This is a genomic window from Nostoc sp. CmiVER01, from assembly GCF_034531135.2.
Lineage (GTDB): Bacteria > Cyanobacteriota > Cyanobacteriia > Cyanobacteriales > Nostocaceae > Nostoc.
This window is the reverse complement of record NZ_JAVRBU020000019.1, coordinates 115,343-163,746: the sequence shown is the minus strand read 5'-3', so window position 1 is coordinate 163,746 and position 48,404 is coordinate 115,343. Positions and strand designations below refer to the sequence as shown.

At 40.7% G+C, this 48,404-nt stretch carries 44 protein-coding genes and 1 CRISPR repeat array (1 of these 45 cut by a window edge); of the genes, 27 read left to right on the top strand and 17 right to left on the bottom strand.

Going from position 1 to position 48,404, the window contains the following annotated elements; translation table 11 throughout:
* Nucleotides 1–276: 276 nt before the first annotated feature.
* The 4 genes from RMZ43_RS29285 (at nucleotide 277) to RMZ43_RS29270 (ending at nucleotide 1,369) form a co-directional block, all read left to right on the top strand.
* Nucleotides 277–453, top strand: coding sequence for a DUF6888 family protein (locus RMZ43_RS29285; protein WP_322648627.1), 177 nt, complete (start codon nucleotides 277–279; stop codon nucleotides 451–453).
* A complete protein-coding gene (locus RMZ43_RS29280) occupies nucleotides 450–629 on the top strand; it encodes a DUF6887 family protein (RefSeq protein ID WP_322648626.1) in 180 nt (59 codons plus the stop codon). The genes RMZ43_RS29285 and RMZ43_RS29280 overlap by 4 nt, the downstream gene beginning before the upstream one ends.
* Nucleotides 630–705: 76 nt before the next feature.
* Entirely contained in the window at nucleotides 706–846 is a 141-nt protein-coding gene (locus RMZ43_RS29275; RefSeq protein WP_428850938.1) for a hypothetical protein, read from the top strand.
* Between the two features lie 265 nt (nucleotides 847–1,111).
* Nucleotides 1,112–1,369, top strand: a complete 258-nt coding sequence (locus RMZ43_RS29270) for a DUF7219 family protein (RefSeq protein WP_322648624.1) — start codon at nucleotides 1,112–1,114, stop codon at nucleotides 1,367–1,369.
* 180 nt (nucleotides 1,370–1,549) lie between these two features.
* Here the strand turns inward: RMZ43_RS29270 and RMZ43_RS29265 are convergent, their stop codons facing one another.
* A complete protein-coding gene (locus RMZ43_RS29265) occupies nucleotides 1,550–2,176 on the bottom strand; it encodes a DNA-directed RNA polymerase subunit alpha C-terminal domain-containing protein (RefSeq protein ID WP_322648623.1) in 627 nt (208 codons plus the stop codon).
* 369 nt (nucleotides 2,177–2,545) lie between these two features.
* Between RMZ43_RS29265 and RMZ43_RS29260 the strand changes: the two genes are divergently transcribed.
* Nucleotides 2,546–2,809, top strand: a complete 264-nt coding sequence (locus RMZ43_RS29260; RefSeq protein WP_428850937.1) for a hypothetical protein — start codon at nucleotides 2,546–2,548, stop codon at nucleotides 2,807–2,809.
* A 162-nt stretch (nucleotides 2,810–2,971) separates the two neighbouring features.
* Entirely contained in the window at nucleotides 2,972–3,394 is a 423-nt protein-coding gene (locus tag RMZ43_RS29255) for a hypothetical protein (RefSeq protein ID WP_322648621.1), read from the top strand.
* A 16-nt stretch (nucleotides 3,395–3,410) separates the two neighbouring features.
* Here the strand turns inward: RMZ43_RS29255 and RMZ43_RS29250 are convergent, their stop codons facing one another.
* Nucleotides 3,411–4,640, bottom strand: a complete 1,230-nt coding sequence (locus tag RMZ43_RS29250) for a TetR family transcriptional regulator (RefSeq protein ID WP_322648620.1) — start codon at nucleotides 4,638–4,640, stop codon at nucleotides 3,411–3,413.
* 172 nt (nucleotides 4,641–4,812) lie between these two features.
* On the opposite strand from RMZ43_RS29250, the gene RMZ43_RS29245 reads away from it, so the two are divergent.
* From RMZ43_RS29245 to dusB, 3 genes are all read left to right on the top strand, one after another.
* Complete coding sequence (locus tag RMZ43_RS29245) at nucleotides 4,813–5,670, top strand: acyl-CoA desaturase (protein ID WP_322648619.1); 858 nt, start codon at nucleotides 4,813–4,815, stop codon at nucleotides 5,668–5,670.
* Nucleotides 5,671–5,792: 122 nt separating this feature from the next.
* Nucleotides 5,793–6,626, top strand: coding sequence for an Rpn family recombination-promoting nuclease/putative transposase (locus RMZ43_RS29240; RefSeq protein WP_322648618.1), 834 nt, complete (start codon nucleotides 5,793–5,795; stop codon nucleotides 6,624–6,626).
* Between the two features lie 77 nt (nucleotides 6,627–6,703).
* Nucleotides 6,704–7,759 (top strand): tRNA dihydrouridine synthase DusB, encoded by a 1,056-nt coding sequence (gene dusB / locus RMZ43_RS29235; RefSeq protein WP_428850936.1) that lies wholly within the window; start codon nucleotides 6,704–6,706, stop codon nucleotides 7,757–7,759.
* Between the two features lie 252 nt (nucleotides 7,760–8,011).
* Nucleotides 8,012–16,638: direct repeats of the CRISPR family, unit length 37 nt; unit sequence GTTTCAATCCCTAATAGGGATTTTATTGAATTGCAAT.
* 300 nt (nucleotides 16,639–16,938) lie between these two features.
* Here the strand turns inward: dusB and ald are convergent.
* Nucleotides 16,939–18,030 carry an alanine dehydrogenase gene (gene ald / locus RMZ43_RS29230; protein ID WP_322653673.1) on the bottom strand — a complete coding sequence of 364 codons (1,092 nt, stop codon included), beginning with the start codon at nucleotides 18,028–18,030 and terminating at the stop codon, nucleotides 16,939–16,941.
* Nucleotides 18,031–18,612: 582 nt separating this feature from the next.
* On the opposite strand from ald, the gene RMZ43_RS29225 reads away from it, so the two are divergent.
* From RMZ43_RS29225 to RMZ43_RS29215, 3 genes are all read left to right on the top strand, one after another.
* Complete coding sequence (locus RMZ43_RS29225) at nucleotides 18,613–18,783, top strand: chlorophyll a/b-binding protein (protein ID WP_094331136.1); 171 nt, start codon at nucleotides 18,613–18,615, stop codon at nucleotides 18,781–18,783.
* Between the two features lie 465 nt (nucleotides 18,784–19,248).
* Nucleotides 19,249–19,542, top strand: a complete 294-nt coding sequence (locus RMZ43_RS29220; protein ID WP_322653674.1) for a hypothetical protein — start codon at nucleotides 19,249–19,251, stop codon at nucleotides 19,540–19,542.
* Between the two features lie 136 nt (nucleotides 19,543–19,678).
* The gene (locus RMZ43_RS29215; RefSeq protein WP_416212437.1) at nucleotides 19,679–20,704 is read left to right on the top strand and encodes a WD40 repeat domain-containing protein; all 1,026 of its coding nucleotides are present in this window, start codon (nucleotides 19,679–19,681) and stop codon (nucleotides 20,702–20,704) included.
* Between the two features lie 48 nt (nucleotides 20,705–20,752).
* Here RMZ43_RS29215 and RMZ43_RS29210 read toward each other — a convergent pair whose 3' ends face one another.
* The 3 genes from RMZ43_RS29210 to glpX form a co-directional block, all read right to left on the bottom strand.
* Nucleotides 20,753–21,313: a metalloregulator ArsR/SmtB family transcription factor gene (locus RMZ43_RS29210; RefSeq protein ID WP_322653676.1), complete on the bottom strand. Its 561-nt coding sequence runs from the start codon at nucleotides 21,311–21,313 to the stop codon at nucleotides 20,753–20,755.
* Between the two features lie 260 nt (nucleotides 21,314–21,573).
* The gene (locus RMZ43_RS29205) at nucleotides 21,574–22,860 is read right to left on the bottom strand and encodes a glutamyl-tRNA reductase (protein WP_322648612.1); all 1,287 of its coding nucleotides are present in this window, start codon (nucleotides 22,858–22,860) and stop codon (nucleotides 21,574–21,576) included.
* A gap of 240 nt (nucleotides 22,861–23,100) precedes the next feature.
* Nucleotides 23,101–24,138, bottom strand: coding sequence for a class II fructose-bisphosphatase (gene glpX / locus RMZ43_RS29200; protein ID WP_322648611.1), 1,038 nt, complete (start codon nucleotides 24,136–24,138; stop codon nucleotides 23,101–23,103).
* A gap of 317 nt (nucleotides 24,139–24,455) precedes the next feature.
* On the opposite strand from glpX, the gene RMZ43_RS29195 reads away from it, so the two are divergent.
* The 7 genes from RMZ43_RS29195 to grxD all read left to right on the top strand — a co-directional run bounded on the left by RMZ43_RS29195 (nucleotide 24,456) and on the right by grxD (nucleotide 29,365).
* Nucleotides 24,456–25,028: a DUF981 family protein gene (locus RMZ43_RS29195; protein ID WP_322653677.1), complete on the top strand. Its 573-nt coding sequence runs from the start codon at nucleotides 24,456–24,458 to the stop codon at nucleotides 25,026–25,028.
* Nucleotides 25,029–25,075: 47 nt separating this feature from the next.
* On the top strand, nucleotides 25,076–25,390 hold the full coding sequence (gene grxC / locus RMZ43_RS29190) for a glutaredoxin 3 (RefSeq protein WP_322648609.1): 315 nt from the start codon (nucleotides 25,076–25,078) through the stop codon (nucleotides 25,388–25,390).
* Between the two features lie 284 nt (nucleotides 25,391–25,674).
* The gene (tadA, locus tag RMZ43_RS29185) at nucleotides 25,675–26,160 is read left to right on the top strand and encodes a tRNA adenosine(34) deaminase TadA (RefSeq protein ID WP_322653678.1); all 486 of its coding nucleotides are present in this window, start codon (nucleotides 25,675–25,677) and stop codon (nucleotides 26,158–26,160) included.
* Nucleotides 26,161–26,272: 112 nt separating this feature from the next.
* Nucleotides 26,273–27,031: a lysophospholipid acyltransferase family protein gene (locus RMZ43_RS29180; RefSeq protein ID WP_322653679.1), complete on the top strand. Its 759-nt coding sequence runs from the start codon at nucleotides 26,273–26,275 to the stop codon at nucleotides 27,029–27,031.
* Nucleotides 27,032–27,859: 828 nt separating this feature from the next.
* Nucleotides 27,860–28,465, top strand: a complete 606-nt coding sequence (locus RMZ43_RS29175; RefSeq protein ID WP_322648606.1) for a hypothetical protein — start codon at nucleotides 27,860–27,862, stop codon at nucleotides 28,463–28,465.
* 217 nt (nucleotides 28,466–28,682) lie between these two features.
* Nucleotides 28,683–28,940, top strand: coding sequence for a BolA family protein (locus RMZ43_RS29170; RefSeq protein ID WP_100899811.1), 258 nt, complete (start codon nucleotides 28,683–28,685; stop codon nucleotides 28,938–28,940).
* Nucleotides 28,941–29,041: 101 nt separating this feature from the next.
* A complete protein-coding gene (grxD, locus tag RMZ43_RS29165; RefSeq protein ID WP_322648605.1) occupies nucleotides 29,042–29,365 on the top strand; it encodes a Grx4 family monothiol glutaredoxin in 324 nt (107 codons plus the stop codon).
* A gap of 346 nt (nucleotides 29,366–29,711) precedes the next feature.
* Here the strand turns inward: grxD and RMZ43_RS29160 are convergent, their stop codons facing one another.
* Nucleotides 29,712–29,960, bottom strand: coding sequence for a DUF6761 family protein (locus RMZ43_RS29160; RefSeq protein WP_190938947.1), 249 nt, complete (start codon nucleotides 29,958–29,960; stop codon nucleotides 29,712–29,714).
* 587 nt (nucleotides 29,961–30,547) lie between these two features.
* Here RMZ43_RS29160 and RMZ43_RS29155 point away from each other — a divergent pair.
* Entirely contained in the window at nucleotides 30,548–31,315 is a 768-nt protein-coding gene (locus RMZ43_RS29155; protein ID WP_322648604.1) for a response regulator transcription factor, read from the top strand.
* Nucleotides 31,316–31,418: 103 nt separating this feature from the next.
* On the opposite strand, the gene RMZ43_RS29150 is transcribed toward RMZ43_RS29155, so the two are convergent.
* The 4 genes from RMZ43_RS29150 to RMZ43_RS29135 form a co-directional block, all read right to left on the bottom strand.
* Complete coding sequence (locus RMZ43_RS29150; RefSeq protein WP_322653680.1) at nucleotides 31,419–32,216, bottom strand: ABC transporter ATP-binding protein; 798 nt, start codon at nucleotides 32,214–32,216, stop codon at nucleotides 31,419–31,421.
* A gap of 110 nt (nucleotides 32,217–32,326) precedes the next feature.
* Nucleotides 32,327–32,893, bottom strand: coding sequence for a hypothetical protein (locus RMZ43_RS29145; RefSeq protein WP_322653681.1), 567 nt, complete (start codon nucleotides 32,891–32,893; stop codon nucleotides 32,327–32,329).
* Between the two features lie 103 nt (nucleotides 32,894–32,996).
* Complete coding sequence (locus RMZ43_RS29140; RefSeq protein ID WP_322648601.1) at nucleotides 32,997–33,458, bottom strand: DUF4079 domain-containing protein; 462 nt, start codon at nucleotides 33,456–33,458, stop codon at nucleotides 32,997–32,999.
* Between the two features lie 344 nt (nucleotides 33,459–33,802).
* Nucleotides 33,803–34,198 (bottom strand): DUF1830 domain-containing protein, encoded by a 396-nt coding sequence (locus RMZ43_RS29135; RefSeq protein WP_322648600.1) that lies wholly within the window; start codon nucleotides 34,196–34,198, stop codon nucleotides 33,803–33,805.
* A gap of 588 nt (nucleotides 34,199–34,786) precedes the next feature.
* Here RMZ43_RS29135 and RMZ43_RS29130 point away from each other — a divergent pair.
* From RMZ43_RS29130 to RMZ43_RS29120, 3 genes are all read left to right on the top strand, one after another.
* A complete protein-coding gene (locus tag RMZ43_RS29130; RefSeq protein WP_322648599.1) occupies nucleotides 34,787–36,376 on the top strand; it encodes a photosystem II high light acclimation radical SAM protein in 1,590 nt (529 codons plus the stop codon).
* A 106-nt stretch (nucleotides 36,377–36,482) separates the two neighbouring features.
* Nucleotides 36,483–37,880 (top strand): DICT sensory domain-containing protein, encoded by a 1,398-nt coding sequence (locus RMZ43_RS29125; protein WP_322653682.1) that lies wholly within the window; start codon nucleotides 36,483–36,485, stop codon nucleotides 37,878–37,880.
* Complete coding sequence (locus tag RMZ43_RS29120; protein WP_322653683.1) at nucleotides 37,877–38,515, top strand: pentapeptide repeat-containing protein; 639 nt, start codon at nucleotides 37,877–37,879, stop codon at nucleotides 38,513–38,515. The genes RMZ43_RS29125 and RMZ43_RS29120 overlap by 4 nt, the downstream gene beginning before the upstream one ends.
* Before the next feature lie 61 nt (nucleotides 38,516–38,576).
* On the opposite strand, the gene RMZ43_RS29115 is transcribed toward RMZ43_RS29120, so the two are convergent.
* From RMZ43_RS29115 to clpS, 5 genes are all read right to left on the bottom strand, one after another.
* A complete protein-coding gene (locus tag RMZ43_RS29115) occupies nucleotides 38,577–38,981 on the bottom strand; it encodes a type II toxin-antitoxin system VapC family toxin (RefSeq protein ID WP_322653684.1) in 405 nt (134 codons plus the stop codon).
* Between the two features lie 9 nt (nucleotides 38,982–38,990).
* Entirely contained in the window at nucleotides 38,991–39,230 is a 240-nt protein-coding gene (locus tag RMZ43_RS29110) for an antitoxin (RefSeq protein ID WP_322648595.1), read from the bottom strand.
* 648 nt (nucleotides 39,231–39,878) lie between these two features.
* Nucleotides 39,879–40,124, bottom strand: coding sequence for a hypothetical protein (locus RMZ43_RS29105; protein ID WP_322648593.1), 246 nt, complete (start codon nucleotides 40,122–40,124; stop codon nucleotides 39,879–39,881).
* A 220-nt stretch (nucleotides 40,125–40,344) separates the two neighbouring features.
* Entirely contained in the window at nucleotides 40,345–41,175 is an 831-nt protein-coding gene (locus tag RMZ43_RS29100) for a CPBP family intramembrane glutamic endopeptidase (RefSeq protein WP_322648633.1), read from the bottom strand.
* 58 nt (nucleotides 41,176–41,233) lie between these two features.
* Nucleotides 41,234–41,515 (bottom strand): ATP-dependent Clp protease adapter ClpS, encoded by a 282-nt coding sequence (clpS, locus tag RMZ43_RS29095; RefSeq protein WP_100899825.1) that lies wholly within the window; start codon nucleotides 41,513–41,515, stop codon nucleotides 41,234–41,236.
* Between the two features lie 285 nt (nucleotides 41,516–41,800).
* Here clpS and RMZ43_RS29090 point away from each other — a divergent pair, with 285 nt between their 5' ends.
* A complete protein-coding gene (locus tag RMZ43_RS29090) occupies nucleotides 41,801–42,145 on the top strand; it encodes a hypothetical protein (RefSeq protein ID WP_181374237.1) in 345 nt (114 codons plus the stop codon).
* 236 nt (nucleotides 42,146–42,381) lie between these two features.
* Here the strand turns inward: RMZ43_RS29090 and RMZ43_RS29085 are convergent, their stop codons facing one another.
* Complete coding sequence (locus RMZ43_RS29085) at nucleotides 42,382–42,585, bottom strand: hypothetical protein (RefSeq protein ID WP_322648592.1); 204 nt, start codon at nucleotides 42,583–42,585, stop codon at nucleotides 42,382–42,384.
* A 459-nt stretch (nucleotides 42,586–43,044) separates the two neighbouring features.
* Here RMZ43_RS29085 and RMZ43_RS29080 point away from each other — a divergent pair, with 459 nt between their 5' ends.
* The 3 genes from RMZ43_RS29080 to RMZ43_RS29070 all read left to right on the top strand — a co-directional run.
* Nucleotides 43,045–43,374 carry an STAS domain-containing protein gene (locus RMZ43_RS29080; RefSeq protein ID WP_322648591.1) on the top strand — a complete coding sequence of 110 codons (330 nt, stop codon included), beginning with the start codon at nucleotides 43,045–43,047 and terminating at the stop codon, nucleotides 43,372–43,374.
* A 148-nt stretch (nucleotides 43,375–43,522) separates the two neighbouring features.
* Nucleotides 43,523–46,210, top strand: coding sequence for a TIGR03960 family B12-binding radical SAM protein (locus RMZ43_RS29075; RefSeq protein WP_322653685.1), 2,688 nt, complete (start codon nucleotides 43,523–43,525; stop codon nucleotides 46,208–46,210).
* 855 nt (nucleotides 46,211–47,065) lie between these two features.
* Nucleotides 47,066–48,404: the 5' portion of an Rne/Rng family ribonuclease gene (locus RMZ43_RS29070; RefSeq protein WP_322653686.1), read on the top strand. It continues 806 nt past the right edge of the window; 1,339 of the gene's 2,145 nt are visible here — the first part of the coding sequence; it begins with the start codon at nucleotides 47,066–47,068; its stop codon lies off the right edge, out of view.

The window sequence follows — 48,404 nt, the reverse complement described above, 5'->3', positions numbered from 1 at the left end:
CCCCTTTATAAGGGGAGGGTTAGGGTGGGGTAAAAAATATGTGATACATGAATCATTACTTTTCAAACATCCTCTAAGGGCGATCACTTTTCTAATGTGGAAGAGGCATCACTTTTTTAGTCATCATCATTCATTTTTCTGCTCAAGCTAAGTACTAAGCTTAATTTAATACTTTATTCTCTCTTAACTTTTCAGCGAAATTTATAATTGACAAAAGCAATGTTATCCTAACTGGTCACGAATTAACCGATTTAATTTTATTCAATGGTAAGAGGTATGGAACCGACCATCGAACAACTTAAAGCATTCTTTGACTTTTGCGTTCGGGCTAGTAATTTGTTTAGAGATATAGCATTGGTTGGATTTGATGAGAGGACAAGCCGGATCGTAATTTTGATAGGCGAAACCATCCAAGTAGAAATTTTTAGTAACGGGGAGAACATTATCCGATGACAGACTATTTAACTCTTAATGAGCAAGAATTAAGACAATATGTGATATCAAACCCCGAGGACGAGGAGGCATTTCAGCATTACCTCAGTATCATGAGAGCCAAACCGGGGGTAGTGGTCAGCACTCCAGAACAATTAGAGGCTGAATTAAAACGGCGTATTAATCAAGCTAGTTAACATAAAACCCGTTACTGAAATTCCAGCAACGGGGTTTTTTCAATTTAGCAGCTTGACTCAATGTGAATTTTGGAACTTGCCTTCAGCTATCATCTTCTTGGATATTCCCGCGATCGCACACCCTTATATCTGTGCTGATTTGGTGACTTGGATCTGGATGCAGCAGGCTCAATTTTTTCCGTTTTACCAACTTTCGGTGATTGGCGATCGGCTATGATATCCAGGGCAGACAAATGACAAAACTCGACGGAACAAGGGGTAGCGTTACCGTCAGTATCTCAAATTTTTATCGTTTTACCAACATTCGGTTAAAAGTTGGTATTACAAAGGATCTGTCCCACTCTTGAGTGAATATTACTCACTCCCAGGAGAGATTTATCTGTTTTACGATCACAGTGATGGACAGGTCAGGTAATGTAGATATTAATTTAAAAAACAACCTTAAAAAATCAAGTTTCAATTTTAGCTAAGAAGATTTTTATATGGATGACTACGATCAGACAGCTAAAAACAATTTCCTCTACGAGCGCTATCGCTATCTTGGTAAGTTTACGCCTCAAAGTTTTTTATTCAATGCTAATCTTCAAGAATTTTCTCAACGTGTTTGTTATCTGTGCAATCTACAGACTTTGGGAAAACTTTCTTCACAAGAGTGCTATGAGGAAATTGAGTCACTCTGGCAGAAGTTAACACTGAGTTTTAAAGCGCTACAGACTGATGACAAAGACGTAACTGAATAATTAGACCTGGGAGCAGCAGCAAGCTTGGCGAGGCTGTCCCCAGTTAGGGAAGATGTCGGAAAAGTGGAATTTGATGACATCAGCAGGGGGCTGGGAACAAGCTGAAAGCCAAAAAGAGCGCCTTTTAGACCAAATGCAGGCAGATGTTAATTCAAAGCGCGTAACTTTCGGAATCACTGCTCACAGAGAAGGCGTGTATTCCGGGTCTGGAACTGGTAACTCAATCCCTCGGCTTTGCAGTGCTTCAACTATCTGAGATACAGATTTATTTCCCAGATTTTTCAGCGTTCGCAAGCCTGTGACACTATATTTCTTTAAATCTTCTATTGTGTTAACTTGTGCCTCTTTAAGCGCCGTATAAGTATTTTTTTTCAAATTCAATGACTCAATACTGTTTTCATCAACAACGCCATTCGGTTTATTATCCCCATTTATTTCCTCTACGGGGTGTACATTACTATTGGCAACCTCTACAAGCTGATTATCCGACGAGATTGAGTCTATGCTTTGAGGCAAGCTGATTTTGTCAACACTGTCTACATTGGCATCAACAACACCATTCGGCTTATTGTCCTCAAGTATTTCTAGAACTCTATCTATTTTTACTAGTTGCTCATAAACAGTATTTACACTCACAGTCGGTTCTACACCAGCATCAACAGAGGCTAACCAGTCATTTTTGATTAGGTTGGATAACTCTGACTTTGTATGGTTAGGCTTCAATCTGCCATCTGTAATTAACTTTTCGACAACAGAATGTGGCACACGGAAGCTTACAATAGGCGATTCCTTGGTTTTTTTTCCCATATCTCTCTACCTTGTCAACAATGTACACATTGAATATATCAATATGTATACAGTGTTGACAACATGGACAAATCATTACGTCTGCCTTTTGCCTTCCCCCAACCAAGATCACCAAAAGTTGCCAAGAACCTTGGGAGTGTAGTTTTGTCCACTGTTTGGTGAATAGCCTTGACCGTAAATCGGGTTAAGGCACAATACGGTTCAGTTAAGGCTAAAACTCTTTGTCAAACTCAATTTTTTTAACGAACCGCCAAGGACGCCAAGGACGCAGAGAGAAGAAAGAAATGCTTAACTGAACTGTATTGGGTTAAGGCAAGAAAACTCATCATCTAGTACCTCAAAACGACTTTGGAGTACCTCAATACGACTTTGGAGTACCTCACTCAAAACGACTTTGAAGTACCTCAAAACGACTTTGAAGTACCTCAAAACGACTTTGAAGTACCTCAAAACGACTTTGAAGTACCTCAATACGACTTTGGAGTACCTCAATACGACTTTGGAGTACCTCAAAACGACTTTGGAGTATCTCAATACGACTTTGGAGTACCTCAACACGACTTTGAAGTACCTCAACACGACTTTGAAGTACCTCAATACGACTTTGGGGTATCTGTTGCTCACTTTATGTAGTTTTTTTGACATTCTCAATAAATGTCTAAGTATAATCCACTAAAAGTAATTAGGTCGATCTTAATTTGCTTTAATTTTTCCGAATTATCTCTCAGAGAAGTTTATTGTTGCATTGGCTACAGTACATACAGTAATCCTATAACTTCTTCAGGAGCGCATCTCATGGCACGACTAAAACGCAGTTCACCAGATTTAGAAAAGGCTCTCCGTCGAATTGCAGGAATGCGATCAATTAGCCCTACACTAGAATTTGGCAACGGATTAAGTTTGAAAGACTACGACAGCTACATCCAAACCTTGCAAACCCAGCTATCTACCTACAACACTTTACTCTCTAGCATAGATGAAATGGCAGGTCGCCTCTCTCTAATTGAAGAAGAATTGCGCGGCTACTCTGAAAAGATGTTAATGAGTGTGGCAACCCATTATGGCAAAGACAGTTTGCAATATATCCAGGCGGGAGGTAAGCCACGCAAGAAATCATCACGCCGTTCTAGCAACACCCAATCCCCATCTGAGAGTACAGCTACAATCTTGAATGGTGCAAACAACAATGGTAAACAAGAACAGTTAACAGTGAACTGATTTAAATCTCCACTCTCTACCCTGGCTTATGATCCAAACGGGTAGCTTGCTCTAGGGCGGCTTTTTCTTTGGCTCGGCGGACATAAGGTTGTAATTGGGCGCGATCGCAACCTGTTAAAATAATCAAGTTTTCCAAGCTGATCCCCCGCATTAACATTTCTACACGCCAGGTTTGTTGTGCTTGTGCTATATCTGGCGTTTGTCCTTGGGGAGTTAACAGTCCATCACTCCATATTTGCCAACGTGTCTGAAGCTCTGATTCTGAAAGCGGTTTGCCTGTTTCATTCAAAAACATGGCTGTTTGAGAATCTTTACGACTTTTCAGCCATTTGATTAAAGGATTATTAGTAAAAGAACCGTAGCGTTTACCCAAAATCCACTGATTCACAGGTACTTGACGGACAAATCCGGGAATTGTAATTTGCAAAAAGTGTCCTTGAGTATCGTAGATTTGGTGCGATCGCTCCAAGCTAATTATTTCTGTAGCGGATAACCCAGCCCCAAATAACACATAAGCCAAGGCATAATCTCGTACTCCCGATTTCCTCGCTTGTTGCAGAATTTCGTGAACTAAACTAGCAGGCAAATCAGCTACTTCTGTGCTAATGAACCCGCCTTGTAAAGAGTTCATTGCTGATTCTGTTGAAGATGACATGGCTCCATTTAAAAACAACTCCACCAAATTTTCCAGAAAATCATCCCGATCCTCCCAAAGCTCGTGAAATTCGCTGGTGAACTCAATTACGGCATATCCCAAGATCATCCCATTCAGCAAACTGGCTAATTTTTCTGCCGGTAAATAGGTATTTAGGTGGCCTTGCTGGATTACAGTAGCTAAATACTGTGCTACATAGCGGTTTGCCTCTGTTACTCCCCTACCTAGTGCGCGGCGATTTTCTGCCGGGAATTGGTCGGCTTCACCCACCACAGACCGGACGAACTCTGGCACTCGTTCTAATGCATGTAAGCTATCACTTGCATAATCTTTAAGAGCTTGGTAGACATTGCCGGGAGGCGTTGCCCGCCGCACCAGCGACTCACCTAAATCCTTGAAGGCTGCGGACTCTTCCAGCACAGCCAAAAGGAGTCCATGCTTATTGCCAAAATTCCGAAATAGAGTCACTTCGTTGACTTCGGCTTTTTCAGCAATTTGGCGGGTTGTGGTTGCGCTGACTCCGTGAGCAGAAAACAACTCAAGTGCAGCTTGAATCAGGCGTTGACGAGTTGAAATGAGATGAGATGACATACAGAAATGCAAGTGGCACTTGCACGGATATCAGAGTTCTGCTAGCATAACAAATGTAAGTGATACTTGCTTTACTCTACTGTAATGAACTGATGTACAGGGTGGGTAAATCCTAGTGGGGTTATGCCCAAGAAAAAGCAAATCGCTTCATGATCCATCAACAGGAATTTTTATGACCGCAAATTTTGGGGCGATCGCCCCTGAGAGAGGCAAGTCACCTCAACTCAGTTGGACGAATGTAGTATTTTTTGCTACATTTCATGCTTTAGCACTTCTGTCTCCTTGGTTTTTCTCCTGGTCAGCATTAGGTTTGCTAGTGTTTCTGCACTGGTTATTCGGGAGCATTGGTATTTGTTTGGGATATCACCGACTACTGAGCCATCGGAGTTTCCAAGTTCCTAAGTGGTTAGAGTATGCGATCGCCCTGATTGGAGCGTTGGCTATGCAAGGTGGGCCAATTTTTTGGGTAGGTGGACACCGCCAGCATCACGCCCACACAGAAGATATTAATTTAGACCCTTACTCTGCCCAAAGAGGCTTTTGGTGGAGCCATATACTATGGATTTTTTACCCGCGCCCAGAATTTTTTGACTATGACACCTATAAAAAATATGCCCCCGATCTAGCAAGACAACCCTATTATTGTTGGTTAGATCGCTACTTCTTGCTGTTGCAAATACCCTTCGCCTTACTGCTTTATGTCTTAGGAGGATGGCCTTTCGTATTCTACGGAGTGTTTCTCAGATGTGTCTTACTTTGGCACTCAACCTGGTTTGTGAACTCAGCATCACACCTGTGGGGTTATCGCACCTTTGATGCCAATGATGGCGCTCGTAATCTTTGGTGGGTATCTATCGTCACTTATGGAGAAGGATGGCACAACAACCATCATACTTATCCTCACATGGCAAAATCTGGCTTTTCTTGGTGGGAGATTGATGTTACTTGGTGGAGCATCTCAGTTTTGCAGACTTTGGGTTTAGCCAAAAAAGTTGTTTCGCGTCCTCCTCAAGGTGCAACTCACGGCTAAATTGCAACTAAATTATCATGAATTTGTTATGCCGATTGCTTCTTGCAGTCGGCTTACTAATTTTTATCAGTAGTATTTCACGATAAAATGACAACGCGGCAAATCTCAGCAATACATCAAGCGTGAAAACTGACAGTATTTTTTATCGCCTTTTTCAAGAACTTCCTGGCATCTTTTTTGAATTAATTGGTAATCCACCCCAAATCGCAGAGGCTTATAAATTCTCTTCAATTGAAATTAAGCAAACTGCATTCCGTATAGATGGAGTTTTTTTGCCAACCCAAGGGGAAGAAAATCCGATTTACTTTGTGGAAGTTCAGTTTCAAACCGACACAGAAATTTATTCACGCTTATTTTCAGAAATTTCTTTATACTTGCGCCAAAATAAACCTAAGAATTATTGGCGAGGAGTAGTTATCTATCCTAATCGCAGTTTAGATACAGCAGATATCAGAAATTACAGTGAATTTTTCACAAGTGGGCGCGTTAGTCGCATTTATCTTAATGAATTAGGTGAAACTGCATTATTACCAGTTGGAATTGCTACGATGAAATTATTGGTCGATGAAGAGGAGACTGCAATCACATCTGCTAGGCAGTTAATAGAGAGAACCCAGCAAGAAATCAACATTGAACCGCAACGGCGGCAATTATTAGAATTAATAGAGACAATTTTGGTTTACAAATTTCCGACAATGAGTCGAGAGGAGATTGAAGGTATGTTTGGGTTAAGTGATTTGAAACAAACACGAGTTTATCAAGAAGGCAAGCAAGAAGGCAAACAAGAAGGCAAACAAGAAGGCAAACAAGAAGGAGCGCGTGAAGAAAAGTTTAGAATGATACCTTTGTTGTTGAAATTGGGATTGAGTTTTGAAGAAACAGCGAAAGAGTTAGGTTTGAGTCTAGAAGAGATTCAGCAAGAAATCCAAAAACAGCCTCCAAGTCAGGATACATAACTTACAATTAGCAGCGATCGCAGATACCTCTAGATATTCCTGCTATTTTCCATTTCCATTAATTTTTAATTTTTTATATGATTTCGCTCTCTCCCATTCTCCAAGCTAGACTCTCCCAACCCCTCAAAATTGGCTCGTTTGAAGTAAAAAGTCGGGTTCTCCAGTCGCCTCTATCTGGGGTGACAGATATGGTATTTCGTCGTCTTGTGCGTCGCTATGCGCCAGATTCGATGATGTATACCGAAATGGTAAATGCTACCGGGTTACATTATGTCAAGCAATTACCTAAAATCATGGAGGTAGACCCAAATGAGCGCCCAATTAGCGTTCAACTATTTGATTGCCGTCCAGATTTCCTGGCAGAAGCAGCAATAAAAGCAGTTGCAGAAGGTGCTGATACTGTAGATATTAATATGGGTTGTCCGGTAAATAAGATCACTAAAAATGGTGGTGGTTCTTCGTTGTTGCGGCAACCAGAAGTAGCAGAAGCAATTGTGCGGGAAGTGGTAAAAGCTGTTGATGTACCTGTGACAGTAAAAACCCGTATAGGCTGGAATGACAATGAAATTACTATTCTCGACTTTGCCAAACGGATGGAAGATGCAGGCGCGAAAATGATCACAGTACACGGTCGTACTCGTGCCCAAGGATACAATGGCAATGCCCGTTGGGAATGGATTGCCCGTGTCAAAGAAGTGCTTGCTATCCCAGTTATTGGGAATGGAGATATTTTTTCCGTTGAAGCGGCGGTGAAATGTCTAGAACAAACTGGCGCTGATGGTGTGATGTGTTCCCGTGGAACTTTGGGTTATCCGTTTTTGGTGGGAGAAATTGATCACTTTCTGAAAACTGGAGAGATATTACCGACACCAACCCCGATTCAGCGCTTGGAATGTGCAAGAGATCATTTACAAGCCTTGTGGGAATATAAAGGCGATCGCGGTGTACGTCAAGCCCGTAAGCACATGACTTGGTATGCTAAGGGTTTCGTTGGTGCAGCCGAACTCCGAGGACAGTTAAGTTTAGTTGAAAAAGTAGATCAAGGTTTGGTGATGATTGACCAAGCAATTGAAAAATTAGCTAATGGTTATGAACTAGAGGAAGAAACACAAAGTAGTTTGGTAATGCTTTAAAAAATGCATTTTACCAGAAACTCTATCTCAAATAGAGCAATTTTGATGTAGATATATGACAATTAAAATTATTATTTTCTACGTAAATAAAGTGGGCGATCGCAATGTTAATCTCCAAACACAATGATGTTGTATCCATCCCCGAAATCTTCTCATTAGAAGACTTCATGGCAAATCCCCCAGAGGGAATGGAGTGGGATTTCATTGAATTGCAATCACAATGCAAGTAAAGCGAGTGAAAGTTTTAAAAACGTTTCAATCCCTAATAGGGATTTTATTGAATTGCAATGTTCAGACTTTAGAAGCTCACACTGCTCAGGTTTGGTTTCAATCCCTAATAGGGATTTTATTGAATTGCAATATAAAACTTGGGGTTTGTGGGTTAAAGCCGATTTCTGTTTCAATCCCTAATAGGGATTTTATTGAATTGCAATCCACCAGTGCCACCTGATACACCAGTAACCAATAGTTTCAATCCCTAATAGGGATTTTATTGAATTGCAATGGTTTCAAGCTGGGCTGCTATTTCATCCATACCCGTTTCAATCCCTAATAGGGATTTTATTGAATTGCAATTCCAGGTCTTTCTGTCCAATTGAGTGATTGCCCTGTTTCAATCCCTAATAGGGATTTTATTGAATTGCAATTCAAGAATTGCACCAAGGATTAAGGCAATGATTGAAGTGTTTCAATCCCTAATAGGGATTTTATTGAATTGCAATTCAGTAGTTCTTAATGCTTGAATCCCAGCCATCGTGTTTCAATCCCTAATAGGGATTTTATTGAATTGCAATACCTGCTGCGGCACAAGCAGCAACATTCCTCTTTGTTTCAATCCCTAATAGGGATTTTATTGAATTGCAATTCTCACCTTACTAGGGTCGCAAGTATCATAGTCAAGCTTGGTTTCAATCCCTAATAGGGATTTTATTGAATTGCAATTTGTTTGGAGATACCAGAGTACCATCTGCACGGTTTGTTTCAATCTCTAATAGGGATTTTATTGAATTGCAATGGCTCGGCTGGCGGTGGCATTGTTGGTCGCTTGTTTCAATCCCTAATAGGGATTTTATTGAATTGCAATTTTCGTTAAATGACTATCAAAAAACCATTGGCTATCAGTTTCAATCCCTAATAGGGATTTTATTGAATTGCAATTTTGCACCCCGCTTTACCCATCACTTACAGCACAATGTTTCAATCCCTAATAGGGATTTTATTGAATTGCAATTTTGTAAAGGCTATACTTCTACTCCCAACAATAGGTTTCAATCCCTAATAGGGATTTTATTGAATTGCAATCCCTGAGTGTGGGTTACTTCTTCGGCTGGTTTGCCGTTTCAATCCCTAATAGGGATTTTATTGAATTGCAATGTACTTATTGCAAAGAAAAATTATTTGCTATAATCGTGTTTCAATCCCTAATAGGGATTTTATTGAATTGCAATTTTGGCAACATGCCTTAAGACCTTCCGTACTCAGAGTTTCAATCCCTAATAGGGATTTTATTGAATTGCAATCTTTACTGGATTCGTAATAATATTCTTTCATTTAATTGTTTCAATCCCTAATAGGGATTTTATTGAATTGCAATTTTTAATGGGAAAAGTCTTGTTTTTAGCGGAAGCGTTTCAATCCCTAATAGGGATTTTATTGAATTGCAATATTAGCTTTAGAAACAAAGTAGGAATAGAGCTTGATACCCTGTTTCAATCCCTAATAGGGATTTTATTGAATTGCAATCCGCTTTTTACTGCCAAGCAAGAATTAAAAATACGTTTCAATCCCTAATAGGGATTTTATTGAATTGCAATAAAAGCCAGATGGTATTTTAATAAATTCGCCTTTAAGTTTCAATCCCTAATAGGGATTTTATTGAATTGCAATCTCGGAGCTTTCCTCATCAACTGAGCGTTTTAGCTGTTTCAATCCCTAATAGGGATTTTATTGAATTGCAATTCATCCGGCGTACCTTCGCACTCATAAACCTTGTTTCAATCCCTAATAGGGATTTTATTGAATTGCAATCCGCGTGGGGTTTAGAGGGGAAGAGCGACTTGGCAGTTTCAATCCCTAATAGGGATTTTATTGAATTGCAATATCAAATCGGTGATAATTTCTAAAGTTTCGTTGTTTCAATCCCTAATAGGGATTTTATTGAATTGCAATGTCATATTCAGTATTTGGTCACTTAGTTTTTAAAGTTTCAATCCCTAATAGGGATTTTATTGAATTGCAATCTAATTCAGCAGATTGGCTACACATTTATTGTGATTGTTTCAATCCCTAATAGGGATTTTATTGAATTGCAATCCAGGATTTAAAACTGTATACAGCGAATCGGAATTAAGTTTCAATCCCTAATAGGGATTTTATTGAATTGCAATACTCTTTATGACCCCATATAATAGCCAATTGAATGTTTCAATCCCTAATAGGGATTTTATTGAATTGCAATATACTACGATAGCGATTGGGTAAGAGGCAAAGAAGTTTCAATCCCTAATAGGGATTTTATTGAATTGCAATTTGATTGAACGACCAATCAATATCTCTTTGCCCAGTTTCAATCCCTAATAGGGATTTTATTGAATTGCAATAGCATTATCAACAATTGCAGCAGTTATGGGGAATGTTTCAATCCCTAATAGGGATTTTATTGAATTGCAATTTCCGCAGTATCTTTTTTGTTACATGCCGACGATGGCGTTTCAATCCCTAATAGGGATTTTATTGAATTGCAATTAATGTGAGTAGGCATCTATGCATTAAGTTAAAGTTTCAATCCCTAATAGGGATTTTATTGAATTGCAATTTTATTCACTGCTGGGGGGAACTGCCCTACATACGTTTCAATCCCTAATAGGGATTTTATTGAATTGCAATTTTAAGCTCTGGCAACTTGCTATTTTCTAATATTTGGTTTCAATCCCTAATAGGGATTTTATTGAATTGCAATGTGATCTGCGAGCATTGGTACTCGCAAGCATCTGTTTCAATCCCTAATAGGGATTTTATTGAATTGCAATGGTTAAAGTTAATGATAAGTGGATAGTTTCAAGCTTGTTTCAATCCCTAATAGGGATTTTATTGAATTGCAATAAACAAGCAGAACTTAAAACTGCTGCAATGTTGAGTTTCAATCCCTAATAGGGATTTTATTGAATTGCAATCCGAGAGTCGAGCGATCGCACAGGGGGGACTACGGGTTTCAATCCCTAATAGGGATTTTATTGAATTGCAATCCTGTGAATGTACCACCAACTGAAGTACTGAATCGCCGTTTCAATCCCTAATAGGGATTTTATTGAATTGCAATCTATACCCTTACGAAGTTATCAAGAAATACATGGGAGTTTCAATCCCTAATAGGGATTTTATTGAATTGCAATTTTAGAATTATCATTTAATACTAAAATTCCTTCGTTTCAATCCCTAATAGGGATTTTATTGAATTGCAATAGCACATCAGCTAGACGGTAGCCTGCCAAACTCATTTGTTTCAATCCCTAATAGGGATTTTATTGAATTGCAATTTAAACGAGAATTATCCAAAGAATTAAATAGCGACTTTTTAGTTTCAATCCCTAATAGGGATTTTATTGAATTGCAATTCCGCCATCTTCACTTTTGGGGAATAAATATTTTGTTTCAATCCCTAATAGGGATTTTATTGAATTGCAATGCGATATCTAAGCTGGAGTGGATGGGCGGTTTATACCTGTTTCAATCCCTAATAGGGATTTTATTGAATTGCAATTTCATTGCATCTTATATGGGCTATGCTCAATTTGTTTCAATCCCTAATAGGGATTTTATTGAATTGCAATTCCGCAGTATCTTTTTTGTTACATGCCGATGATGGTGTTTCAATCCCTAATAGGGATTTTATTGAATTGCAATTGACCCGTCACCGCCTTATACAGCAATGATTCCGTTTCAATCCCTAATAGGGATTTTATTGAATTGCAATCAAAAAATCACTCATTGCAGCAGTCTCCAGAGCCAGTTTCAATCCCTAATAGGGATTTTATTGAATTGCAATATTGACCACTGCCACGGCTCCCCAATTGGCAAGATTTGTTTCAATCCCTAATAGGGATTTTATTGAATTGCAATGGTGCATTTCCACTACTATGTAATTGTTTTTTCCCGTTTCAATCCCTAATAGGGATTTTATTGAATTGCAATAGACAAAGGAAGATGTGGTGTATCAGCCAATGGATGTTTCAATCCCTAATAGGGATTTTATTGAATTGCAATGGCATTGCAAGGGCAATTATGATTCTTGCTGCCAAAGTTTCAATCCCTAATAGGGATTTTATTGAATTGCAATGGTTGGCTTTGTTGATTGATTGAAGTTAAGCTATCGGGTTTCAATCCCTAATAGGGATTTTATTGAATTGCAATGGATTCATCTTATGCATTGCATCTAACTGGAGGCGTGTTTCAATCCCTAATAGGGATTTTATTGAATTGCAATATTTCTCTATCTTTTGATAGATATCTAATCTTGATGTTTCAATCCCTAATAGGGATTTTATTGAATTGCAATGCCTTTATTGCGAGGTCTCCATTCATCCGTAGATGTTTCAATCCCTAATAGGGATTTTATTGAATTGCAATGCGACTGACTTAATGGTTTATTTATTTCAGAAGCGTTTCAATCCCTAATAGGGATTTTATTGAATTGCAATGAATCGCTTTTCGCCAGACTGGAAGTTACGAGATGTTTCAATCCCTAATAGGGATTTTATTGAATTGCAATTTAGAATTACTCAGCAGCAGGAGCGCTTATATCTGCGTTTCAATCCCTAATAGGGATTTTATTGAATTGCAATATAAACCAGAAAAGAGTATTCTCTTCCTCTGGCTTGTTTCAATCCCTAATAGGGATTTTATTGAATTGCAATTCTGTTGGAGTTGTTGTTAAACTAATGCTCATGCAGTTTCAATCCCTAATAGGGATTTTATTGAATTGCAATGCATTATTTTATCCCTCATAAATACACTGAAGGTTTCAATCCCTAATAGGGATTTTATTGAATTGCAATTCGTCGGCATGGTTAGATCCCACATTCCAACCAGCTGTTTCAATCCCTAATAGGGATTTTATTGAATTGCAATTTTGCTTATGTCATGGGAAGTGATGGAGAAGAATCCGTTTCAATCCCTAATAGGGATTTTATTGAATTGCAATTCAAGGTAGTCTAAAGAAGATTGATACTATCTATGTTTCAATCCCTAATAGGGATTTTATTGAATTGCAATTTGACTGATGCAATATTTAGAGACTTGTATTTTTATATGTTTCAATCCCTAATAGGGATTTTATTGAATTGCAATGCCAGTAGCTCAATCAATGCTCAAGGATCGCTATGTTTCAATCCCTAATAGGGATTTTATTGAATTGCAACTAGAATTGCAAGAAGGATGGGATATATAAATGTTTAGTTTCAATCCCTAATAGGGATTTTATTGAATTGCAATTCTCTCGGCATTCCTAATTTTGCTGATATCTAAAGTTTCAATCCCTAATAGGGATTTTATTGAATTGCAATTCTAATCCTTGTACAGTGAGGTCATGTCCCCGAATAGTTTCAATCCCTAATAGGGATTTTATTGAATTGCAATTTCTGCCATCTGTTAGCGCCGATGGCTTTTATTTTGTTTCAATCCCTAATAGGGATTTTATTGAATTGCAATTATTGAACTTGTGCAAGCGATCGTAGTTGGTAATGTTGTTTCAATCCCTAATAGGGATTTTATTGAATTGCAATCGAATTTCATCATCCCTCATATTTGGGTAAAGTTGGTTTCAATCCCTAATAGGGATTTTATTGAATTGCAATTTCCAGGATTCCCAACGAATAAGCAAGGCAGTTTTGTTTCAATCCCTAATAGGGATTTTATTGAATTGCAATTCCCACCATCTTTATTTTTTGGGAATAAATATTTTGTTTCAATCTCTAATAGGGATTTTATTGAATTGCAATTCATCTGTTATCGCATCTCTGCCATCTTTTACATAGTTTCAATCCCTAATAGGGATTTTATTGAATTGCAATTTTTGGTCTAGCGTATTTTGGGTTAAAGTCTTTTCTGTTTCAATCCCTAATAGGGATTTTATTGAATTGCAATAGGCTTAAAGAGGAAAGCCCAGCATTCTATATGCAGTTTCAATCCCTAATAGGGATTTTATTGAATTGCAACCCCATCATCCCCTGCCTTCACGTCCAATGTCTGTGTTTCAATCCCTAATAGGGATTTTATTGAATTGCAATTATACGCGCCAAGATTGCGGTGCTTTAATCGCCCAGTTTCAATCCCTAATAGGGATTTTATTGAATTGCAAATGCCCAAAGCACCCCAATGCATCAGCAAATATAAAGTTTCAATCCCTAATAGGGATTTTATTGAATTGCAATGCTTTCCAGAGGGACAGCTACTAGGCAATGGTGCGTTTCAATCCCTAATAGGGATTTTATTGAATTGCAATATTATGGGTATTTAAGGACTAGCCAGTATGCGAATTGTTTCAATCCCTAATAGGGATTTTATTGAATTGCAATGTGCATGTATTGAACTTGGCTTACAAAACTAGTATTGTTTCAATCCCTAATAGGGATTTTATTGAATTGCAATGATTCAACCCTCTGAATGGAATCCAAATTACATTCAAGTTTCAATCCCTAATAGGGATTTTATTGAATTGCAATTGGTGGCATAAATTTAAATGCCAGAATAGGAGTAGTTTCAATCCCTAATAGGGATTTTATTGAATTGCAATTTCTAAGTCTTCAAAGTTAAATGTATTATCTGAATTGTTTCAATCCCTAATAGGGATTTTATTGAATTGCAATTTGTGGTTGATTGATGCCTGTTATTATTGCGTTGTTTCAATCCCTAATAGGGATTTTATTGAATTGCAATGCGGAGAATGCTTATGTGGTGCATTTGCCCAACTGGTTTCAATCCCTAATAGGGATTTTATTGAATTGCAAGCATATCAAATCCCATCTACTCTTGTTTGTGAATTTGTTTCAATCCCTAATAGGGATTTTATTGAATTGCAATTGCTAGCATTTCCTTTGCTTTAATGCCACCAAATGTTTCAATCCCTAATAGGGATTTTATTGAATTGCAATTTCGGCTCTTTTAGCTCAGGGGGGAGCTTATCAGTTGTTTCAATCCCTAATAGGGATTTTATTGAATTGCAATATGAAAGTTCGCCCGTATTTGTCTCAGTTAGAGGCGTTTCAATCCCTAATAGGGATTTTATTGAATTGCAATTTCCTCACACTTACTTTGCCTAATTTGTCAAGGGGTGTTTCAATCCCTAATAGGGATTTTATTGAATTGCAATGCACGATACCTCAGTAAGTATCTGTCCAAAGGTAAAGTTTCAATCCCTAATAGGGATTTTATTGAATTGCAATCATAAGCATTCTCCGCTCATACACAAATTGGCTTTGTTTCAATCCCTAATAGGGATTTTATTGAATTGCAATCATCCAATGTCTGTAACACGGTTGCCCCATTCTTGGTTTCAATCCCTAATAGGGATTTTATTGAATTGCAACAGTTGGCGGTGGATTCTGGTGTATTTTTCCTGGTCGTTTCAATCCCTAATAGGGATTTTATTGAATTGCAATATAACTAGTTTTATCTACACGTTTGCATGAGTTTGGAGTTTCAATCCCTAATAGGGATTTTATTGAATTGCAATACGGCACAAAAGCATTGTGGTGGTATACTATTGGGTTTCAATCCCTAATAGGGATTTTATTGAATTGCAATCTATTACAAACTTTTATAATTCTATTCCCACGGAAGTTTCAATCCCTAATAGGGATTTTATTGAATTGCAATATGAAAGAGTTGTTTCGGAGGTGGTCTGGCATAAGTTTCAATCCCTAATAGGGATTTTATTGAATTGCAATCTAAATTTAGTACCGCGACTTATAGGGCCACCATCTGTTTCAATCCCTAATAGGGATTTTATTGAATTGCAATGTACATGATGTAAATCTATCGCAGATAATGTATTAGTTTCAATCCCTAATAGGGATTTTATTGAATTGCAATTTCAAAATATTTGGCGTTAATAATCAGGGAGGCTGTGTTTCAATCCCTAATAGGGATTTTATTGAATTGCAATATACCTGATGTGTATGCTGATTCTAAAAGTTGTTTGTTTCAATCCCTAATAGGGATTTTATTGAATTGCAATAAGTACTAAATATCTTACATAGATATATTAACAAGTTTCAATCCCTAATAGGGATTTTATTGAATTGCAATCAGAAGATTTATCAAGCTGCTATCAGTTTGTATAGTTTCAATCCCTGATAGGGATTTTATTGAATTGCAATGATGACAATCGGCTTGATTCCCTGTGATTCCCAGTGTTTCAATCCCTGATAGGGATTTTATTGAATTGCAATACAAAGGTTTTATCAAGCCAACCAAAATCTGTTATGTTTCAATCCCTGATAGGGATTTTATTGAATTGCAATACAACAGAAAAACTGCATCCCAAGTCTTTAGCTATGTTTCAATCCCTGATAGGGATTTTATTGAATTGCAATTTCTTAAATCAGTTGCACACTCACCTATATCATCGTTTCAATCCCTGATAGGGATTTTATTGAATTGCAATATTGCATACTTTATTAAGCGTACCTGACATGAAAGTTTCAATCCCTGATAGGGATTTTATTGAATTGCAATTTGGTCGTAAATGGCTTTGAGTTCGGTGAGGGTTTTAGTTTCAATCCCTGATAGGGATTTTATTGAATTGCAATTTTGGTTGTTGTGGGCGACAGAGGGTGGTTTCAATGTTTCAATCCCTGATAGGGATTTTATTGAATTGCAATGCTGGGGTTTGAAAGCCCTGTTGTATTTGGTTTTCAAGGTGCAGTTGCGCGAATGAACGAATCATACCACAAGGAATAGTTATACAACAATATGCAAATCGCTGAAACCCAGTTTCCATAAGGAGCGCGGATGGTTTGAAAGTACCATTGCTCTGAAAGTCTTGTATAGATGGAGCGTACAGCCTTTTTTGCTCCTTATCATTTTGTACACCTACCCATCCGCGCATTTGGCAAGGAAATTAGCCTAATTACCGATCGCTACCTCTATTAAAATAAGCGATCGCCTAATCCTTGCACACCTTAATTTACCAAATCAGGGAATACCTCTTGCACAGCAGGATGCACTAAGCGATGGTTCTGCACATTTACACCCTTAGCTAATGCTGGGTTAACTTCAAGTGCCTTAATTCCTAAATTTGCCAACTGGACAACATAAGGTAATGTACTATTATTGAGTGCCTGGGTTGCTGTCCAAGGTACTGCTCCTGGCATATTGGGAACGCCATAATGCACCACACCCTCTTCAACATATACCGGATTGGTGTGTGATGTGGGGTGTAAGGTTTCTATGCAACCACCTTGGTCAACAGCTACATCAACTATTACAGAACCAAGACGCATTTGTTTAACCAATTCGCGGGATACTAATATTGGCGCTCTTCGTCCCAGTACTAAAACTGCACCGATGAGCAAATCGGCTTCTTTGACTGCGGCTTCAATATGAGCAGAGTTGCTGTAAACCAATTCGACTCTAGAGCCAAACAAGGTTTCTAAATAAGATAAACGCTCGACACTCACATCTAAAATCTGGACGCTAGCACCCATGCCCACAGCAATTTTAGCTGCTTCTGTGCCGACAACGCCGCCACCTAAAATTACTACTTTACCTGGTTGGACTCCAGGGACACCGCCTAAGAGAACTCCTCTACCACCTTGCTGACGTTCTAGAAATCTCGCCCCAAATTGTACTGCTAGCCGACCGGCAATCACGCTCATGGGTGTGAGCAAGGGTAGTCTGTTAGCACCTGGTTGTTCTACAGTTTCGTAAGCGATCGCAGTTGTGCCACAATCAATTAAATGCTCTGTCAATTTGCGATCGGCTGCTAAATGTAAATAAGTAAATAATATCTGCCCTTTTTGCAAAAATTTATACTCGGATGTCAAAGGCTCTTTGACTTTAACAACTAATTCCTGATTCCAAGCCGTTTCTGATGTAGGGACAATTTCGGCTCCAGCACTTCTGTAGTCGTCATCTGAAAATCCAGCACCATTACCGGCTTGCGTCTCAACAAAGATACTATGACCATTTTCTCGCAGTACCCGCACACTAGAAGGACTTAAACCTACCCGAAATTCTTGATCTTTATTTTCCTTGGGAACGCCAATTTCCATATATCGCCTCTGATAATTTTTTTGTTTAACTGTAGCCTGCGAATTTCAAGCTTGCTACTTTCGTCTTACGACTGGTCTATTACAGATAGCTGTATTAGAGATATTTAATCTGTGTCCTAAGTTTCTCAATTTAATCTGAGTAGCTCTAAACTCTTGCCCTTGACTATTGCCCCAGTATTTATACAATATATAAAGAATAGTAACAATTTATTAAAAGACCGATTGTATAGCTCCCTACTAGGAAGCTTTTGCTGAATTTATCAAGTTATCTTGACATTCAAGTACGCAATCAGCTTTTAAGCTACCTTAACTTTTCACGGTATCTGGAAAAGCCCAGGAAAAATCTAACTTCCTGACTCCCTTACCGATAGAGAAAGGGAAAATTCAAAGTCTCTCTCCTTAAAGGAACAGAGAAATAGAAGTGAGGTTTTCCACCCTGAAAAGTTAGATAAGCTACCAAGTCAAAGGTAAAAGTTAAGGGTAAAAGAACAAGTCTATTCCTTTAACTTTTGTCGCTTATCTTCGACAACTGCTGCTAAGTCTAATATCAAGTCCTGTTTGCCGAAAAAAGGTTTCTTAAAAATGACACAAACACAACCAACGATTACACCTAAATTAGAGGAGCCTAAGTTTGGCTTTAACGAATATGCTGAACGCTTGAATGGTCGAGCGGCAATGATTGGCTTCGCTTTGCTGCTGGTGATTGAATACGTCACCAATCAAGGGGTGCTATCATGGCTGGGTCTGAAGTAGTGCCATTAACAAGCACAAGGTAGAAGTTGTAAGCTAGTAATTAAAGGAGTTGCAACCAGCTGGAACAACCAGTTGGTTTGACTTTAACAGTTGATAGCCAATTACTTCGCCCTAGATACTTTAATTAAACTTATTCGTAAATTATTGCCCTAGAATGTAAGCAAGAGAGGAATTGAAATATTTATCAGTGATATATATATTATAAACTTGCAACTAGTACAGTCGGGTGGAAATCCAGCTACTATGTCAATTAACAAGACTTGACAAGGGGTAAAATCCCATAGTTAAAGGTAAGCAAAGTTTCGCCAGACTCTACTAATATATACAAGGCGATTAATGAGTCCACTTCCTCCCCTACTAAAGAAAATCATAATTTGTATCTGCCTTACATGAGAAAGGCAAATTACGGGTGAGGTATTCTTGGTAAATATACACAAAAGGTGAACTGGAACCAACCAAGCTGTGATGAATGCTGTATTACCTCGTTTTTTGAAGTTAACCTACCGAAAAGAGCCACTAATCAGTGTATTAATAACAATGGGCGCTATAGATGCCCTGATTGGTGGACTGAATGATAGCTGGTCGTTGTTTGCTTTTGGTTTGGGAACAACAGGGATAGCACTAGCTTTTAAGTTGTGGCGTTTGCAGCAGCGTCGTCCTCTACCAGAGGAACCTGTAGTGCAACACTATTTGCCCCCTCGTTCTTCTAGTGCGCCTTTACCAATGTTAAGCGTTTCTAAGAAAAAACCACCTCTCTAGGAAGTGCAGAGTTATTACTTAAATAACTCTGCAAAATTGATTTGAGTAACCGTATTTATAAAAGTGAGGAAAAAGAGTGAGTAGTGAGGGAAGAGGTGGGGATAATTTTCTACGCCCGTATATTATCCTGGCATTTATGGCAGCTGTTGCCCTTCCAGTGACTACCTGGCAAGGGTTTTATATTCATGAAGCTCATGCTGCCATTGAGGTAACACCAAACTCTCAAACTACCAACAGCTTTGCTAATGCCCAACTACTTTACACACTCATAGGACATACCGGAACCGTTAAATCCCTCGCTTTCACTCCAGATAGCAAAATTCTGGTGAGTGGAGGCGCAGAAAACGAGGGTGTAATTCGCCTGTGGAACTTAGCAAAAGGCAAAAAGTTGGCGAATATTAATAAAGCACACCAAACAGCCATAGAATCTTTAGTGATTTCACCAGATGGGCAAACCCTCGCTAGCTGTAGTGATGACAACACGATTAACCTCTGGAACCTGAAAAATTTTAAATTTACCCGATCTTTTGTTGGACATACCAGTAATGTATTATCTTTAGCGGTGTCTCCTGATAGTAAAGTTCTCATCAGTGGAGCTTTAGATGGGATTCGGATATGGGATTTGCTACAGCAGCGCCCGCTTGGTACTCTAGTACGTTTTGACAATTTGATTTATACCCTAGCCCTTAGTCCTGATGGGCAGACCTTGGCTAGTGGTGACAATAAGGGTGTAATCAAGCTGTGGAGTTTGAGTACTGGTAAATTAATAAGTGAATTTGTCGCTCATGATAATGCTGTTACCAGTGTGGTCTTTACACCAGATGGACAAACATTAGCTACTGCTAGCCGCGATCGCACAGTCAAACTATGGAATATTAATACTGGAGAATTAGTCCGCACCCTCACAGGACATAATAACTGGGTAAATGCGATCGCTATTAATCCCGATGGACAAACTCTTGCTAGTGCTGGCAGAGATGGCATTAAATTGTGGAATTTAACTACAGGTGAGTTAATAAATACACTGAGCGGACATACAGATTGGGTAAGTGCGATCGCTTTTAGTCCTGATGGTAAAATTCTTGCCAGTGGTGGATTTGATAAACAAATCAAGATTTGGGGAAATCCACAAAACCTAATTAACAGCGATCGTACGAAATAGTTAAATATACGACCTATGATTATACGGTTGCTTATTTATCTTTCATATCTATGTTGTACGCCAATAAACCCCATTCTCTCGCTGCATTAACTGGCAAGCAATGAACTCCCGTCTCAGGGTGGCGTAGTCGGGATGGTAGCGTTTAAGAATGTCATTTACCATGCGTTCAGGGTAGTTGACTCCTCTATCAAACTGGTTTGCTAACCACTTGAGAATTACTAAGCGCTTTTTGCGACTAGCAGGGATTTCCTTAAGGTATCCGTCCTCGAAATAATTTTTCAACACTTTGCTTTCCCAAGCCTCAGTATCCACATCCTCAATCAAAGATGCTATCTTCTCAGGTGTAAAAATTTCCTTACTGATGCTTTGTAAAGCCTCGCTATCCAATTGATATAGACGGCTATTACCTTCAGGGCGCACAGTTACCAAATTTAGCTCTTTAAGTTTCGCTAAATGATGAGATACCGTAGGTTCCTTGAGTTGCAGTAGTGCCGCCAATTCTTCGACGCTGCACTCCTGATTCGCCAGGATACCTACAATTTTCAATCGGCTATCATCCGCTAATGCCTTGAAAAAGCGGAGTAAGATGTTAAATTGCTCTGGTTGCATAAATAATTTCTAATTAGACATTTATCTAATTAGAAGTATATCTAATTGAAAGCTCAGATCCCCAACTTCTTTAAGAAGTCGGGGATATTATACCATTTCTTTGTGAGGCTGCGCCAAACCTTCTTAAATTCTTTCTTTGTGTCCTACCCTGCGGGAAGCCACTTCGTGTCTATGCGTCCTTTGCGGTTCGTTTTTCTTCCTTGTACTTAAATATGGTTTAGCGCATCTTCATACAGAATTGGTATTACTTGTTGTTAAGTTTAACTAAATTGTTCCTCTGCATCCAGGTTAAACAGCATTTGTAGAGTTTGCATACAGCGCCGTCTGGCTTCCACATCTTGCTGCGATCGCAATTGCACCATCGGGTCATGTAAAATTTTATTGACAATTCCCCGCGTTAATGCTTCAATCACCTCTTGATGTTTTTCTGCGAATTCCGAACCCAATCTTGACAAAGCTTTTTCTAACTCTTGTTCGCGGATAGTTTCGACTTTATTTCGCAGACAGCTAATAGTGGTAACAGTTTCAAGAGAGCGCCACCAAATATCAAAAGCTTCCACTTCTTCCTCTAAAAGTCTTTCTGCTTCTTGTGCAATCTTTCGACGGCTTTCGTAGTTTTGCGCTACTACTGCCTTCAAATCATCCACATTAAATGCTTGCACATTTTCTAATTCATTTACATCTGCATGAACATTACGCGGCACAGAAATATCAAATAACATTAAAGAACGCTGAACTTCTAACACCATTTCCAATTTGGCCCGGTCAAGGATTGGCTCTGTTGCCGAAGTACTTGTAAATACTAAATCGCTATTAGCAATTACAGTCATCATTTCTGATAACGGATGAATTTCGATCGGTTGCTGAGGGAACTGCTTAGTTAATTCTAGGGCGCGATCGCGTGAGCGATTTACAATACTAATTTCCACAGCACCCTTAGAAATTAGGTGTTGCACCAGCAGCCGCGACATTTTACCAGCGCCGAGAATTACCACTCGACAAGCTGCTAAATTTGCTACTTTTAGCTGTGCTAACTCTACAGCAGCCGAACTAATAGAGACAGCACCAGTACCAATACTAGTTTCAGTGCGAACCCGCTTACCAGCAGTCAGCGCTTGTTTAAATAATCGATTTAAAATGGTTTTTATACCGTTATATTGCTGTCCCAGTTTGTGAGTAGTTTTCACCTGAGCCAGAATTTGACCTTCTCCTAGTACCAGACTATCTAAACCACCTGCTACGCGCATTACGTGCATTACTGCATCATCATGTAGCAGCATAAATAAATGTTGTCGTAGAGAAAGTACGGGTAATTTACTGTATTCTGCAAGAAATTGTGTTACCTCCCGGATACCTTGGTCTGCTTCACTGGCAACAATGTAAATTTCTAAGCGGTTACAAGTGCTAAGAATTGCAACTTCGTCAATATGGGGATAGCTGGCCAGTTGAGCGATCGCACTTTCAATTTGTGGTTCTGGAATGCTCAATTTTTCCCGGACTTCGACTGGGGCTGTTTTATGGCTTAACCCCACTACTGCTATATTCATTTGCTAAATCGTAGTTACTAGTTGGTAGTTGATAATAGGGCATTGAGTGAGAATAGGGAATGGGGAGTTTTTGTTTATTGGTTGGTAGTTATCCCCAGCAACAAACAACTATTAATCACTAACTACTAACTACTAACTACTGTAAGGGTAAAGCATTTTGGTGAATATTTTTCCGTTTTAGAGAAAGATTTATTTCCAAATGCTTCGCCTCTACTTTTACCATTCCCCATTCCCTAAAAATTAGTTCAGTTGGAGAGTCTTGGGTTGACCAAACATGTGAATTGTATCAACAAATCGAGCCGTATTCGATTGGTTGGAAATTACCAAGCTTTGAGTTCTTGCTCCACCACTGAAGAAACGTACACCTTCCATGAGATTACCACTGGTAATGCCGCAAGCAGCGAACAGAACAGTTTCACCAGATGCCAGTTCATGAGCATCATAGACCTTATCGGGGTCATTGATATTCATAGACTTTAAACGATCAATATTGGCTTCTCTGCTTTCTCCAATCAGACCTGTTTTTACTATTGCAGGATCGTAAATCAGTTGACCTTGGAAGTGTCCGCCCAAAGCACGCATTGCGGCTGCTGAGATTACACCTTCAGGAGCCGCACCGATACCCATCAGAGCGTGGATATTAGTTCCAGCAAAACCACAGCTGATAGCTGCACCCACATCACCATCTGAAATTAGGGCGACTCTCGCTCCAGCCTCACGGATTTCTTTAATTAAATCGTTGTGGCGTTCGCGCTTCATAACCACAACTACGAGTTCTTCAATAGAACGTTCTAGACACTCAGAGAGAATCTTCAGGTTTTCTGTTGCTGACTTGTTGATGTCTACCTTGCCTTTAGCTGCGGGGGGTGCTGCTAACTTCTTCATGTAAAAGTCAGGAGCAGCAAATAAGCCACCCTTTTCAGAAATTGCCAACACAGCCATCGAACCAGGTTGTCCATAAGCTACCAAGTTCGTACCTTCACAAGGGTCAACAGCGATATCAATTTCGATTAATTCATCAGGGTTACAGAGAGCTTCGGCATTTGGTTGAGTACAAATACCAACTTCTTCCCCGATGTATAACATAGGCGCGTCGTCGCGTTCGCCTTCCCCGATCACAATGCGACCCCGCATATAGATTTTATTCATCCGCTCCCGCATAGCTTCCACAGCTACTTGGTCAGCGATATTTTTTTCGCCTTTACCCATCCATTTTGCGGATGCGATCGCGGCTTGTTCCACTACTTCAATAATCTCTAACCCAAGTGTATTTTCCACAGAGTCTGCCCTCTCAACTGCTTGAATTTCTGCCGCTTTATCTGGCTATTTCAGTCTTCAAGTCTACCAAAGGGCGGATACACCTGGAAGAAAGTTAAGTTTTACTGCTAACTCGTTAAAAAAGTGCCATTTGTGACATTGTTTTTTGATCATAACTATTCCAGCATCAAGCGTGTTCAAAAGTAACTAAGTTTTGAACCATCCAGAACATTGCTTTTCTTCAGTATCTATCTTTAGGTATAAAATAATAAAGAAAAAAAGCTGGTGAGTTCTCTCAAAACTGAAGAGCAATCCAGAAGGACATTAAGAGGTTAATCGTGTTTATCGACTACATCACACTAATGTTAATCAATATGGTAGCTGGGCTATTTCTACTAGCTGACTATGTGTATCGTGGTATAGATAGTTCTAATCAAAGACAGTGGATTCCCGGCTTTGGAATTACAGGTGCGATCGCCTTAACAACTGGTTTACACATGAGCTTCACCTGGCCAGTCATGGGTAGCTTTAACATTGCCTTCGGTGAGACAACTGTTTTATTTGGTATCTTGTTTATTGCAGCAGCGATCGCACTTGCTCAAGGTTGGGATTTATTGACAATAGCAATTTACGGCTTCTTTGCTGGTGCAGTTGCGATCGTAGTAGGTATCCGCATCATCAACTTGAATATGACAAAGCAACCGATTTTATCGGGAATCGGCTTTATTTTAACCGGCTTAGGTGGTATTTTTGCAGCGCCAACTCTCTATTGGAAAACCAATAGAACCTGGCGACTAATTGGCGTAGCAGTACTGATAGTAGCCGCTCTAATTTGGGCATTAACGGGATATTTGTCTTACTGGAATCATTTAGAGGGTTTTCAAAAGTGGGTTCCAGCGCCGATGCGGTAAGCAATGATCTAGGCTAGAGACGTAGTTAAAACTTTGCTTAATAAAACATGCTGGACTTTCTTAATCCCCTTTTAAATCGCCATCCAGAGCGAGTTAAAGCCAATGTCGAACTTTACACATGGCAAACTTGTCCATACTGCATTCGCGCCAAAATGCTGCTGTGGTGGAAAGGTGTTAATTTTACCGAATATAAAATCGACGGCGACGAAGCAGCTAGAGCGAAAATGGCAGAACGCGCTAATGGACGCCGTACTGTACCGCAAATTTTTATCAATAACCAGCACATTGGCGGCTGCGATGATCTTTATAAACTAGACACACAAAGTCAACTCGATCCCCTTTTAGCCCAAGCCGCTATTTAGCTTCAGATTTTTAGTCATTGTCATTACCCCAATTTTTATAAAAGTTAAGATATTGCAATGACGCACATCCCCCCTAGAACTTAAGTTCTAGGCTAATAGCTTGCATTCCACTCAAGTGGACTGAAATCTTTGTTTAGTCCTCTTAAGAGGACTTTAGCTATTAGCCTTGGAATTTATTCCAAGGCGGGATAACAACGAAGCGGATATTGTCAAATGTAAGTAATGACAAGACTTCTAGGTTGTAAGCTATATAGCGTTTTCTAATTTTTTATATTGATAAGTATATGTTAACTAAATACTCAGAATATCTTATACATCAACAATGGATGAGTTCTGCCTTAGAATTAGCAAAAGTAGCAGGTGAAGCAGGTGAAGTCCCTGTAGGTGCTGTTATCATTGATTCAACAGGCAAATTGCTAGCACAAGGAGAAAATAGAAAAGAGCGTGATAAAGATCCTACGGCTCATGCGGAAATTCTCGCTCTCAAAAGAGCAGCAACAACTTTACAAAATTGGCATCTTAATGAATGCACCCTCTACGTAACTCTTGAACCTTGCCCGATGTGTGCAGGTGCGATCGTCCAAGCGCGTCTAGGACTACTTGTATACGGAGTAGACGATACCAAAACTGGCGCAGTTCGTACAGTTATTAACATACTCGATAGTGCTGCTTCTAATCACCGCTTACAGGTAATTGGAGGCGTTCTAGAGTCAGCTTGTCGTCAACAATTACAAGCTTGGTTTGCTACTAAGCGGCGTAGTGTAAACTAACGGACAGAGGTAAAACTGTCCATCTAGTACCAGACAAGTCACGCAAGAGAATCTACGGTGTAACTAATCAGACTTTTCGTTAAATTTTACCCGTCAATCAGCTGCATTCGTCATGATGGAATTTTACTCTTCATCCGATACCTGCCAGGAGACACCAGCAAATCATCAGGTGACTGGTACTACCTCAAGGGTTTCTCCTTGGCTAAGTCCTCTGGCATATTTATTAGGGCGTCAGTGCCTATTACCATTATTCTTTGGGCAAATTAGCATAACCGGACAAAAAAATATCCCGACAACCGGGCCTGTTATCTTCGCGCCTACTCATCGGGCGCGTTGGGATGCATTGCTCGTACCCTACGCTACCGTTGATTGTCGGAGAGAACAAGACCTGCGGTTTATGGTGACTATCGACGAATGCCAAGGTTTGCAAGGCTGGTTTGTCCGACGTTTGGGAGGGTTCCCTGTAAATTCTAAGCATCCGTCAATCCGCACGCTGCGACATGGAGTTGAGCTACTTCAGCAGCAAAAAACCCTGGTTATCTTTCCAGAAGGTAATATTTTTCGTGATGGTCAAGTTCACCAGTTGAAGCCGGGAATTGCTCGTCTTGCTTTGAGTGCTGAATCTAGTCATTCGGGGCTGGGAGTGAAAATTATACCCATAGGCATCAATTACAGCCAACCTTATCCAAATTGGGGTACAGATGTGAGTATTAACATTGGCTCCCCAATCAGAGTCAAGGATTATATGAGTGGCTGCATGAAACAAGATGCTAAAAGTATCACAGTTGATTTAGCAAAGGCACTGCAACAGTTAAGCCATCAAGAAACAAAAATTACTAATCGTGCATTTGCAGAAATTACTAATTCTTGATATTCTCAAAGGTCAAATGTCCAAATGACTGGCTCTTACCCATTGAGTATTAACTGTGCATGATGATTAAGAAACTGGACGTTTTCAAGGTTTGACACTGATTACTTGGTATATTCATCCTGAAAACGTCACAAAATATTAGGGCTTGTTTGCAACCTTTGAGGATGTATACATAATAGATTACCCTCTTTTAATGGAACATTTAGCCAAATTGGCATTTTTTTGAGCCAATAGCTAATAATTGTCTCGAAACAACTGAATTAGTTGATGATAAATATTTTTACTATTTGGTCAAATAATGAAATGAAAGTCTTGAGATTTTCCATGATTTTGTAACCATGACTGGTAAAAACAAAATTTTGGGAAGCGCGGGCTGGAAACATCGCCATGTTTAAATGGTTTGGTGCGATCGCCTTTCACGCCCGATGGCAGCGATCGCAAATACTTCAAGCAGCGTGAAAAGATTCTCGTGCCAAATATTCCACTTAACCTGAGATAATTATTGCAAAGGAAAGTCGGTAGCGGGACGGATGGTGAAGCAGTCTCAATTTTTTCTTAAAAAAACTCTTCATCACGGCGTTGTCAAACTATTCCCAAGCTGCTTGCTGGTAAACCGATGATTAAAAAATCAGAGGAATTAACGCGATCGCTCATAACAACGATTTTAGTTAATTAGTATACAGGGGCAATGGGAACTCTATTAAACCGATTTTCAGTCTAAATCAAAGAAACTTAGGATAGGGCTTTGCTTTGTCCAAGACCAAAACAGAGTTAAGATACCCGAAGTTTCCATAACTTTTCTGTATAGTCGTTGCACTACTTGACCCCATGAACACTGCTGTCGCTGTTACCTTGATGCGCCGTACTCTTTTATCAGTCATAGCAGTCCTCAGCCTGCTATCACCTGTGAATGCTCAGGTATCACAGTTACCAGGCACTAATAGCCCACAACCTATTGACCCCAACGATCCCAATAACCTGCGCCCCATAACCCAAAGTAACAGCCTTTTGAGCATTGAAGGTGGCGATCGCTTACTGAAAGAGGCAGACCAAGCTGTTTCTGCTCAAAACTACCCCTTAGCTGTCAAGAAACTGCAAGAAGCGCGTCAGGTTTATAATCAGCTATCTAATTTTTATCAAGAATTAAACTCTAGCTTTTCGGGAATTGACAATAGGGTTTCTGATTCTCAGCGTCAGAAAGCTCTAGTAACAGCGCAAAAGCGAGATGAAGCTACCTTTCAGCTAGCATTGGTACATCGCGCCCAAAATCAGCCAGAATTAGCTGTACCGTTGTTGATTCAAATAATTAAGAGTCAAAACCCGACGCGAGATTTAGGTAAAAAAGCCTATAAACAGTTATTTGAATTGGGTTTTGTTGATTCTCCCTATCCTAGAGAAGGTGGTGCTTCATCTTCCTCATCCCCAAAAAAATAAGTTTTTCCCCTCCTCCCGCATTTCTACCTCTCCTAAAGCAGTAGCTTGAGAAGTTCCCAGTGCTAGGATAGGATTATCTACCGTAGCTTTGAGCGATCGTCCTCAAAAATCCATCTCAGATCTGCGTTTATTTCTAGCCTTGCCAAAACCTGAATTTGGCACAGCCATTGCTCCATATCTGTTAATAATAGAAAAGTAAGTTTTTTCAGGAATAGCGATGATTAGTCCGCAGCAGGTTGAGGCAATGATCAAGGCGGAACTGCCAGACGCCCAGGTTCAGGTGCAAGACTTGACTGGTGGCGGTGACCACTATCAGGTAACAGTAGTTTCATCGCACTTTGCAGGTAAGGGACTAGTGCAACAGCACCAGTTAGTTTATGGTGCTTTGGGGCAAGCTATGTCAACTGAAGCAATTCATGCCTTGGCAGTAAAAACATATACTCCTGAATCTTGGCAAGCAACACCAGCTTCCTAAAGTAAAGACGCGATTAATCGCGTCTATAGAGGAGTTAGGAGTTATGAATTTTTAACTTCTCACTCGTCATCGTTGAATGTAACATAGGAAACACAAATACCATGACGCCAGAACTCAAAGAGAAAATTGATAACTTGCTACAACAGAACAAGATTTTAGTTTTCATGAAGGGAAACAAATTAATGCCCCAATGTGGTTTCTCCAACAACGTTGTGCAGATTCTCAATACCTTGGGTGTTCCCTTCGAGACAATTGACGTTCTATCAGACTCTGAAATCCGCCAAGGAATTAAAGAATACTCTAACTGGCCGACAATTCCCCAAGTGTATATCGATGGTGAATTTGTTGGCGGTTCCGACATTTTGATTGAAATGTACCAAAAAGGTGAATTACAGCAAAAGGTAGAAGTAGCTTTAGCCTCGTAATATTCCTTTACGCAAACCGAAGGGTATACTGCTAAATTTGCGCTTCGCAATCAAGGCAATTTCCCATTTTTAATACCCTTGAAGGTCAGAGAACTGGTATCTCCTCTTTCAAGGGTTTTTTATGGGTTCATAAAAAAATACTTGATTCTGTGTTGGAATTGATTTCAGAGATAGTCAACAATCCCCTCAGTCGTATTGGCAAGACCAATATAGGGCTGAGGGGATGCGTTTTATCAATACAATATCTCCAAATCTCACACCACGGCACTAGTTGACCAATACAGATAATATGCTATAATCACCTGCGGTAATTAACGGTTACTATCAAGGACTAGGTAAATAGTACTTAGTAGTAATCGGGTTGTGGCTGTGGTTGTGGCACTGCAAAATTTGATCCATCGTACAAGTAGCGGCTGGCTTCCTCTTCTAAGCGATGAATCAGGATAGGTTCAAGAATATTACCATGTCGTAATGCGGCTAGATATCCATCCAAATACATCCGCATGTCATCCGTGCGATAACCGCGATTCCATAACTCGACGAAGGCGTCGGTGAGTCTTTGGTAATAGCGGATGGTTTGTGTGTCTTGGAGCATAACTGCTGTATTAAACTCTTTGGAATGAGAATTGTAAATGATTTACGCTCAAATGTGAACTGTAATTTCACTTTGGCATTAACTCAAAGTAAATACATCTATTTTGGACAGTACCCTCCTAACAGCTACAAGCTACTCTAATCCTATTCCAGAAAACATCGATTCTAGTTATCTGCTAAGTTATTTTTATGATTTTCATACACTCAGCAGCCCAATTGTATTGGTGATATATTCGTGGGTGTAGAAACTAATTTCTGCAAGATAGCAATCCACTATATCATCATGGTAAGAAACTGTTGTGGTAAAAGCTAGCTGCTTAGGCTATAGTTTTTTGGCAAATAATATCCATCTAAAAGCAGAATGTTAAGCTAGAAGAACTTTCTATAAGTTTAACAAATATTTAGATAAATTTAACAAAAATTTAAGGATATTTCTAATTGCTTATAGGCAAGGCATAAATTAAACATCTTGCCACTCTTGTTATGAGGAAATGTAAAGTTGATCGCAATTGAAGTAACAAAGGCTACAAAACCTTAGAGATGAGCTTGTTACTTTGAAAGTCATCGACGCTAAGGGGTCTTGCCACTGTGGGTTCGGTTTGTATAGAAATCATTGAGGGGAATCCCCATCTGAGGTCGTTGCTGGGTTGGCACTTGCAACAACTAGAATACCGTGTGCATCAAGCTGCCAGCATTTATCAAGCAAGGGAAGTATTTTTAAGCCATCAACCAACACTGGTAGTTTTAGATGCAGACCTGCCTGATGGTGATGGCATTGAGTTTTGTCGTTGGTTGCATCGTCAGCAGCAACCTCTAATCTTAATGCTATCTGCCCGTAATAGTGAAGGTGATATTGTCGCAGGTTTAAAGGCGGGTGCAGATGATTATCTGAGCAAACCTTTTGGAATGCAAGAGTTTTTAGCACGGGTAGAAGCACTAATTCGCCGGAAGCGCACACCTACTGCACCAGCTTACTTGGATTATGGCACTTTGCAAATCGATTTAGTTCAGCGCCGTGTCCGTTTCCAAGGGGAGTTTATTGACTTAACGCCCCAAGAATTCAGTTTGCTGTATGTTTTGGCACAAGCTGGGGGAGTACCTCTGAGTAGATCAGAATTACTGCGTCGTGCTTGGCCTGATGCTATCGATAATCCTCGTACCATTGATACTCATGTTTTATCGCTGCGGAAAAAGGTTGAACTTGATCCTCGCCAACCTAACTTGATTCAAACTATCCGCAATGTAGGATACCGTTTTAACATGGAAATTTTGAATAGCAATATTTCACAATCACAAACAACAAAGTTAACTAGAGAGAGATTTAATAATCAACGTTCAACGCTTAGTAGTGTGTGATGGGAATGGGGAGTGGGGGATGAGGGAGATGAGGGGATAATTATTAACTCTTAACTTTTAACTCAGCACTCTTAATGCCCAATGACGATTGACTAATCCAAATTTAAAATCCAAAATCGTCTTGAGCTTCTGCTTGAATTAAGCTTTCTCGTAATTCAACCCAGTTTATTTCAGAGACTCTTTGATTTGCCAATAAATGACCTTGGTGTAGGTGTAATAAGCGAGTACAAAACATCTGGGCTAGTTCCAGTTGGTGGTTTACCATCAAAATGGTGGTTTGATGAGTTTGACTTAACTGGGTTAAAACTTGCATTAGATGAGAAGCTGTACCAGCATCAAGGGCAGAGGTTGGCTCGTCTAATAACAATATTTTAGGCTGGATGACTAAGGCGCGAGCGATCGCTACTAGTTGTCGTTGTCCAGCAGAAAGTTGCACCTCTGTTCGCCCCAACCATTCACTGGGAATATGCAGTTGTTCTGTCCAGTGACTGACTCGTTGCTCAATTGTCTGTTTGGACAAACCACGCAAAACTAAAGGATAAGCCAAGGCTTGCCCAACTGTCATCCCCAACAGCTTCGATTCTTGCAATACAAGTACAAGCATTTGGCGTAGCTGGATGACGGGAATTTGGCGATATTCTTGGTTTTCTAGATAGATTTTGCCACTAGTGGGTTCAATGAGACGGTTGATGAGTCGTAGTAAAGAAGTTTTTCCAGCGCCTACTGACCCTACAATTGCAATGCGTTCGCCGCAGGCGTTGGCGGAGCCATCGCCCTGGAATACCTCCAAGGAAATATCTTGCAATATGGGGTATCCTTGCTGATTGCCTGGAAGTTGGGTTTTCAGCTTCGTAAACAGATTAATTTGCTCTAGCCTGAGTGTGGCTTTTGCTGTATTCAAGGGGAGTGGGGAGTGGGGAGATGGGGAAGCAGGGGAGGCAGGGGAGGCAGGGGAGGCAAGAAAAAATAACTAATTCCCAATATCCAATGCCCCATGCCCAATGCCCAATTTTAGGTTAATTGTTTGGTAGTTAAGGCTGTAGCGATCGCCCAGCCATCGACCAATAATAATAGCAGTGTGAATCCTAGTAAAATCAAGTACATCCACGGCTGCGCTAAAGGACGAACATCTGTAGTATCAATGCCTGTCTTTGCTTGGACAATTTGCACGAAACGGGCAAATCCAACTACACGCATCGGTAGTAAATAAGCTTTCTCATCCTGGCTGACAAAGTAATAAACTATTCCTCCTTGACCAGTGGTGCGGGGTTTTAACTCTTTCACCTCTGACCAAGGTAAAAACCAGCCTTTACGAAAAAAGCTAGGTACCCAGGCGGGGTAAGTAACCTGAATTCCCTGGTCATCTACCGTTACTCGTTCAGTCAATACAGCATACAAGGCAACGAAGCCGATGCTAATCCCTATCCACAATAATTCTGGGGATACTGGTGCAGCTGTTACCTGCGATAAGAAGGGTAGTGGAACTGTGAGTGCTATGTATAGACTCAGCAGCGTCATCCGAATCAAAGGAGACAGACGAAAAATAGAAGCTGAAATATTGGCTGAGTTTGCTGTCACGGCTCAATTACAATGCTTTTCTTCATTGTACGGTAGGTCTATGTCCTACCTCGCCTGCCGTATATAAGCTATGCCACTTTAATAATTCGTAATTCGTAATTTTTTAGGGTAAATATTTTTGCACTACAATCCAACCAGTAAGGGATACCCAGGCAAATCCTATAAAAAGAATAATATTTACGCCGATGTGTAAGGGTCTAGCCCAAGGTCGTCTGGGACTAATTTGTGTCGCACTGAAAGCAGATAGTAAAACTAATGCTACTACTATCAATCCAGCAACTAAATGTGATGAGTGACCCAAGGAGCCAAAGTGACCGAAAGTGCCAACAACGCCGATCGCTAGCAGTAGTAATACTAAACTTACCATGCTGATGCCCATTGTATAGTGGAGCGATCGCACCCCTTTATTTCCGCCCATAAATGGCGTAATAAAAGGAAATTGCTGCGAAGTTCTCGCCCGAAACATCCAAACGCCGGTGACTGCTAACATCAGATATGCCAGCAGAGACAACCCCATTGACCAGGCGGCAATTTTCCACAACCAAAGAAATGAAGGCAGATTCATAAGATTGATTGTAAATGAAATGCGGAAGACGGGGAAGCAGGGGGGCAGGGAGCAGGGAGCAGGGGAAACAGGGGAAGATGAGGAGGAAGGAGAATAACCAATAGACTTCTTGCATAAGTCGGGAAAAGGGGAAGGTGGGGCCCCCTCTGGGGATAAGGGGTGGGGGGAAGGGGAAAAAGTTCTGTATCGTCCTTTTCCCCTTTAACATGAACCCTTTTCCCCAAGAGTGCAAAAAGCACTTTTGCAAGAGGTTTAATGCTTCATGCCCCATGCCTAATTCTCAATTTTCAATAAATAAAAAAGGCTGCTGAATTAGCAACCCTTAAATGTAGTAAATTTTTTTTTTAATCAACCGATGCTAAACCAAGGAATTGTAAGGGTTTTGTAGTATCTCCGATTTTTGTATTAATTTGCTGCACCATAGGTCTGGTGTTAATAAGGTCATTCTCATCTGCTGAGTCTGCATCAAACTCATAAGCACTGGGTTCGTCGAGCATTAGGCGATCGCACGGGATCTTATCGGATAAAATTGCACTTGCCATCATCCCTGTATGAATCTCCAATTGAGCTTTTCGCGGAGCTTCAAACACTAAACGTTGTCCAGGAAAAACAACCCTTTCAAAGTACCAGTTGGGAATATTGGAGATGCGAGCTATCTGTATTTTGCTCGTGGCATTAATGTAGCAGCAGAGAATTTTTCCCGATTGCTTAGGTGGTAGAGGATCTAATATTTGAGCCATAACTGCGGAGGAGCTTTACGCCACAATTTTACATTACACTAGCCAAGCCTAGCATTGCCTGATCCCCAGTTGCTGTAGCTCCGACTACCAACTGAACTTTTATAGATTATTTTCACCCTTAAGATATATCGCAGGTTATAAAAATTTTGTAAAAATTTACGCCTTGTCTGCAATTTTACACTATGTGAACATCTTTGAATTTTTAATTTCTGGCAAAAAATCTTTAACTTCCTCAGAGCAGATAATTACAAGATAGCTATGGCGAAGATCCCCTTAGCTTGAGCCTAGTTCAGAAGTGTATTTTTGTGTTTCATCTATCGCAGCATTAAAACCCTGAGATCATCGCTTAATGAATGAACTCGATGTTATCGTAAAGCTATATGAAAAATGTCTTCATAAAACTTCTCTTGATCCCATGCGTTTGGTATAGAAAGCAATTTTATTGATTTTTGCATCTGTGAACACAAGTTTCATGCATATCAATAATTTGCTTCAATGTCAAGCAAAATTGTCAGAGATTAAGAGCAGCTAAAACAAAAACACCCTTTAAAACTGGAATTTATCTCGCTTTCCCCAAAGATTGGCAAGATGGAAGTCAAAACACCCATGATGGAAAATCGAATTCTTTACGTTCGCCTTCCTTGTAACCCTATCTTTCCCATTGGGGTTGTCTACCTGAGCGATCATGTCCATAAACAGTTTCCTAATATCGAACAGCGAATTTTTGATTTAGGAACAGTGCCACCTTTAGATTACAGTTCTGCTTTGGATCGCTGTATCGATGAATTTAAACCGACACTGCTAGTATTTTCGTGGCGGGATATTCAAATTTATGCCCCAGTTGGTGGACGCGGTGGGAACCCACTACAAAATGCCTTTGAATTCTACTACGCGAAGAATCCTCTATTGAAACTACGCGGGGGATTAGGCGGTTTGAGAATCTTCATCGCTTACTATGTAGAGTTATGGCGGAACCAAGGCTTAATCAAACGCGGTTTAAAGCGTGCCCAAAAATATAATTCTAATGCCCGTGTAATTGTCGGTGGTGGTGCAGTTAGTGTCTTTTACGAGCAGTTGGGTAAAAGCTTACCTCAAGGGACAATTATTTCTGTGGGTGAAGGGGAAACCCTCTTAGAAAAACTTTTAAGTGGCAGAGATTTTCGAGATGAACGCTGTTATGTTGCGGGAGAAACTCAACCACGGAAAAGGCTAATTCATGAACAACCCACTCCACTAGAAAAAACAGCTTGTAACTATGACTATATCGAAAGCATCTGGCCGGAATTTAACTTTTACCTGCAAGAAGAAGACTTTTATATAGGTGTACAAACTAAGCGTGGTTGTCCTCACAACTGCTGCTATTGCGTCTACACTGTCGTTGAAGGTAAACAAGTCCGCATCAACCCAGCAGATGAAGTAGTGGCTGAGATGCGCCAATTATACGATCGCGGCATTCGCAACTTCTGGTTTACCGATGCCCAATTCATCCCCGCACGAAAGTTTATCGACGATGCCATAGAACTCTTGCAAAAAATCGTCGATTCTGGTATGACAGATATCCACTGGGCAGCATATATCAGAGCTGACAATTTGACACCCCAGTTGTGCGACTTGATGGCAAAAACCGGGATGAACTATTTTGAAATCGGCATTACCAGTGGTTCTCAAGAACTCGTGCGGAAAATGCGGATGGGGTATAACTTGCGAACCGTCTTGCAAAACTGCCGCGATTTAAAAGCAGCTGGTTTTAATGATTTAGTTTCCGTCAACTACTCCTTTAACGTTATTGACGAACGTCCCGAAACTATCCGCCAAACCATCGCCTACCACCGCGAACTAGAACGGATTTTTGGTGCTAATAAAGTTGAACCTGCTATTTTCTTTATTGGATTGCAACCCCATACCCATTTAGAAGAATACGCATTCAAAGAAGGCATCCTCAAACCAGGATATGATCCCATGAGTTTGATGCCGTGGACAGCCAAAAAACTCCTCTGGAATCCCGAACCTCTTGGTTCATTCTTTGGAGAAGTCTGTTTGCAAGCTTGGCAACAAAACCCTAACGATTTCGGACGCGAAGTCATGAAAATCTTAGAAGAAAAGCTAGGTTGTGCCGACTTAGAAGCAGCCCTTTCTGCACCAATAGAGACAAAAGACAAACAGTTAGCAGCTGTTTGATAAAATTTGCAAAACTAGATCAGAGCAAATTTCATCTATCTCCTTGTCTCGCGCCTACTCCCTACCCTAATCACTCCCCCTCTGCGGTTATTTTCTACCCAATCCCATGTTAGAAGGTTCAATCCTACAAAAACTAGAAACAGCCCATCGCCATAGCACTAGGCCAATTCGATTCGGTGTTTACTACAAAAATACCTTAGTTGCCCTGTGCCATGCTCTTGAAGACCATATTTTAACCGACGACGGTACGCCCCTAGTAATTACAGCCTTCCAACAGGGGAAATGGTATCTACAAGAAGCCGGGCGATATGCAGATATCGCCCAGCGCAGCGCCGAAATTGCCATTATGGCTGCTACTGAATCTGGCTTTGCTGAACATCCTACAAGCCTTTTACCCAATGTAGACTTAGTGGCATTAGATTCAGTCGATCCAGTCGCTCAGGAGTGGCACTTAATTATTTTATCTCCTAAATACACAGCAATGGTAATTTGTCAAGAATTATCAGAGGCTGATTATGGCAGCACTGGAGTTCCGACATCAGACTTAGAGCGTAAATTCTATGGCTTGTGGACATTTGAGCCAGAGTTAGTGCAAGAGACAGCAGAAATAGCGATCGCTCACATCAAAAAATACAACCCAGAACTGGCGGAAAAACTCACAGCAGATAAACAGCAAATTGTACCGTCAATGGACAGATCCCAAAATTTAGGTGCAGTTGTCTCCCGTGTAGTAGATTACCTCCAGGCTGGGCAAGATAATTTATCCATCCCTACAGCCCTTCAGAAACAAACCCTAGATCGCAACTTGGTTTCTAACGAAATCCAAGCCTTTTTGCGAATGGCGCAACTGATGGATATGGCAGATGTCAACAATCCAATGGCAGCTGCGGAAGTAGTAGCTCTTGCTGAAGCGATCGGCCAGCTTTTGGATCTTCCTGCATGGCAGATTAAGAGATTACGGCTAGCGGCTTTGTTACATCGCATAGATCCGTTACAAAAAGCAGAAAGCGTTCTCACAGATAGTATATCCACACGCTATCAAGAAGATGCTCCTAGTTGTCCCTTAACTTGTCCCTTAGTACCGGGGGCACAAGTATTGCGAACTATGCCACGACTACGAGCCGTTGCCCAAATTATCACTCACCAAACCGAGTGGTGGAATGGTACAGGAGAACCAGCCGGTTTGGCTGGAGATGAAATTCCCTTAGAGTCGAGAATTTTGTCATTATTGGCAGACTTTCAGTGGCGAGTCAATGAGCTAAAATCGTCAAATCAAAGCCGGGAACAGATATTTACTCAAGCTTTAGATGAGTGCAGACAGCAACAATCTAACCGCTTTGACCCTAAACTTGTAGATACCCTAACTTTATTAGTTATGGGTTTACAACAGGGACTCGACTTACCCATCATGACACCCAAAGTCAGCGCCGGTATCTGGATACTTGATTCCCAATGGGATAGCCACAGCAAGATCAGTGAGGAGATTGGTAGTTACTTTACATGAATATTGAAGCCATTAAATTAGGAAAACTCAAACAGCTTCCAGGGGCAAATTTAGAAGACGAGGAACTCTCTCGACTAGATTTAAGCCGGATTAATCTTGCTGGTGCTACCCTTGTTGGCACTAATTTCGCTGCTTCCAAACTCGAAGGTGGGCATTTGGAGGGAGCAAATTTGATGGGGGCCAACCTCCAAGAAACTGACTTGCGGGCGAACCTCATGGGAGCGAACCTGATGCAAGCAGATTTAACAGGCGCTGACTTACGAGGTAGCAATTTGCGTGGTGCTAACTTGATGGGAGCCAGACTCAGTGATGTGTCATTGGTGGGTGCTTTCTTGAGTGGTGCCAATTTGATGAATGTGAACTTGCAAGGCGTTGACTTGCGCGGTGCTGACTTGCGCGGTGCAAACCTGACTGGGGCAAATCTCAAAGGTGCAGACTTGAGCCGCGCCGATTTGCAAGGGGCATTATTGAGTGAAGCAAACCTCGAAGAAGCCGACTTGCGGGGGGCGAATTTGGCGGGGGCGAATTTAACGGGGGCGAATTTACTCTGTGCAGAGTTAGAAAGTACAAATTTGAGCGGCGTTAATTTGAATAAAGCTTGTGTGGTGGGGACAGTTGTAGAGGCTACGTTTTAAATAGGGGTTAATTTATACAAACTGCAATGAATAATATATTAGACTACCCAAATGTATGTCCTCAAAGTAGCCAATTTTCTACACTTAAACCAGGTACACGCTCAAATTCGCGGATATTTGCTGTAACAAGCGTCAGGTTAAGGGCTAGGGTATGGGCAGCAATCAGTAAATCATTGAGGCCGATGGGCTTTCCTGTTTGCTCTAGGTGTGTACGAATTACTGCATAGTGCCGATCCACTGGAGGCGACAGCGACAAAATAGGTAACACTTCAAGAATGCTCTCTAGTTGCTGAAGAAGACGGAGAGAGCCACTTTTAGCTGCACCAAATCGCAGTTCACACACCACAATAATGCAGGTACAAATGCAGTTTTCCTCTACGGCTGCGAGTCGCTGAAACACCAAACCTTGAGGATGTCTTACCAAATCTGAAATGATGTTGGTGTCTAGCAGGTATTGATAGGTCATTGGGTAGGATTAAAGCACAATATCATCGAGTGGCAGTAACCCTTCATCTATGTTAGGAAAATTTTCTGTAATGTCTTCTAAAGTAGCAAGCAGTGAAAGTAGAGAACCGGAAGAAATGGGTTCGATGATTAATCGATTACCTTCTTTGCGTAACAAAACTTCTGTACTGGATAGAGCAAATTCATCAGGAATGGTTAGGACTTGATGTTGCCCATCCCGTAATAGGTAAACATGATATGAGTTTGGCATCAAGCAATCTTCTTAAAATTATAATTATTTCGCCGCAGTGTGTTGCTTTACAATATCATATCAAGTTTTATGCTGCACGGTCGAAATAACTGATGGGTATTAAGCGTTAATTGTTGGGTTTCACTTGGTTGAACTGAAACGCTTTTGCAAAGTTGTATGTGCCTTAAAAATATCTTCTAATAAATCTTGTGGCAATTCTGATATTAAAGCAACTCTATCAGGATTTTGCTTATGTAATATGTACTTTTTTTGAATTGATAATAAACACAATACCAGCCCTGTGAGTTCATAAAAACTTTCTGGTGTTGCCCACCTGTATATATTAAAAATCCTATCAGTAATACACAGAAAGTCCAGAAAACTAACTTGGTAATCTGAATCAAGACTGACTAAATAAGTTTGGTTCAACTCATATCTAGCAATTTGCCAGTATCGCAGGTTTTCCAGAAACTCTGCTTCATCACTTAAATCAGCGATTCACTCCCATTCAGTAGATTCATTGCTATCGTCAACAAACAAGTTCGTATGGAACTTTCGTAAATCCATTTCTCTTACTCCGATGGAAAACACTACCTCAACTGTTAGTTGATGATACACTTAACAAGCTGTAAGTTGAACAGCTTATCTAAGCCCGTAGTGAAAAATGGGCTAGCTTTCTACGGGAGGATATTTGATGCTACGTGCTGTATTATCAATATATTCTTGTGGGAAAATTTTCCTTCCTAATACCAACGCTTCTTGCCTTTCTTCATCTGTCATATAATCATCTCCCTTGAGTCCTCTTGGGGTATGTCGAGGATTTCCTCCTGCATCCAAATATCGCTGACGTGCGATCGCAAATAGTTCTAATATTCTTTGCGCTTGCTGCTGTCTAATGGCATTAGGTTGCGTCATCGTTTTATTCCCATCCGAAGGTCACTACTTCGCCGTTTTGTAATATCGTTGCCAAGGGTAAAACAGTGCTAGGAGTTTGAATGTGCCAATACCCTGTGTCTTCATCATAATAATCTCCAAACAAGTAAATTTAGAGCTTCTAGGGCATTTATTACTAAGTATTGCTCTTGGAGTGGGTTCCACAAATGGTGAGTGTGTATGTAAGCCAGTGCTGATCTTATCAGAGAGGCGATCGCTCAGTCCTTCCTCGTATCCACAAAGCTAGTACACTCATTAACAACACCCCCATCACTCCTTGCAGGGGATTATTATTCACACCAGTTACCCAATCAGGAACTTGGCCAGAATATTTCACTAATTTACCTACATTAATAATGTAGTAACCCCAAACTAAACCGCCATGTAAACCAATTGGAAAACCCAAGCGTCCCCTCCGCCAACGCTTTCCCCATACTTGCGTTAATCCCAGCAGTACTAAAGCTGGAAATTGCGGCAGTGTATGAATAATTGCCTCCAAAGGTTTAATAAAATGCAATGTAGCAAAGGCAGTCGCATCTGTCCACAATGCCACACGCGGACTGTAATCTCGTTGTAATTCATTTAGCAACCAGCCTCGGAATAACAATTCCTCAGCAAATCCAACACCTAAGCCAACAAGTAAACCCTCTAAAATAACTTTCAGCAATAAAACTTTCGGTTGTTGCCACACCAACCAACCCAACAAACTTTCTACCCCAAAAAGTATCAGAATATTAATTATTCCCAGAGCCAAGCCACGCAGTAAATCCACACCGTTTTGTCGCGTGAATTCTAAACCATAATGCCGCAGAATTTGGGACTGTTGATAGACATATTTACCCCATATTCTCAGGAGGCAAATAAATATCGCATATAACAATACCAATGTCAATATACTTTCTAAGTTTGAATCATGCACTAGAAAGTATATTGGTGCAGCCAATGGCAACCATAGCAGCAATAAAATCAAAATAAAACAGCCCAGCCTGATAGGGGCAGGGCGTTCAGCTAAACGGACAAGGTTTTCTTTCATACCAATGTGAGTCACCAGCCAATACTCTATACTTCGACTAATGACCAATGACCAATGACTATTCGTCAGGTTCAATCGTGCTACTTAAACCGTGACTTTTCAATGTTTCGCAATAGAACTCAGCGTGTTCTAGAGCGCAAGTAATAACTAAAGCTAGCCCGTTAGTATGGGCTTCCATCATGATGCTCACAGCTTGGGGTTGGGTAAGGCTAGGTACAGTGGCTATTAGTGATTGTACAACATGCTCCATCGAGTTGTAATCGTCGTTATGGAGCAAAACGCGATACCGAGGCGCGAGCTTACGGGTTGTGGAAGGCTTTTCAATGGTTTCAACTGACACGGCTCTTTGCTCTTTTCTTGTTGATTCACTACTACAAAGTATCTGTGTAGCGATCGCTTAACAGTTATTTACCTATTCTATAGTATTTCTGTCCAAATCCTATGTTAAGAAAACCCTTTGCTGGCAAGGATTGGTCGTATTAGTTTTGTGTAGGCACTTGTGAGGCATAGTTGCCGTGAGAGTGCTACCCTAATGTAACAGAAGCTCCTTTAAAAGTAGCGCATTCTCACTTTTAAATTAAACAAGTTACAAAACAATCGTTGTCGCTGCCCAAACTGCATAATGATGGACATTAGCCTAAATTTTCTTCAACCAGGACAAATTGTGTCTTTAGAGCATGGTGACAGGAATCTGTATGCAGAAGTCATTCAATTTGTAGTTTCCCGCCAGTTATGCTGGGTGCGTCCTTTATTAATGGTTACTTTCATTCAAGAATCGCCGCTAATTACTGATTTGCGAGACGCGTCTGACCTGCTTTGGCCTGCCAACTTATTTCGACCAGCATTAGACACAGAAGTAATTACCTTCTTGAGCCAAGTTTTAGCAAAAGAACCAAAAACGGAACCTGACTCAGCCGCCAAGCAGCAACTCAATCAATTTATTCACCAACTTTGGCAAGCATACCAATAAGAATTAGGGCATTGGGCATTGGGCATTGGGAATTGGGCATTGGTTATTAATTCTTCTCTCCCTACTCCCGACTCCCCATTCCCTTTTAGAGAAGATGTTTCTGAAGCTTTGATGTTAATAACAATACTTTTCAAATATCCTCTTACTAAAACATGTTTTACCTACTTGAAATTTTAATTGCTTTAGCCATAATCAAATTCAATTGATATAAGCAATAAATCTCTATACCTAAGCAATTAGGCATATCCTAAATTAGGAACCAACTGAATTCTACCAGCATCCATCTCTGCCATTAATAATTCCAGAGCTTCGTAATCAACGTCAGAAATGTAACCCAGTTCCGTCAATTCTGAGTTGATTTCATTTTCTATCTCAGGAGTTAGTTTTTTAATGTCAAGAGCTTTTTCTACTAGTTTACGAATAGCGTACTTAGTTCTCATAAATCATAACCCAAGTTTATATAATACTAATTATTTCCGATTTTTCTAAGCAAAAATAGTGATTTAAAAGTCATATAGATCACAATTTAACTAGTTAAAGAAATAATTTGCTATGAGGATATCGAATGCCATCAGCAACGCTAAAGTGAGGAATTTAACTTACCGTTAAGACTTGGCTAAATTAGCTTTGGTTATAGACTAAGCAAGTTTTATCAGCATACTTACTGATGATTTATTGTTTCTACGGCTGTCTATAGTTGATTGTTTTTGAACTAGCATAAAAAAAAAGTATATATAAGCACATTTTAACCTGAAATTATGACAATCTTTAAACAGAGATACTAAAGCAATAAAGATTCAGCAAAGAGAAGTAAGACATATGGGCGATGCAACAAAATAAAGTTTATGTTCAAATAATTCTTAGCTTGACGCTTTAATAATTCTCAATAGGATGTAACTATGCAGGCAGTGCTGAACTATCCGAAGATTGCAGTGATTCGCCCCCAAGGCTTTTTGAATGCTACAAATGCCTTAGAATTTGAACGAGACATGACCACAGCGTTAGCACAAAATGGTATTTCCATCTTGGTAGTAGACCTCGCAGCAGTAGAATCGTTAGACAGCGCTGGGTTGATGGCATTGTTATCTATACACAAGCTGGCTCTTAGTTTAGGAAGGGGTTTTCGACTCTGCGCTATTGCTCCGTCAATAAGAATTATTTTTGAGTTAACGCAACTCGATAGGGTGTTTGAAATATTGGATGGTGAAGTTGAGTTGGCTGCAACATAACTTTATATAAAAGCACCAAGTTTTGGATATGAAAGGGACTTTATGTAAAGGAGTTATAAGTTGCAACGGTAAACTCGGTTAGAAGACCTAATTCAATGCTAAGGTTGGGTTTGAGTAGCTGTAATTAAGGTAGCTAGAAGATAGCACAGTGGCTGTTGCAGTTGAAAAATTAATAACATCGGATATTTTAAAACCAGGGCGTTACCTGGGTAATGAGCGTTTAGCAGTACACAAACCTTGGGATACGGCAGCAATACGCTGGGTATTAACTTATCCAGAAGTATATGAAGTCGGTGCATCCAATTTAGGGCACATCATTCTCTATAACATTTTGAATGCCCAACCGCGTCAATTGTGCGATCGCGCCTACCTGCCAGGAAAAGACCTGGCAGCCAAACTACGCGAAACTAATACGCCATTGTTTGCTGTAGAGTCAAAGCGATCGCTCACAGAATTTGACATTTTAGGTTTTAGCCTCAGTTACGAACTGGGTGCTACTAATATCCTAGAAATGTTGGATTTAGCTGGAATTCCCTTGACATGGCGAGAACGGCAAAAAGCAAGGGACGCAGGGGGAGAACTTACGAATCTCCAATCCCAGTTTCCATTGATTTTTGCCGGTGGGCAAACAGCAACATCTAATCCTGAACCTTATGCCGACTTCTTCGACTTTATCGCCCTTGGAGATGGAGAAGAACTGCTGCCAGAAATTGGCTTGGTACTAGAAGAAGGTAAACAAGCAGGATTGAGTCGGGAACATCTGTTACTGGACTTAGCACAGATACCAGGTGTATATGTGCCTCAGTTTTACGACATGGCACAGGATGGCTCAGTTCATCCTCGTCGCCTAGACGTACCAAAACGAATTTTGCGAAGGGTTGCAACTCCCATACCCGCGTATTCCATTGGGTTAGTTCCCTACGTGGAAACGGTGCATGACCGCTTGACCATTGAGATTAGGCGTGGTTGCACTCGTGGCTGTCGCTTTTGTCAACCAGGAATGCTAACTCGACCAGCACGGGACGTAGAACCCAATCAGGTTGTAGATGCAATTGAACAGGGGATGCGGGCAACTGGTTACAATGAGTTCTCCCTATTATCTCTGAGTTGTTCTGATTATTTGTCCCTGCCAGCAGTGGGGATGGAAATCAAAAATCGCTTAAAAAATGAAAATATTTCTCTGACTCTACCAAGCCAACGGGTAGACAGATTTGATGAAAATATTGCCAATATCCTTGGAGGTACGCGGCAAAGTGGACTGACTTTTGCTCCAGAAGCTGGAACTCAGCGAATGCGAGACATTGTAAATAAGGGTTTGACAAATGAAGAATTATTGCGAGGGGTGAAAACCGCTTGGGAGCAAGGCTGGGATAAAATCAAGTTGTATTTTATGATTGGCTTGCCGGGTGAAACGGATACTGATGTTTTAGGCATTGCCGAGACAGTAAGCTGGCTACAGCGAGAATGTCGGGGCAAGGGCAGAAAACCTCTAAACTTTAACCTGACGATTTCTAACTTTACGCCCAAGCCGCATACACCATTTCAATGGCACTCAGTTTCTACCACTGAATTTAAACGCAAACAAAACCTGTTGCGGCAAGAATTCCGCCGAATAAAGGGAGTGAAGGTAAATTTTACCGATGTTCGCATTTCGGCAATGGAAGATTTTGTGGGACGAGGCGATCGCAATTTGAGCAAAGTAGTCAGGCGTGCCTGGGAATTGGGTGCAGGTATGGATTCCTGGTATGAAAATTTAGATCAGGCTTTTAGCGCTTGGGGAGATGCGATCGCTGGGGCCGATCTAGACTGGAAATACCGCCAAGTAGAAAATGGCGAATGGAATTTGTTTCACGCACAAGATCAGACAAGATCGCCAGACGCGGAAAATACCCAAATTTGTACAGACGCGATTAATCGCGTCTCTCCCCACTCCCTCGATACTCCCCTCCCTTGGGATCATATTGATACCGGAATTGACAAAAAGTGGCTCAAAGAAGACTTGCAACGCGCCTTAGAAGCTGCAATTGTACCCGATTGCTCTTTTGAAGGTTGTTCCCACTGTGGCGTATGTGGAACCGACTTTGGCCATAACGTTGTGATTGAATCACCAGCTATTGCGAAGTTCGCTGGCGAGTTTGTCCCCAACACAACTAAGGTACAAAGACTGCGAGTTTGGTTTGGGAAACAGGATAATATGGCTCTGGTAAGCCACCTAGATTTAATCCGTCTCTTTGACCGAGTTGTGCGGCGAGCAGGCTTACCAATCGCTTTCACTGGTGGATTTCATCCAATGCCGCGAATTTCTGTAGCAACTGCTTTAGCTTTAGGAGCTACTAGTAGTGGTGAAATTGCAGATTTTGAGTTAACTGTACCAGTGGCAGTCGATACTTTTCGAGAACAGTTGGTTCGGGAAATGCCCACAGACATACCTATATATAATGTGGAGCAGATAGATTTAAAAACTCCGGCAGCTACTCAACTGCTGGAAACAGCAGAATATTTAATTACCGTAGCAGCACTTGAAGAAGTAACACTTATACAATGGCAAGAATGGATTAATACCATCAAAGCAAAAGATGAACTGTGGTACGAGCATACAACAAAGTCAGGCAAGAGCCAGTTAATAAATCTGCGCGATCGCTTATTTGAACTGGAATTAGTAGAAACCCACAAAGGCATTGCAGAATCTATATCTGTTATCCGTTATGTAGGTAGCTATCGCCAAGATGGTTTTCTATTGCGTCCTGAACAAATCCTGTTTATGCTAGGCATGGTGGCTAGTAGAGAATTCCAACTCCTGCACATCCACCGCAATCGGCTAATTTTAGGGGTATAATCCCTGTAGGGCAGCTTGCTAGTAGTTGTCCTAACATGGCTATATCGTTGGAATTGATTTTTAGCAAGGTTGCGTTAGAATGGGGTGAAGAGAAATTTTCTGGCGCTGCATTGAATTTAGCTGGTTCACTACCCTGGTGTTCAGGGGGCGAAAGCAAAGATATTTAGAGTGCAAATTCTAGGATTTTATCCCAGATAAACTGAGGCAGATTAAAGAACCCACACTCTCTCTATAGCTACCTTGTGAATCAGTAACTAACAGCAGGTTCGCTTAAATTCTCTAAATCCATGCTTTTTAAACAGCTGCTGAATGTTTAATCCCCAGTAGTGCCAAAGAGCTAGTGAGCTACTTTTCTAGAGTTGTTCGCCTTTGGCATTCCCGTAGGTTAAACAACTGCTCTCGGTTAGGTCGAATTTGCAGACGTTCACTAGACGCGCAAAGCGCGGCTTAAAGTAGAGTAGCAGCTGGCGTTGCTGAGTATAACCCTAAGGAGAAATCCGGGGAATGGAAAATAGAAATAGTTTCTTTTTCTTAACGACATCAGTAGGTTACTCTCAAATAAAGCTTCCTGAGTTAAAAACTCACTCAGGATTCAGAACTTTTAAACTCAGAACTCTCTTTATTGAGAGTATTGCATCACAAATCAACCACGGATGGTTGATTTAATTGCTTAAACATGCAGCCGTTCTGGAATAATCCACCGTAAAAATGCTCTTAAGAGCGCCAATAGCTATTTAATTTAGAAGCTCAGGTTTGCGATTTTTATTATCAGTAGCACCTTTTGAGGGTTGCAGGGGCAACAAAGGTATAACAAACCTCCAGACCTATTGGTGCTGCCAATTTTGAGGAAATTGAATGCCAAAACAAATTATCATCGCGGAGCAGCACCAAATTGCTGCTGTCTTTTCTGAAGATCAAATACAGGAACTAGTTGTTGCTACGGGTCATCATCAAATAGGTGATATCTACTTAGGAGTAGTAGAAAACGTATTACCTGGGATAGATGCGGCTTTTGTCAATATTGGCGACCCAGAGCGCAACGGTTTTATTCACGTCACCGACTTAGGGCCATTAAAGCTAAAGCGTACCGCAGCAGCAATTACAGAATTACTAGCACCACAGCAGAAAGTTTTGGTGCAAGTAATGAAAGAACCAACGGGGACAAAAGGCCCCCGACTTACGGGTAATATTACTTTACCTGGACGCTACGTAGTACTGATGCCCTATGGTAGAGGTGTAAATTTATCCCGACGGATTAAAAGTGAAAGTGAGCGCAACCGCTTGCGGGCACTAGCAATTTTGGTCAAACCGGCGGGAATGGGTTTGCTTGTGCGTACAGAAGCAGAAGGCAAACCCGAAGAAGCGATTATGGAAGATTTGGAATTGCTGCAAAAGCAATGGGAAGCCATTCAGCAAGAAGCGCATTCCACCCGTGCTCCAGCACTACTCAACCGTGACGATGACTTCATTCAGCGCGTATTGCGGGATATGTACGGCGCCGATGTAAATCGGATTGTGGTGGATTCCAGTACTGGTTTGAAGCGCGTGAAGCAGTACTTGCAGAACTGGAGCGGAGGTCAAACACCGCAGGGATTGTTAATTGACCATCACCGCGATCGCTCCCCCATTTTAGAGTACTTCCGTATCAGTGCCGCCATTCGAGAAGCCCTCAAACCGAGAGTAGACCTACCTTCTGGAGGTTACATCATTATTGAGCCGACAGAGGCATTAACCGTAATTGATGTTAACTCAGGTTCCTTCACGCGATCGGCAACAGCTAGAGAAACAGTTTTGTGGACAAACTGCGAAGCTGCAACAGAAATTGCTCGCCAGTTGCGTCTGCGGAATATCGCCGGAGTGATCGTTGTTGATTTTATTGATATGGAATCACGACGCGATCAACTACAAGTTCTCGAACACTTTAATAAAGCACTCAAAGCAGACAAAGCTCGTCCGCAGATTGCCCAATTAACCGAACTGGGTTTAGTAGAACTGACCCGCAAACGGCAAGGTCAAAATATTTACGAATTGTTTGGTGAAGTTTGCCCCACTTGTGGCGGTTTAGGACATACTGTGCGTCTGCCTGGAGAAATCGAAAACCGATTACCAATACCAGCAGAAACACCAGAGCGTGAACGTGAACGTTTTGTACCATTGCCTCATCGAGAACCACGTCAGCCTACTGCCCGCATCC

What these genes read in the sequence shown, in the direction of transcription:
- RMZ43_RS29265 (WP_322648623.1), bottom strand. Translation starts at nt 2,176, where the DNA reads ATGGGAAAAAAAACCAAGGAATCGCCTATTGTAAGCTTCCGTGTGCCA.
- tadA (WP_322653678.1), top strand. Translation starts at nt 25,675, where the DNA reads ATGTTAACTAAATACTCAGAATATCTTATACATCAACAATGGATGAGT.
- RMZ43_RS29270 (WP_322648624.1), top strand. Translation starts at nt 1,112, where the DNA reads ATGGATGACTACGATCAGACAGCTAAAAACAATTTCCTCTACGAGCGC.
- RMZ43_RS29110 (WP_322648595.1), bottom strand. Translation starts at nt 39,230, where the DNA reads ATGCCAAACTCATATCATGTTTACCTATTACGGGATGGGCAACATCAA.
- RMZ43_RS29090 (WP_181374237.1), top strand. Translation starts at nt 41,801, where the DNA reads ATGGACATTAGCCTAAATTTTCTTCAACCAGGACAAATTGTGTCTTTA.
- RMZ43_RS29160 (WP_190938947.1), bottom strand. Translation starts at nt 29,960, where the DNA reads ATGCTCCAAGACACACAAACCATCCGCTATTACCAAAGACTCACCGAC.
- RMZ43_RS29205 (WP_322648612.1), bottom strand. Translation starts at nt 22,860, where the DNA reads ATGAATATAGCAGTAGTGGGGTTAAGCCATAAAACAGCCCCAGTCGAA.
- RMZ43_RS29130 (WP_322648599.1), top strand. Translation starts at nt 34,787, where the DNA reads ATGGAAGTCAAAACACCCATGATGGAAAATCGAATTCTTTACGTTCGC.
- dusB (WP_428850936.1), top strand. Translation starts at nt 6,704, where the DNA reads ATGATTTCGCTCTCTCCCATTCTCCAAGCTAGACTCTCCCAACCCCTC.
- RMZ43_RS29255 (WP_322648621.1), top strand. Translation starts at nt 2,972, where the DNA reads ATGGCACGACTAAAACGCAGTTCACCAGATTTAGAAAAGGCTCTCCGT.
- RMZ43_RS29245 (WP_322648619.1), top strand. Translation starts at nt 4,813, where the DNA reads ATGACCGCAAATTTTGGGGCGATCGCCCCTGAGAGAGGCAAGTCACCT.
- RMZ43_RS29080 (WP_322648591.1), top strand. Translation starts at nt 43,045, where the DNA reads ATGCAGGCAGTGCTGAACTATCCGAAGATTGCAGTGATTCGCCCCCAA.
- RMZ43_RS29220 (WP_322653674.1), top strand. Translation starts at nt 19,249, where the DNA reads ATGAATGCTGTATTACCTCGTTTTTTGAAGTTAACCTACCGAAAAGAG.
- RMZ43_RS29180 (WP_322653679.1), top strand. Translation starts at nt 26,273, where the DNA reads ATGATGGAATTTTACTCTTCATCCGATACCTGCCAGGAGACACCAGCA.
- RMZ43_RS29085 (WP_322648592.1), bottom strand. Translation starts at nt 42,585, where the DNA reads ATGAGAACTAAGTACGCTATTCGTAAACTAGTAGAAAAAGCTCTTGAC.
- RMZ43_RS29120 (WP_322653683.1), top strand. Translation starts at nt 37,877, where the DNA reads ATGAATATTGAAGCCATTAAATTAGGAAAACTCAAACAGCTTCCAGGG.
- grxD (WP_322648605.1), top strand. Translation starts at nt 29,042, where the DNA reads ATGACGCCAGAACTCAAAGAGAAAATTGATAACTTGCTACAACAGAAC.
- RMZ43_RS29105 (WP_322648593.1), bottom strand. Translation starts at nt 40,124, where the DNA reads ATGACGCAACCTAATGCCATTAGACAGCAGCAAGCGCAAAGAATATTA.
- RMZ43_RS29140 (WP_322648601.1), bottom strand. Translation starts at nt 33,458, where the DNA reads ATGAATCTGCCTTCATTTCTTTGGTTGTGGAAAATTGCCGCCTGGTCA.
- RMZ43_RS29100 (WP_322648633.1), bottom strand. Translation starts at nt 41,175, where the DNA reads ATGAAAGAAAACCTTGTCCGTTTAGCTGAACGCCCTGCCCCTATCAGG.
- RMZ43_RS29115 (WP_322653684.1), bottom strand. Translation starts at nt 38,981, where the DNA reads ATGACCTATCAATACCTGCTAGACACCAACATCATTTCAGATTTGGTA.
- RMZ43_RS29135 (WP_322648600.1), bottom strand. Translation starts at nt 34,198, where the DNA reads ATGGCTCAAATATTAGATCCTCTACCACCTAAGCAATCGGGAAAAATT.
- RMZ43_RS29210 (WP_322653676.1), bottom strand. Translation starts at nt 21,313, where the DNA reads ATGCAACCAGAGCAATTTAACATCTTACTCCGCTTTTTCAAGGCATTA.
- RMZ43_RS29215 (WP_416212437.1), top strand. Translation starts at nt 19,679, where the DNA reads ATGGCAGCTGTTGCCCTTCCAGTGACTACCTGGCAAGGGTTTTATATT.
- RMZ43_RS29280 (WP_322648626.1), top strand. Translation starts at nt 450, where the DNA reads ATGACAGACTATTTAACTCTTAATGAGCAAGAATTAAGACAATATGTG.
- RMZ43_RS29125 (WP_322653682.1), top strand. Translation starts at nt 36,483, where the DNA reads ATGTTAGAAGGTTCAATCCTACAAAAACTAGAAACAGCCCATCGCCAT.
- RMZ43_RS29250 (WP_322648620.1), bottom strand. Translation starts at nt 4,640, where the DNA reads ATGTCATCTCATCTCATTTCAACTCGTCAACGCCTGATTCAAGCTGCA.
- RMZ43_RS29175 (WP_322648606.1), top strand. Translation starts at nt 27,860, where the DNA reads ATGAACACTGCTGTCGCTGTTACCTTGATGCGCCGTACTCTTTTATCA.
- ald (WP_322653673.1), bottom strand. Translation starts at nt 18,030, where the DNA reads ATGGAAATTGGCGTTCCCAAGGAAAATAAAGATCAAGAATTTCGGGTA.
- grxC (WP_322648609.1), top strand. Translation starts at nt 25,076, where the DNA reads ATGCTGGACTTTCTTAATCCCCTTTTAAATCGCCATCCAGAGCGAGTT.
- RMZ43_RS29285 (WP_322648627.1), top strand. Translation starts at nt 277, where the DNA reads ATGGAACCGACCATCGAACAACTTAAAGCATTCTTTGACTTTTGCGTT.
- RMZ43_RS29225 (WP_094331136.1), top strand. Translation starts at nt 18,613, where the DNA reads ATGACACAAACACAACCAACGATTACACCTAAATTAGAGGAGCCTAAG.
- RMZ43_RS29170 (WP_100899811.1), top strand. Translation starts at nt 28,683, where the DNA reads ATGATTAGTCCGCAGCAGGTTGAGGCAATGATCAAGGCGGAACTGCCA.